Source organism: Bacteroides mucinivorans (genome assembly GCF_034654355.2).
GTDB lineage: Bacteria > Bacteroidota > Bacteroidia > Bacteroidales > Bacteroidaceae > Bacteroides > Bacteroides nordii.
In genome coordinates, this window is sequence record NZ_CP178179.1 from 4325363 (window position 1) to 4383033 (window position 57671).

Genomic DNA, 57671 nt, shown 5'->3' on the forward strand with positions numbered 1-57671 from the left:
TATTTAAGACTACATCTCCTGATCCTTGCAATAACACATCTTTCAACATGGGGCTGGAAGCCATTATTTTTAATCTTCCCTCTTTACCAAACTCAATATTTGTACCTTTCTTGAAAGAGACAAACAGTGTGCCATCAGATACTGTACACTCTACCAGGTTGAGAATATTATCCGACCCGTAAATCTCTAAAGTTGATTTATTATCAGTAGACTGCGTATAAATAACTGTCGGACTTCCCTGAAGGTTTATCTTGTCGAAACTTCCGATTTTGATATTTTTTGTTTTATACGTTCCGTTTGCTTTTACACGGTTAATCTGGGAACAAGCTGTTGTTGTAGTCAGCAAGAATGAAAACAAAGTAATCATTCCAATAAATCCTCTCATATTCATATTTTTTTCATTTAAGTAGTTTGTAATATCTATAAGACGCAAACAGTATGCGAAAGGTTGCATGGCAGACCATGTTTTTATGATAAAAACTTTTCAGTGTGTCTCAAAGTGTATCCATAGGTTGAGAAAGTTTTCTCAACGCTTTGAGAAACTTGTTTCAATACGTTGAGAATATTTTCTCAACAGGTTGAGAGTATTTGTTTCAATAGGATGAGAAAATATTCTCAATATAAAGAAACAAAGTGTTTTCATATGAAAATAAAACATCTTCCACCATTTAAACAGCTGATAAGTAGCAACATTCAAACAATGGAAGATGAGAGAGAAACTTATTTAAGAGAGAGTTATTCTATCAACAATTTTAATATCGACGGACGACTACCACCTTCTGTCAGCACGTAAGCAATATACATTCCGGCAGCTAAATGTCGCACATCAGCATCATAAGATTTCCTTCCGGGAGCAATATTCAATACCGGTTTTCCATCAAGAGAATACATGGTTAAATTCTTGATTGCATTCTCACTTTCCAGATGAAGCACACCTTGCCGGTACGACATAGTTACCTCTGACAATGAAGCAGAAGGAGTACAGATACCTGTCCCTGTATATGAAACCGTTACCGATTCAGAGTCCGGCGTATCGCCAAAAGAGCCTTCAGCGCGAACCGTATATACGTTTTCTCCTGAAAGCGGAGCGGTATCTGTAAAAGTAGAAGTTGTGGCAGTGCCAATCTTCTCTCCGTTTCTATAAATCGCATAGCCGGTTATGATAGAATGCTCTACCTGCGGATAAACAGCAACATCGTCTACATGCCACCAGTAAGACAGCCCCATCTGATTGGTATCATATGCATGAAAAGCAATTTTCATATCATCAGACATATAAGGAGATAAGTCAATATCAACCCGGGTATATTTATTCACAACGGAACAATCTGTTTTCAAATCCCATATTTTCTCCCAGGTTATACCCCCATCCGAACTCACTTCTACATAATAAAAATTAGCGGGATTATTCTTCTGAGGAGCTGTAGACTTAGAATAGAATGTCAGCGACTTACCTTTAGAGAAAGAAGGAGATATCAGATATTCATCCTGATGGATATCCTCCCAGGCATCCAACAGACGCATTGAATAATTTCCGGTATAGGGCTCTGCATATTTTTCAGACTTTTTCCATACCCATCCCCGGTCACCTTCATTCTTTATTGCCCACTTAGCCAGACTCTGCGAATCTTCAAAATCTTCCACCAGAGCCGGAGTACCTTCGTGTGGAGCTACCCATGACAAAACAATGGCATTTCCTTCCACTTTGGCGGTCAAAGCAGAGGGGGACTGTATGAGATTGGAACGCTGTGAAACATTTACTGAAGCGGTAATAGAAACATCCTCCACTCCTTGTAAATGAAAGGCAGCAGTGCGCAGCTGTGCATTTTCATTCGCAGATTTAGCCTGCAAAATGAGAGTCGACTTACCCGCTTCACCCTGAAGAGGGGTAACAGTCAGCCAATCGGGTATATCTACAGCCTTCCAGGCAACATCTGCCTCAACGTTCACTTCAACAGTACTCTCAGCAGCACCACCCAAAGCTACATCCGGTTTCGGGATATAAATCTGAGGCATCAGCTCCAGCAAATCAAAAGAGATCGTCTCGCCACAGGAAGATATATTCGCCAACGCGAATTTAGCCTCTTTCCCATCACTATAGAAAGGCTTAAAATCAGCAGTTCCCCCCAAAGAAGTGCGTCCGCTTTCAGCACTGAAAGCTGCTTTGTTTATGTCACCATCAAGTTTGGTTGTTCCTCCCGGACGGAAAAGGTATTGTTCGTCCAGACGAGTGGTTCCATTATAGTTCAGATTTCCACCTGTCACATTAGGGTTAATACGATAAACCAGCAAACCGGAGGAAGGCAGACCAATATCAAAAGTCCCGGCTTTTTTCCGATACTCTACAATAAAATATTCATCGGAACCGGTAGGCTTTATTTTATAGGCAATATTCTCTTTACTACTGCCTCCCACAGGATTCAACGTATATGTACCCGGAGTGGATATTTCGGGAATTTCGTCAATCCATTTGCAGTAACGGTATTTGGTATATGTACTCATCTGCTGGGGAGTCTTCAGGTTGTCGGACATCAGATCCCACACCCCTACCGGATTCAGGTCGTCATTCACATGATAAAGGTCATAGGTACCTAATGTGTGAGACATTTCATGACAAAGCACACCTGTATTCAAAGGTACAGGACTCAAAGAACTCCACCCGTTGGCATCATTAAATACCATCAGATAACCTACTATCTTTTTGCCTTTTACATAAATAGCCTTCTCGTCGGGCAATGCCAAGTCCGAACGGTGTGGCCAAAGTAAATGCCTGGCACCCAATTCGGAATTCCCACTTACGATAATACAGATATTATCAAGCAATCCATCATTATTAGCATCGATTACTATATCATCAGGTAGATTCTCAGAGAGATAAGCAGCCAGTTCTTTTATCAGAGCCTGTTCGCGTGCAGCTTTCTCGGTTTCATTGCTATATCCTTGTTCATTGATACTACCTTTCTCTCGATAATATCCACGTTCATTTTTTGCTCTATAAGAAAGAATTTGCGCACCATTCGCTTTCGGGAAGAAAGCACTTTTCCAGAAAAGCTGGTCGTAGGAGGCTTCACGAAAATAGTTATATACCGAATTTACTCTTGCAGCATCAGCATTAAACATCGCTTCATAGTAACTGATGGGCTTGTCAAATTGCTCATTGTTCTCTTCATCGGCAAAACTCAGAAAACAAACCAGATTGCTCAACTCACCCTTATTCTTTTCGGCAGCCGACAATAGGATCGGAAAGAATAAAACAACGAACCAAAGAATAATATATCTCTTCATCGTTTTACATTAATTATAGTAAATAAAAGAGGGAAGCAGTCGCTATCTCATCAAAAGGATGAAAATAAGCAAACGCTTCCCCATAGAATTATCAGCGGATGACGATCTTCTTAGTACGTTCGGTAGTACCCATTTTTGCCTTTACTACATAGATACCTTTTTCCAAAGGAGACAGATTCATCTCGTTTGTGGTAGCGGATGCAGCCAATGTGCCGGCAGTAGTGTAAATCTGTATATCGGCAACCTCACCTAAAGACAACACAGTACCATCAAATGCTATTTCAGCATTAGCAGATTGATTGTAGATACCGGTCGGTTTGGTAGAAGTAAGTACTTTCATACCATGGATGTAAAGAGGGGCTTTCGTTAATGATTCGAATCGTGCATACATAGGAGCATCCGATTTTAACTTGAAATGAGGTTCATCCCCATTATCTAAAGTCTCAATCTGACTCCACTCTTTTTGACCACTTCTGAACAAAGGGGCTATCACACTTGCAAACTTTGCTGAAACAATCGCATAATCTTTAAAAGCTTTGCTCTCATCTGGAGTTCCCAGCATACGTACACAGGTTGTTGCATCACTTGAAAGAAACAAGTTAAAGGAAACACACGATGGCATACGCACTACAAATCCACCACCATTAGTAGTCATAGATGCAGAGGCACTTGCAGTAATGATGGCACCTGTCTTAGCATTCTCTCCTCCTACCTCTTTGTCCGAACCAACTCCTACCAACGTCGGGTCAGCAGTAGTATCCTCATAATCTCCAAAGTCCGCACAGATTAACTGGATAATCTTCCCATCCGGATCTATCTTTCCATCCTCATTATTTGCCTGACCGATGTACTTATCTATCTTCTCTTGTGTGTCAAACCAAATCCAACCATTTGCATCAACATCAGCAGGATCAAACAAATTATACTCTTGCGCATTTGCAAATAATATTGCTCCAAAAGCCATTAATAATGTCGTAATTTTCCTTCTCATACAATTTTCTTTTTAGTTAATAATGTTATTGATTTGTATTAAACTTCATACCACTCAGGATTTTGCTCAATGCCATGATAACGTACTTCGTCCCATGGTATCGGCAAGTAATACTGCATCTGACGGAACTCACGTACACGCTTAGGATATTTGTTCATATTTGAAATCTGATAAACAGGGTCTTTTCCTTCTTCTTTTACTATCTTCATAGCCTTTAACGGATTGGTAGCACCACTCATCTTTTCGACAGCAACTCCCCAACGAAGCAAATCCCAATAAGTCGTTTCTTCAAAAGCCATTTCTACACGACGTTCATTCACCAGTTGATCCCAGGTAAGACTCGGCAATTCATCCATATGAACACGACGGCGAATCTGATTTACTTTATCTAATGCATCATCCACCCGATTCTGTAAAAAATCTATTTCGGCATAATCCAATAACACTTCTGCATAACGCCAGATGATGTAGTTCTGCTTACTCGCATAAGACTCATCATTATCGATCTTCTGAGTTTCATCTACAAACTTTCCTAAATAATAACCGGTTTTTGTTACAGCAGCCGTTTCAGAAGTTCCATACGGTGTCAAATCTTCACCCGCCACTTCCTTGCCATTTACCTTATTATAATGAATCTCCATCACGCGTCCCCGGAAACTACAACCATCATACAACACATTTGCATAAAAACGATAATCCCGATTATCATACGGATGTTTGGCATCATACGCTTTGCCATCACGCATACCATATTCATCTACATGGTTCTGGGTAGGCGAATAAGCAGCCACCGTTCCTCCATAATAAGGTGAAACCGATTCCCGGTCGAGCTTATGTCCGAATCCATTCGAGAAATCACCATCGTTAGAGTGCTGTACTTCCCAAATTGATTCCTGACTATTCTTTGTTAAAAAGATCTGTCGATACTGCTCCTTTATCTGATCTTGTGTTGATCCGGTAATCTGTATCAACGAATAAGGCAACTTCATCAGTTCATCATACGCCTTGGCTGCCGCTGTCAACATAGCATCCGAACGATCATCCGGAAATCCGAGGTATGACTTCTCCTGATTCTGATATATTTTGCTGGCTGCCCAAAAATAAGTTTTAGCCTTTAACATCAAAGCAGCTCCTCTGGTAGCACGTCCGATATCCCTGGGACTCAACTCTTCAGACAATAAAGAAGCTGCCAAATCAGCCTCTTCGGCAATAAAGTTTACCATCTCTTCGTAAGAGGCACGAGGAAACTTTGTACCATCATGCAACGGATCATAATTGTTTTTCAACAACAAAACGCCTCCAAACTGCCGAAGTAACATGTAATAGTAATAAGCACGAAAGAAATGAGCTTCACCCAACACACGTTTTTTATGATCGCCATTGCGAATCTTATCCTGATTCTCAAATAAAAGATTAATAGACTGAATACGGGTATAATAATTAGTCCAGTTTATAAGTCCTCTACGTGTTACTTCGGCCGGAATACTTTTCAGGATATCCCCATACGCTGTATTATACCAATCTGATTTACTAACCGTTATCTGATCACCATACCAAGGCAGATAATCACGGGATGCTCCTTTCAAAAGGGTAGTAGCCGGCATATAGACAGAAAAGCCATTACTCATATTACGATACCATGGTAACACATATTCATCAAGTAACAACTGACTTCCCCAGATAGATTCCTGAGACAACTTATCATTAGGAATATCACGAAATATACCGTCACATCCGGAAAAACTGAACATCCCTCCCAAGAATAAAAAAGATATTATATATTTTCTCAACTGCATACTCTTTCTGTTTTTATTTTTGAAATATTCTATTTAAAAACCTAAACTCAATGTCATACCATAAGAACGCTGTATCGGATATCCACGTAAAGATTCCGGATCCATGTCTTTTAATGTTGACCACGTAAACAGGTTACTTCCCTGAAGAGAGATACTGGCTGAAGAAAGTTTCATTTTCTTCAATGTTTCTCCCGAAAAAGAATATCCTAACGACAGAGATTTCAAACGAATAAAATCACAGTCTTTCACCCAAAAAGTTGATTCCTGACGATTATTATCGTTTTTATTAGCAATCTTGACTCGAGGATAAGTTGCATTCGGATTATCTTTAGACCAAGTATCAGTGAGGTGATATTGCTGAAAACGCTGTAAACTACCAGTTTCCAAAGTATACAATTCTGTGATTTTTTGCTGATACCCAGATACTCCCTGGAACATAGCGTTCACAAAAAAACCTTTATATTTAATACCTAAACGTAAACTCATTGTCATCTCCGGATTAGAAGAGTTCTTTACCGCAATCCTGTCCAGATCCGAAAGTAAACCATCATCATTCTGATCTTTGTATTTAATATCACCGGGTGCAAGTGTCGCATTCCCCTGCCCATCCTGATCTAAATTATGATTATCAATTTCTTCTTGTGATTGAAAGAGTCCATCGGCTTCATACATCCACCAAACCATACTACTTTTACCTACACGGCGACGACTAGGGTCTATAGAAGACTCGTCTCCATAATCCAATACCCTGTCTCGCGTTTGCGCCAGCGTAAGAGTTAAATCATATTTCACCTTTTGAATAGAATTACGGTGAGACAACGTCAAATCCCATCCCCATGCCTTTATCTCACCGAAATTCATATTGGGCGGATTACTATCAACTCCTGTTGAGGGCGGATATAAATAAGAAGGAGCAATAGTGATCATATTGGTACTATAGCGCCAATAGTATTCAAAAGACAATCCGAAACGATTTCCCCAGAAACCAAGATCAGTAGCTAAGTTATAAGTACGTGACTGCCCCCATTTCAATTCAGGATTTGGGAAATTACTGGTATCCATAACAATACCCGGTTTCAAGGCACCTCCAATATTATATCCCTGACGTGCTACGTACATATATTTCATAAGATAAGAATAATCATCTATAGCACCATCATCTCCCAATATACCGACTGATCCTCTAAATTTTACGTTTGAAAGTATGGGTTGATCCCAATTTTTAAAAAAACTTTCATTGGAAAGTACCCAGGAAGCAGAAGCGGTAGGGAAAAATCCCCATCGATTGTCCGGATGGAATTTAGTAGAGCCGTCCACACGAAAACTTCCCTCAATAAAATAACGGTTACTGTAACCATAAGTAGCGCGCCCTATTAACGAAGCTCGCTGGGTATAAATTTCAGTCCCTGCCAAATCAGAAGAAAGGGAAGTCCCTATTATTTCCGGATAAATACCTGCCATTTCTTTATTTTTCCCTTTAAGATATCGATTCTTATAATCCTGATAATTAACGACTAACATTCCAGATACATCATGTTTTCCTACAAAAGTACGGTTATAATTAACCCCAAACTCTAACAGCTTATTATCAACAAAGCGGTCTATCTCCTCTAATGTTATCTTGGCTTCGGGATAGGTAGTCTTATAATCTTCTTCTATATTACCGGTTTCTTTTTTGTAGGTGTAAAGAGTTACTGGAGTATTAAATGTTTTTTGAACAGAATTATTATTGTCAAAAGTAGCACGAATATAGGCAGAAAGTCCTTTTACCCAAGGCATATCATAATTTAAAGTAGCCGTTATGGTGTTCATATTCATCTTATTCCGAATATATCCGCCCAAACCTTCAACAGCAATTAAAGGATTACTACTTTCAACACTGGCAAGGTCTCCATTCGTAAATCGCAAAACCTGTAACGGAGAAAAATTATAAGCAGCATCAATGGTAGAGTAGCTTGTATTCTTATTTTCCGAACGAGTTCCGGTCATATCCAATGATAAAACAAGCCCCTTTAACAAAGTTGCATCTAGCTTCATCGAATAGTTGAAACGGTCACGCCCTACCCCACTATACAATCCTTTTGTATTGGTATATCCACCGGACATGTAATACTTCACAAAACTATTTCCACCAGTAACAGATACACTATGAATAGTAGAATAACCAAATTTATCAAGATAATCTATCAGATTTTCATCACCATATATATTGGGATTAGAATGTGTACGGATCATTTCCAATTCTTCATCTGTATAAAGTCGTTTTTGGGCAGAAGGTGTATTCTCTACTGCACGATTATACAATTTGGCATATTCATACGCATTCAAAAATTCCGGCAAACGAGTTGCCTGCTGCAAATTAAACTGCCCTCTGTAATTCACAGATATTTTCTGATTACCGGCAGCACGTTTTGTCTGAACCAGAATAACTCCATTGGCAGCACGGGCTCCATAAACTGCAGCGGCAGCACCATCCTTCAGTACAGAAATACTCTCAATATCATCCGGATTCAAATCAGAAAGACGCATTTCGCCTTCAGAAGAATTTGTTCCGAAACGAGGGACACCGTCAATAACCAGCAGAGGTGCACCATTTATTCCACGAATGTGTATATTCGATTCTTTTGCAGTACTTGGATCGCCACTGGTAGCCATTACCTGCAGACCGGCTACCTGTCCGCTCAAAGCCTCATCTATATTAATAGTAGGCATCTGCAATAATTCATCACTACGCACTACTTCTACCGAACTGGTCAAAGAAGATTTCTTCTGTGTTCCATATCCTATGACTACAATTTCATCCAGTTGCTGTGCATCATCCTTCAGCACTATTTTTAAATTGTTCTCTCCCGGTTTCAATCGAATCTCCTGAGATTGATAACCAATAAACGAAACAATCAGAATCGTTTCTTTACCGGGCACTAACAAAGTAAAATTACCATCCAGGTCAGTAATCGTTCCGCTATCGGCTCCTTTTATTTTAATATTTGCACCAACAATCGTTTCACCGGATGTATCAAAAACTTTTCCGTTCAATGAATAGCTTTTTGCATTTTGCCCCCAAACACTATAAGAAAGGCAACACAAAAAAATAAATAGATAGAAGATTCTATTCATATAATTTATTTATTAGTTATTTTTCAAGGTACGTTCAATCAGTAATAACTGATAATCATAAAAATCACGAGTGTCTCCGGTAGAGGCAGCTCTACGGCTTTTGTATAACTGAGCAATCTTATTCAGTCGTCCGGTCATCACTGCTGCCAGTTGCTCTTTGGATAGTGTAGGCAGACCAAAGTTTATTCGTGTGAATGAACTGTCATGACCATGTACGTGACTACATGGTAAAGCTGGTTCGCAAGTTTGCCGTAACACTTCTTCATAGTCAGCTAAGGCAGTAGATGCCTTTTTTTCAGTGGCCTTACCTAAACCGGTATAGTTAATCATCAAAGCAACAGCAGCCGACTGAATATTCATATCCGCCTGTGATAGCTTTACCCCCTGATAAGTAGGCTTGAACATTTCAGAGAAAGCATCATCCAGATAAGCATTTAAAGTATAATTAATTTTAGGATTCATTTGCCCTCCCTCGTTGATGCGATATAACGCAGCCGAGTTTAGTAAAGCTCCCACAACGGAAGACTGCAGTTTGTCATTCACGTTCATGTTTACATCCAGTTTCACAATCAATTCTTTAGGAGTCAGCCAATCATTATAGGTACGTGCCTGATTTAAGAGCCACAACATCGCTTTCTTCTGCATAGCCTTATCGATATAATTTTTGGCCGATGCATCTTCACCCTGCCGAACTTCCTGAAAACGGATACCACCAATATAAGGCATCACATGACGTAAATGTCGTGTATATTGCCGTACAACTTCAATATACATATTTTCAACATCGTCATAACGCGCTCCCTCATCAAAAGTCCATGTTTCCAGATTCTTCATTATAATCTTCAGGTTATGGATAGCCATATCTCCGGCTTTCAAATGATCATTTCCCAAATCCTCAGACTGATCGGTCGGGTCAACCACTCCAAATACCTGCTGTGCTCCGAACTCATACATGGGATCGGCTTTCTTTTCTTCAATCCAGGCATCCAATGTCTTTTTCTCTTTCTCCGGTGTATCGGCCCCCTGAATCAACCGATATCCCCAATTGATGGCATGAATATCATATACTCCCAAAATTGGTGGAGTCAATTTTACTCCCTTCTCCAAATCTCCGGGTTGGGCTATGTAATTGTTTCTGGCGTAGTCCATAATACTTGGAGTAGTTCCGTATTTCTGTGTAAACTCCGGACTACGTAACGAATCTACAGGAAAAGAATAACTGGCTCCCATATTGTGCATCAATCCAAGCGTATGCCCTATCTCATGTGCAGCAGCATAACGTATGGCTTCCTGCATCACTTCATCATCAAACACAGCTTTACGTACACGACTATCAACTGCGGCCGTTTGCACAAAACGCCAGTTGTGCAATAAAGAAATCACATTATGGTACCAGATTACATCTGCTGTAAGTATCTCTCCCGTACGCGGATCAATATAACTGGGTCCCATCGCATTAGCAATAGAAGTCGCTGCATATTTCACACAACTGTAGCGCATATCATCCGGATCAAAATTCGGATCATTGCTGGGATAATCCAATGCCTTCACTACATTTTTAAAACCAGCCGTTTGAAATGCCATATTCCAGTCTTCAATACCTTGTTTCACCACTGTACGCCATTTTTCCGGAAAAGCAGTGTCTACATAGAATACAATAGGTTTCATAGGTTCTACCAGTTCTCCCTTAAAGTATTTCTCCAAATCTTCTTTTTTGGGTTCCAATCTCCAACGATGAATAAAGGTCTGAGGCACAATTTTATCTTTAGAAGAGGTGTATAGACTCTTATCCGAACTAAAATACCCTACCCTATTATCCTGCAGACGCATAGACATCAATGTGTCAGGCAAAACGAATAACGAGCGATGCACTGTAACCGAATAAGGCTGATTCAAAGGAGTAGTAGTAAATGACAGCAAACTCTTTATTTCAATATTATTCGGGAAAGTTTTTACACTCAAAATATTGGAAGCATCTGATGCAAAAGTTCCCTTCAGGGAGTTTCCACCACCAAATAGTTTTGCTAAAGGACTCTCCTGTTTAATCGGACTGATACATTTCTCATTCCCCCCGAAGAAGGAAGTAACATCTATGACAACATTATCCATGTTGCGGGCAACAATCTTAAATCCTTTTAATACCGGATCAGCAAAATTTTTATCAAAAGCAGGCAGAATCGGATCATTCCGGTCTACAATATTACTGCTTTGTACTAAATGCATATAGACCTTCTGATCATCCTTACTAAAACGGATCATCAATGGAGTAGTCGCCATTTGCCCGGCTACATAATCTTGCGTATTACTGGTCTCAGCAATACGATTCGCCAATAAGTAAGTATGTGAAAAAGCCGAATCAGGTATTTCAAAATACAAATTATTCTCTTTTTTACTCAAAAAAGTAGTAAATAACCCCTTTCTGGATACAGCATCCTTAGTTACTTTTTTATAATCTGCATTAACAGAATCCTTCTTTACTTCGATTGGATTAATGACTTTTTTCTTATTCTTTTTTACTACTGTAGCACAAGAAATCCCGCTAACAAAAAGAAGTAAAAACGACAGTCCTATTATCTTTTTCATACAATATATATATTATTTTCTCTAATTTTCAAAAACCATAGTAATTTCATACACTATTTTCTAACAAAAACAATACTTTTTTCGGTAATTTGGTTTCTTTTTCATAGTTTTGCAAAACTAATCAAATAATAATTATTATGAGAAGAAAATTACTATTTTTATTATTCTTTTGCATCGCAACAATTGCGAAAGCAGAAAATGAACCGGTAATCACGCTCAATGTAGAGGTAAACGAAGCAGAGATCACACTTGGCTTTGAAGTCAGTACTCCAAATACTAAACTTTCTATTGATTGGGGAGATGGAGTATTGGTAGAAACAGAGATAATACAAACTCCTGATCCATACCTCAATGCAACAGATGTAGTCGTAACTCCTAAAGGAGAAGGATTAATCAAAATCTATGGCGAGAACATTGTATATTTTAGTTGTGCACCAAATGCAAAGGAAGCAAAAGTGACCGCTTTGGATGTTACAAAAGCAGTACATCTAACAGAGTTGTATGCAAACACTAATAAATTAACAAGTCTTGATGTAAGTAAAAACACAAAACTACAAATATTATATTGTGGTGGTAATCCGATAACAACACTTGATTTGACTAATAACATATCATTGATTTATTTAAACGCCAATGATATGGGAATCAACAAATTGGATGTTTCTAAATGTCCAGAGTTAGACTATCTTTCTTTTAATAATAACAAATTAGAAGCATTGGATATATCTAAAAATACAAAACTAAAAAAATTATACTGTCTAAACAATCAAATAAAAAGCATTGATTTCTCTAAAAACACTATTTTAGATTTTGTAAATGTGAACAACAATCAACTTACCAGTATAGATGTCACTGCATGCCCAGCATTAACCACTTTATTTTGTATGGGTAACCAAATCAAAGAAATCAAAGTTGGAAACATCGAAAAAACATTAAACTGCAGCAAAAACAAACTAACTCTCAATACGTTGCCCAAAAGAAGTGATTCTGGCTACACCTATGCTCCTCAAGAAGCATTAACCATTGCAGAAAGTATCTCCACAAACCAAGAATTGGACTTGTCTGCACAGGATAATATCAAAGGGGTTACTGAAACAACTCAAAAAACTACTTACACTTGGAAAACAGCCGATGGCACAACAACTTTGGTAGCAGATACGGATTATACTGAAAATAACGGAAAATTCACATTCCTCACTTCACAAAACCAACCCGTATATTGTGAGATGACAAGTGATGCATTCCCGAAATTTACAGGAGCCAATGTATTCAAAACTACGCCTATCAGCATCCAAAAGCCCACAGGTGTCCAGGATAACATTTCGGACAATATCATCATTGTGCCAAACAAGGACGGAGTGACTATTGAAGGTCTGAAAATAACTGATAGTATCTTAATTTATACGATCAATGGTAAAAAAGTAATTGATACAAAAGCAAGCAACAATACAATGACGTTCAATCTTGCTGAAGATAATTACATTGTACGCATCAATAATAAAGTTTATAAAACAATCGTTTTATAAGCATTGTCACTTTATGACATATAAATCTCCTCTTAGCGACTTTTCTAAGAGGAGATTTTTTATATTATCTGTTGAATAGCTCAAACGTAAACTTACATCCAACTTCGGTATATTTCCAGTTTTCACTACTAACAAATACCCCCACATCAAAAATGTGTGTACCAATACCGTAACCTATTTCAAGATAAGGATTAAGATGCGGAACAAATAATGTATTCACATACAAACGTTCATTCTGAACATAACGGGTATATTTCATCAAATGACGCAAAAACAGAAAAGGAGCTTCATAAGTAAAATGAGCACGGACATACTTCCGGGAAGAGTTATACCAACGACCATCCAATAATTGAAAGACTCCACCAATATCATCATTCCACCCTATAGGCAGGTTACTTCGCGCTAAATTGGCAAAATCTACAAAATAAAGTTGTTCCTGATTGGTGAATGCTCCAAATCCAAAACGATAATAAATATTGCGCATCAAACCCAGCTGGACATGATGCTGAAGATCAAACTCAACTCGTTCATACTGTCCTGTACTGTTAAATATGCCCTTTATACCACGTTCATAATCCACAGAAAATGTAGGATAAGCAGAGCGCAGATTTATCTTCCGTTTCCCATTCATATAGTAATAAAGACAAGGAGTCCACTCTACCCGGACGCGGGGTGCAAAACTGATATAAGTATCCTTGAATTTATCCAAGAAATCGGATGCAAGAGGTAACGATGAATTTAGCACAACGAACCTTGATTTTTCAACTGCTGTTCTTCTATGGGCAGAAAAGCCAACACTCAGCTCCAAGCCATTAACCACTTCAATACTATGACGAAAATTGAAATATAAGTCTTTAAAATAATCCAGATGTATCTGATCGAAATCAAAAGTACTGTCGGGCATCGCCTTCAACTCATCAAGTACGTCACTACTATAAATTCGGTTACCATTACCAAAGTTCACATGAATAGCTCCACGCTTCTGCGGCCAATAATCAAAATCGGCATTGGCCGACCAATAAAACTCTTTACGAGTAAAATTATAACCAATCCGAGGGACAATACGCAACAATTTATCACCGGAAAACAACCTGTTATATTTAAAATCCTGCCTCCATGAAAAGCCATTACTTCCACTGTAGCTCAACAGCAACGGATTAATAATCGGGGAACACTTGACGCTGCCGATACGGGATAAATCTACATTAAGATCAGACAATAAAAAGTCACCAATTTCTCCCCAAAATACACGACGTTTAGAAGGAGGTTTCAGCGCAGTAGTATCTTTTCTGAATGCATAATCTTCGTATAACCTCTTCTCGTCATCCATAAGCTCTATCGGACGTAAGGATGCGAAATAAGCACTATCCAAATGCAAGGAATTCGTATCGCATCTCAATGTATACGATTCTGTAAGATTGAACTTCTTCTTTTCTTTACGGTATTTGCTCTTCTCCTTTAGTTCAATAGAGCTATAGTCTAACGAAGCCAGGTAACTACCGTCCACCACATTACCAACAAAATTGAATCTCACCTTAAATTCATAACGAACCGGCAAAAATTCATTATCATCACCTACCTCCCCCATCTTAATAAGATTCTCAAAAGTCAACAGCTCGGACCGACCGGAAAAACGGATTTCGCGTACACTCCATACATCTGAACTGACAATCATATATCCGCCAACAAGCTGATCACTTTTAGTCTTGGGAATAAAACGTATTTTATAGTGCAGGTTATCCTGCCCTCCCATAATAGTATCTATCTGATAGCGATAATATTTCTTTCCATTTTTGGCAAGTGGTGAAAGCAAACGGTCATAAAGCAATGTAGCAGAGTAAACATTCACATGAAAATATTCGAGCATCGTTGCCTGAAAGCCACCGCTAAAAACCGTGCCATAACCCGCTTTTACTTTCTGGTCATAAATATCAGGAGCAGTGAAATGCAAGTCGCTATATGACTCCATTAAATATTCACGTACGCCCTTTTGCATACGGAACATCTTTGGAAGATAACGAAACATAAAGTTCTTCTTCCGGATATTCAGTTTACCTTTAATATATAAGTCGGCCCGATAATCGTTGACAATCTTCTCATAAAAAGGAGCAAAAGTCATCACATTATACAAGATAGAATCCACAGAGATAGCTTCATGCGTATATGGATTCAAAACAGAGCTAGCTCTTCCTTTGGGTGCTAAAAGGAATAAAATAAAAAATAAAAGCCATATTAACTTATAATGTCTCAAACAGAATCCTTTCCATTAGTATGGAACAAATATAAAAAAAAACAATGAAAAGGAGAGATTTGAGAACAGATTAACATAGATTAAAAAAAGAGTGTTAGTAATATATTAGTTAATCTGCTCATTATCATCTTTAAACAAAACATCTTTCAACTTTTGATAAAGGAAAGACAGTACCAATAAGATAACACCAAGCATGATGAATACCACAATCTTTCCCACTGTAGGCATTGCCCATAAATCGACAAGTACTAACTTCACCAATACAATACCTAATGTAAAAAGACTAATGATACGCAACACCTTTTGATGCAGACGCATACCCAATGACATCTGAACGAACCCTGCAATGCCCAAGGCAATAGATAAACCTGCATTAAATTCGTCCGGTAAACCCAAGTGAGAGAGGAAAAGCCGAACAATAGCCAGCCAGAATAAAGTTGATAACACACTAAAATAAACCGTAAAGCGGACTGTAATACTATGATGAATAGTATACAACCAACACACATAACAAAGATTGACAATTATAACAACCGTAGTTATCCAGGAAAGTAAAACAGGCAACACACCTATTGAATTACCATGATCTTCCCACGTATGAATCATATACAGGATTACACTTATCCCTATTCCTATCACATAAAGCAAACCATACTCTTTAACCGGAAAGCGCTTTCTAAAACCATAGCACAAAGCCAATATACAGAAAGAAGTAAATAAATGCATCACCCTATAAGATAGTACCGAAGCCAAGTGCTGATAAAACTCTATCATAAAAGTATAGTACAGTATGACAACAGAAACAACCAGCATTATTGCATTCCAGGGAGTATAATTCAAATAACGGGCTTTCTCAAAAGAATCGCGATAACGCCCTATCAATAAAGCATACACCCCTACTGCCAATCCGGTAAACAGACTGGTAGCAAACATACTATTCATAAAAATGATACTTGTCACAAAGGAATGATCTGTAACCTGATGCTCAACATCCATCATATAAGAAATCAAAGTCAATCCGATCAACACCAGAGAAGCAGATTCGTATACCCGGATTCGGGATTTGATATAGAGCCATAATAAAAGAACCATTTCGGAAGCCCAAAACAAAGTTATATAATTTCCGTCCAACTGAACTGGAATTGTAATAGAAACAAAAGTCAATACCAATCCCAGCATTGTATAAATAAGAAGTTTATAATCCCGCTTACTTTTTCTTAACCAGATAACTAAAACCAAGTTTACGAAAGCAATAAATAAGGTGAAAAGCCCTGTAGCTTTAAAAGGCAGATTCATGGAATTCAGGAATAACACTCCAAAGAAAAGAAAAATAAAATTATTTGTTACAATAATTGGAAGTAAACATTTATTAGGTTTCTTTCCTTCAGCCTTAAGTATGGTCAATACCGGTAACAAAAAAATAAAATAAAACAAAGTGGCAAAAACAAACAGATGTTGTGCAATTACAACCGAATCAATCTTCGGTACGTTATAGAATACACAACTGTTTAGTACGTAAATCAGGAAAATAAGATAAGTAGCTACAAATGAAATAACAGGAAGCTCTGCCCACTTTTTATACAATGATAATCCGAACATTCCCAAATTGAGGACGGACAGATAAGTAAACAGAACAATATAACTTCCCTCTCCGCTACTCACCAGAAAAGGAGCAATAAAACCACCGACAAGCGAAATAACAGCCAATTCGCGACGATCATATAAAATGGCCAATATAGACATCATCAGTGTGACAAAAACAAGAATAATAAACGCTACCGTTTGTGAAAACAAATTATAGTAATGAAAGGCAATGGCAACCGTCAGATAGAACACAGCAAAAGCGCCACCCGCCAACAAAGAACTGAATGTACGATACTTTTCACACAAGCGTTCTGCAACAAACAACAAAACAGCACCGGCTACAAATCCCAGTATAGTACGCATCGTCTCATTTATCCAATCTTTATCAATAGCATATTTTACAAACAGACCAACCCCTACCACTAAAACAAGAATACCAATCTTTCCAAAAAGATTCTCGCCAATGAACTTTTCATAATTAATCTTCGCCTTCTCCCTTTTAATAAATACAGGAGCCGGTTTCTCTGTTTCTTTTTCCGGTTTCTCTGTTTCAGCAAACTGCACATCAACAACAGAAGCCTCTTCTGAAATCCAGGAAACAGGTTCAGGATTGTTTTCAGTTCCGTTTTCGGGTAAGTGCACTTCAGAAGCAGACTGTATTTTATCTTTTACCGGAGTTGATAATGATAATTCTTCCTCTGTATTTTCCATGAGCACAGGAGGAACTTTAGTTTCACTAACAGAAGAGGTCTCTTTTTTCTTCTCTAACAAAAGGTCCAACCTCCTTTTCACTGCATTAATCTCGGAGTTTAATTTTGCAAACCTATCGCTTTGCATGTACAATATCACAACGAGTAAAACAATTATAGCAAATAAACTCAATTCCATAATCGGTTTTATTTTGATTGACATCAGGTTATAGAAGCAAAGATAAAGATAAATATGAGAAAAACAACCATTTACGAATGAATAACGTTTACTAAAAGAAAAAGAGAAGATTTTTATCATTCATTACTTTTGTAACATCTTATAAACTTCCAATTCATTTCTCGTAGAGTCTTGAGTCGATTCTCGTAGAGAAATAAGGTATTCCTCGTATACTCTATTAAAACCAAATGTTTCCGCAGAATATTGCTTTAATAAATGTTAACTACGAAAGATATGTCCTTTCTTCACTATGTTTTCTTTTTCATTACAATTAATGACTGACTCTACTTTCGTAACTATACCAATTGTTATATCTTATGGATGTTTCACTTATTTCTCGGTGATAAATGCCCCGTTTCTCGTAGAGAATCGAAGCGTTTGTCGTAGAGAAACGAGTCGATTCTCTACGAGAAAATAATCTCTCATATAATGTATTAATTATCAATGCATTATAAAACCGTCTACTTGTTTTGAATATTTACTACCTAAACGGTCCATTTGTTCCTTTTTCAGCATTTATGTGTATCTGAAATCACAACACATCTCGGGTCTCTTTGTATATAATCCCTGTCATAGGTCTGTTGCTTGTGAATCAGACTGTAAATCAGCCGCAATAACTTATTGGCAATGTTATTCATCGCTACGAAAAAGTGCTTCTTTTCCACTTTATGCTTTTTTAGGAAGTATAATCTTATTTCTTTATTATGCTCCTTTGCCGAACGTGCACATAAGAAAAGCAGTGTTTTCAATTGTTTGTCACCCATTGGCGATATTTTATGTCCGCATTTCATCTTTCCCGATTCTTTTGGATAAGGAGCGATACCTGCGTAAGCAGCACATTTTTTAGCCGTGTCTAATTTTCTAAAATTCTCTGTCTTTATTATCAGCTCACAACTGGTCACAGGTCCTACACCGACAATGGAGGTAAGAATCTGATAATTCCTGCTGAATTCGGAAGAGTTTTGTATGAGGGCTTCTATCTCATGGTCAAGCCCGGATATTTGGGTATTTAACTCCGCAAGGACAGCTCTCCGTGCATGGACGGCCGCCAGGGAAACAGAAGATTTACAATTATCACCTATGTTTAAAGTGTCCGGGCGCTTACGAGATTCCACCAGCAGAGAGCGTGTACGATACAATTCCTGAAGTTCAGACATCTCTTCCCCAGCATAGAAACAAGGTCTGAGAAGGTCATAAAAACGTTCGGCATATTCACGGATACGACAGGCATCCAGAGGATCGGATTTACCACGCTGAAGCCCCAGACTATGCTTTATCTGATAACCCGGAACAAAACACAGGCATATCCGGTTTAAAGTACACAGACGAAGCAGTAGGTCGCCATAAACGCCTGTATGTTCCGCACAAAGAACGGCAGCGGAAGGCAAGGAGAGAAGAAACTTGCTGATCCCATGAACCGTGTTCTTTACACCGGATAAATGACGGACACTGCCCGATTCACTCAAAAAACTAACCTCAAAGCTTGACATTCCCAAATCAATTCCATAAATTTGTACCATAACATTTTTATTTAGTGAAGGGCTCCGATATTGAACGGCTACTACCATGATAATGGGATCCAACTCCCGAAATACTCTCTGGCTTAGGTTCAATAAATATGTCGTGCTTAATACGAGGAATAATCTAAAAGATTAATAGAGGAAGTAAGCTAACGCGACATATGGAGGCTTTCTTGTTTACGAGACAATATTAAGAAATTTATTCTTATTAACGTTCATAAAGAACTATGTTTTCCATGGCAAAGATAATGGTAGAGGATCGACCCGTTTCTCGTAGACAAAAAAACATACAATTTAACAAACTGATATACAACCAGTTACAAAACGCACACATTGTATTACTTTTTCATTTTCTAAAACTCTATTTTTCATTTATCTTCTACCCATTTTATATTTATAATTTATTACAAACACTATATTCTATTAATAAGAAAGTTATAGAATAATGAATCAATTTAAAAAGATACAATGCGCGGTAACATATAGATATATAAAAAACAGTCTCTTCAGACAGGGGTATCTTCTGAAAAAATAGCAGTATTTCCAAAATTACCCCCTAAAAAATAGGGGTACTTTCAGAAAAAACATATAATTTTGCACCCAACAACTGATAAAAGAGACACTATTATGTCAAAAATGAGATTTCTAGCTTTACAGGAACTTTCCAGCAGATGTCCTTTGGAAATTACTCCTCCTTCCAACAAATTGTCCGATTATTATGGCTCCCACGTATTCGACCGTAAGAAGATGCAGGAATATCTTCCTAAAGAAGCCTACAAAGCTGTAATGGATGCCATTGAAAAAGGTACTCCCATCAATCGCGAAATGGCTGACCTTATCGCTAATGGTATGAAAAGTTGGGCAAAATCACTGAATGTGACTCACTACACCCATTGGTTTCAGCCACTGACTGATGGTACAGCCGAAAAACATGACGGCTTCATCGAATTCAGTGAAGATGGCGGAGTCATAGAACGTTTTTCCGGCAAGTTGCTTATTCAGCAAGAACCTGATGCCTCTTCTTTTCCTAACGGAGGAATACGTAATACATTTGAGGCGCGCGGATATACAGCCTGGGACGTTTCTTCTCCAGCTTTTGTAGTAGATACTACTCTCTGTATTCCCACTATTTTCATCTCATATACAGGTGAAGCATTGGATTATAAGACTCCACTGCTCAAAGCACTCGCAGCAGTAGATAAAGCCGCAACAGAAGTTTGCCAGCTATTCGACAAAAATATAACCCGTGTATTTACTAACCTGGGTTGGGAACAGGAATATTTCCTTGTTGACTCCTCTTTATATAATGCCCGTCCCGACTTATGCCTGACAGGACGGACTTTAATGGGACATTCATCGGCTAAAGACCAGCAATTGGAAGATCATTATTTTGGTTCTATCCCCCCCCGTGTTACCGCTTTCATGAAAGAGTTGGAGATAGAATGCCATAAACTGGGCATACCTGCAAAAACCCGGCACAACGAGGTTGCCCCTAACCAGTTTGAGCTTGCTCCCATCTTTGAGAATGCCAACCTGGCCAATGACCACAATCAATTGGTCATGGACCTGATGAAGCGCATTGCCCGTAAACATCACTTTGCAGTATTGCTACATGAGAAACCGTACAGCGGTGTCAATGGTTCGGGCAAACATAACAACTGGTCACTCTGCACAGATACCGGTATCAATCTTTTTGCTCCGGGCAAGAATCCGAAAGGCAATATGCTTTTCCTTACCTTCCTGGTCAACGTATTAATGATGGTTTACAAAAATCAGGACTTGCTGCGTGCCTCTATTATGAGTGCCGGTAACAGTCACCGATTGGGAGCTAATGAAGCCCCACCTGCCATATTATCCATCTTCTTAGGCAGACAACTCTCCTCTACATTAGACGAAATCGTGCGCCAGGTGGGGAGTAGCAAAATGACACCGGAAGAAAAAACAACGCTTAAACTCGGTATCGGACGCATCCCCGAAATTTTACTGGATACTACTGACAGAAACCGCACATCTCCATTTGCTTTCACCGGAAACCGCTTTGAGTTCCGTGCTGCCGGATCATCTTCCAACTGTGCTGCTGCCATGATTGCTATCAATGCAGCTATGGCTAACCAGCTTAACGAATTTCGTGCTTCTGTTGAAAAGTTAATGGAAGAAGGTATCGGTAAAGACGAAGCAATTTTCCGCCTGCTAAAAGAAACAATCATTGCTTCGGAACCCATCCGTTTTGAAGGTGACGGTTATTCGGAAGAATGGAAACAAGAAGCCGCCCGCCGCGGATTAACCAATATCTGCCACGTTCCGGAAGCATTGATGCACTACGTAGACAATCAATCTAAATCCGTATTGATAGGCGAACGCATTTTTAACGAAACAGAACTTGCCTGCCGTCTTGAAGTGGAATTAGAAAAATACACGATGAAAGTACAAATAGAAAGTCGTGTATTAGGAGATCTCGCAATAAACCATATTGTACCTATCGCCGTAAGTTACCAGAATCGTTTGTTAGAAAACTTACTGGGTATGAAAGAAATATTCTCTCCCGAAGAGTACGAAGTAATGAGTGCCGACCGGAAAGAACTGATCAAAGAAATTTCCCGCCGGGTTACTGCAATCAAAGTTTTGGTTAAAGATATGACTGAAGCCCGTAAAGTGGCCAATCACAAAGAAAACTTTCAGGAGAAGGCTTTCGCTTATGAAGAAACCGTACGCCCCTATCTGGAAAGTATCCGTGATCACATCGACCATCTGGAAATGGAAATTGATGACGAAATATGGCCATTACCTAAATACCGGGAATTGCTGTTCACGAAATAAATAATAATGTGTTAATTCGCCAATATGCTAATAAACTGCACTATCATACTAAAGAGCAATTGGCATATTGGCAAATTGACATATTATTATATTAGCACATTATTTTTATCTTTTATTCTTTTTCTCATTTTTTCTTTCTACATTTGTGCTTTATAACACAGTTTTGCAGCACTCATGGTAAAGATAAACTTGTCAGACATAGATATCTCGGATAAATTATCCGATATGTGGGCTCCCTTGAACAATGAACAAAGAGAGTTCCTGGCGAACAATTTTACTCTACAAAATTACAAAAAGAACGAAGTCATCTACTGTGAAGGTGAAACACCTACACATTTAATGTGCCTCCTCAGTGGAAAAGTAAAAATATTCAAAGAAGGAGTCGGAGGCCGCAGCCAGATCATACGTATGATCAAACCCACCGAATATTTTGCATACCGTGCTTTCTTTGCCAAAGAAGATTTTGTTACAGCTGCAGCAGCTTTCGAACCGTCCCTTATTGGACTGATACCTATGAGTGCTATTATGACGTTGGTAACCCAAAACAATGATCTTGCCATGTTCTTCATTCGCCAATTGTCCATTGACCTTGGCATTGCAGATGAGCGAACTGTCAATCTGACACAAAAACACATTCGCGGGCGATTGGCGGAGTCTCTCATATTCCTTAAAGAAAGCTATGGACTTGAAGAAGATGGTTCTACCCTAAGTATCTATCTGTCTCGCGAAGACTTAGCCAATCTTTCTAATATGACCACTTCTAATGCCATCCGTACGTTATCAAACTTTGCAACCGAGCGCCTTATCACCATTGACGGAAGAAAAATAAAAATAATAGATGAAGAAAAGCTGAAGAAGATCAGCAAAATTGGATAATTTTTTTATCTCAATTATATAACTTAACACACATTTCGTACCATGAAAAAAGGAATTTCCTTCTTTCTTTTGTCTCTGCTATTCATCACCCCCGGATGTAAAGATTCAAAAGAAACAGTGAACGAGTACAATCTCGTTCCGTTGCCTAACCAAATGACGCCCCAACAAGGACGTTTTGAGTTAAACAAAAAAGTCAAAGTTATTACAGCCGGTTGTACACCGGAGGTACAAAACATTGCAGACAGTCTCATCGGCCGCTTGGCAACAACCTCCGGATTGTCGCTAGAACGGACGGACAAGGAGCACGCCGGTAATCCTTCCATTACTTTTATAACACAAGAAGGCATGCCTCAGGAAGGGTATAAATTATCTGTCACTCCAACTTACATTACAATTACCGCATCACAACCCAACGGTTTCTTCTACGGTGTACAAACACTCTACCAGCTTCTACCTCCGGCTGTTTATGGAAAAGAGCACAATAAACGCGCTGACTGGTCAATACCTGCTGTAGAAATAGAAGATGCTCCCCGTTTTGCATATCGTGGAATGATGCTCGATGTTTGCCGTAACTTCTCTCCCATAGAATACGTATATAAGTTCATTGATATGCTTGCCATGCACAAAATGAACACTTTTCACTGGCACCTGACAGACGACCAGGGGTGGAGAATTGAAATAAAAAAATTCCCCAAGCTGATGGAAATCGGTTCTAAGCGGAAAGAGACACTTATAGATTATTACTTTACCAACTATCCGCAAATATTTGATGGAAAAGAAGTTGGAGGTTATTACACTCAGGAACAAATTAAAGACGTAGTGGCTTATGCAGCCAGCAAATACATTACGGTTATTCCTGAAATTGAGATGCCGGGACATGCCATTGCCGCCATTGCCTCTTATCCTGAGCTTTCGTGCACACCCGACACCACTTACGATGTAACCGGAACATGGGGAATATTTGACCAGGTATACTGTCCGAAAGAAGAAACCTTCAAGTTTCTGGAAGGAGTCCTTGACGAAGTCATTGAGCTATTTCCGAGTGCATACATACATGTAGGAGGTGATGAATGCCCTAAGACAGCATGGAAAAACTGTGCGCACTGCCAGGGACTTATCCAAAAGTTGGGATTGAAAGATGATACAACTCCTAACCCCGCGGATGGCAAACTACATACAAAAGAAGAAAAGCTGCAAAGCTATTTCGTCACGCGTATGGAAAAATATATCAATAGCAAAGGACGTAATATCATTGGTTGGGATGAAATTCTCGAAGGAGGATTGGCACCTAATGCCACTGTCATGTCATGGAGAGGTGTAGACGGAGGTATGAATGCCGCTAAACTGGGACACAATGCCATCATGACTCCCAGTCCTTATATGTACGTAGATTATTATCAGGAAGACCCGGAAACTGCACCGGTTACTATCGGCGGATATGTCACGCTGAAAATGACCTATACTTACAACCCAGTGGCAGATGATGCCGATGAACTGGTAAAGAAGCATATTATTGGCGTACAGGGAAATGCCTGGACAGAATATATGCAAAATAATGATCGTCGCGATTATCAGATATTCCCCAAAGCAGTAGCTATTTCAGAAACAGGATGGACACTGGACCAGAACAAAGACTGGAAAAATTTCTGTAAGCGTATGGCTGAAGAGTTTGAGCGTCTGGACATGCTGAACGTCAAAGCGTGCCGTAACTTTTTTGATGTAAATGTCAATACACACGTAGATAACGATACATTAAACGTGATATTGGAATGTTATTACCCGGATGCTGAAATCCGATACACCACAGACGGAAGTGAACCGAATCTTAAATCTACGCTTTACACAGCCCCTTTCCCACTACAAGGAAAGTTAGACTTGAAAGCTGCTGCATTCAAAAATGGTAAAATGCTGGGTAAAATCCGTCACAAGCCTCTTTATGGTAATCTGATTAGCGGAAAAAGCTTCGTAGTGAACCCTGCTTTAGGATGGATGAAGGGAGATATTTTCGGAGAAAATGATTTATTCGGTGCAGACAAAACCACCTTCGGACTAACAAATGGCAAGCGTGGAAATAACGCATCTTATACTCCATGGACAAATTTCTCCATGAATGAAAAACGTAAAGAAGTAGAATTCATTGTACAACTCGATAAACCAACTCAAATCAGTCAGATAGTATTTGGTTCATTATTTAACCCGGCCTATCGCATTTTACCGGCAGGTGCTGCTACAGTAGAAATTTCAGCCGATGGTAAAGAATACCAAAAAGTCGCAGAAGAGACATTTACTCGTCAATTTCCGGATAAAGGAAGAAAAGCGTATACTGATTCTATCTCCTTCGATCCTGTTGAAGCCACTTATGTAAAAGTAAAAATCCAAAATGGAGGTACCTTACGTAACGGTATTGATTGCAGAAAAGATACTCCGGAAGACATCATACAGGCAAATCTGTATCTTGACGAAATAGAGATTTATTAAGAGGAAAAGCAACATAACCAACTGATAATCAGAAGCTATAAGAATGTACACTTTTGTATGACAGGAATGTACATTCTTATGTAACAAGAATGTACACCTTTACCATACAAGAGTGTACATTTTTACATTGTGGGAAAACTTACATTCATTTTTTGACTCTGGTTATCAATAAAAAACGGATTGCACTTTAACAGTACAATCCGTTTTTTAATATATGATGGGTTTATTATTAAAGTCCCTTTTCAGACAAATAACGCTCTGCCTCAATAGCGGCTTTACAACCACTTCCAGCAGCAGTAATTGCCTGACGGTAATGCGGATCGGCAACATCGCCGGCAGCAAAAACACCCGGTACCTTTGTACGGGGAGTATCCCCCTCCGTAATGATATAGCCTACTTCATCCGTATCAAGATAGGGTTTGAAGATATCAGAATTCGGCTTATGACCGATAGCCAGGAAAAATCCATCTATGGGCAATGTATAACGTTCTTCATCCGGTTCACCCCAACGCTTTACAAGGCTTACACCTTCTACCCCATTCTCACCGAACAGGCCAACAGCATTATGTTCAAATAACACCTCTATCTTATCATGGTTCAACACACGCTCCTGCATGATTTTTGATGCACGCAGATAAGGTTTACGAACAATAAGGTATACTTTTGAAGCCAGTCCGGCAAGGTAAACAGCTTCTTCACAAGCCGTATCACCACCACCAACAACAGCCACCACTTTCTTACGATAAAAGAACCCGTCGCAAGTAGCACAAGCGCTTACACCCATTCCGGCATATTTCTTTTCATCTTCCAGACCCAGATATTTTGCCGTAGCACCGGTTGCTATAATTAATGTTTCCGCCTCAATCTCCTTCTCTCCGTCAATGGTAATTTTATAGGGTGCCTTACTCAAATCCGAAGCAGTAGCAATACCGAAACGGATATCTGCACCGAAGCGTTCGGCCTGCGTGCGCAAATCCTCCATCAGTTGCGGACCGCTGATGCCCTGTGGATATCCTGGGAAATTCTCCACATCCGTAGTGGTTGTCAACTGTCCACCAGGTTGTATTCCTTCATAAAGCACGGGGGATAAGTTTGCACGCCCCGCATATATCGCTGCCGTATACCCGGCAGGACCTGAACCAATAATCAGGCATCTTACTTTTTCTGTTTCCACCATTCTATTTTATTATTTATTCCCTATAGTCATGACTATTATTCCATCTTCATCACATAGGTACGTTTACGATTTACTTATTTACTATTTACAACTAAAAAAATCTACTGTTTATCTTAAATCTATGATTTCGGCAGTAGGGTATTGTTTTTTATTAAATACAAAAACAGAGTCGGACAGTTTCAAGCCTGTTTGATATCTGGTAATGGTTATCTCACTCCGGCTACCATCACGTTGTTCCACTTTTATATAAACAGGCTGATAGGTACTTTTTACTACATAAAGTACGATACGGGACAAGTCCTGTTTTTTATCTGTTGCAGTGAGGATCACCTCATACACCTGTTTCCCATGAAAATCTGCCACTTTCCCTAATTCATAATCAAACCCTTTCTTATAAAGATAGAGCAATGCATACGGATTCAAGCCCTGTAATTCTGCTTCAGTAGGAGTACTAATATTTACCTCATCATTTTGAGTAAGATAACTCCACTGCGTTTTTCCGTCAAACCATGAAACCGTCTCAGCCGTTTTCAGAAAAAACTTCTCTCCTTTCAGCTCAATGGTTCCGGTAGCCGTTCCTACAGAATGCCCTTTATTAAAAGCCTGTACACTAAAATCAGCTTTTACTCCACCTACTTTTTCAAAAGCAGCAGCCGTTTTATCAAGCACAAGTTTTGCCTGCGCTTGTTTTTGGGCAAGTACAGGCAAAGTAGTAAGTAAAGCTATCAAAATGTTAAAAATGTACTTCTTCATTTATCTTATTAACGCTTGCTTATTGTAAATTGTTCAATCTCATTTCGAGGTCATTTTCATCCATACACAAAACGTCGCGTGCCTTACTTCCCTGGGTTGGGCCAACGATTCCGGCTTTTTCCAATTGGTCCATAATACGTCCTGCACGATTATACCCAATAGAGAATTTACGCTGAATCAGAGAAGTAGAACCCTGCTGGTGAATAACGATCAACCGGGCTGCTTCTTCAAACAACGGATCAAGACGTCCCATATCCACATCTCCCAGGTCACTACCTCCATCCTCACTCACATATTCGGGCAAGAAAAAGGCAGTCGGATATCCTTGCTGTTTTGCAATAAACTTAGTAATCTCCTCCACCTCCGGCGTATCAATAAATGCACACTGTACGCGCACCGGATCTGCTCCCTGTAAGAAAAGCATATCTCCGCGCCCTATCAGCTGATTGGCCCCCGGACGGTCAAGAATTGTACGCGAATCCATCATTGCCGAAACGCGGAAAGCAACACGCGCCGGGAAGTTCGCTTTGATCGTACCTGTAATAATGTTTGTCGTAGGACGCTGTGTAGCAATAATCATATGGATACCTACCGCACGCGCCAGCTGGGCAATACGGGCAATAGGTAATTCTATCTCTTTTCCGGCAGTCATTATCAAATCACCAAACTCATCAATAACTACCACAATATAAGGCATAAACTTATGTCCCTTTTCAGGATTCAGACGGCGATTGACAAATTTCTCGTTATACTCCTTTATATTGCGTACATGCGCCATCTTCAACAAATCATAACGGGTATCCATCTCCACACAGACAGAATTAAGTGTCTGCACAACCTTCGTCACATCCGTAATAATGGCATCGCCTCCATCGGGCAACTTGGCAAGGAAATGATGCTCTATAACCGAATAAATACTAAACTCTACTTTCTTCGGATCGACAAGTACAAACTTCAGTTCTGCCGGATGTTTCTTATACAACAAAGAAGTAATGATTGCATTCAGTCCCACAGATTTACCTTGTCCGGTAGCACCTGCTACCAACACGTGCGGCATTTTACAAAGGTCTACCATAAACACTTCATTTGTGATTGTCTTACCAAATGCAATCGGCAAATCATAGGTAGACTCCTGAAATTTCTTACTACCGATAATACTTTGTCCCGAAACGATTTTAGGGTTAGAGTTCGGTACTTCAATACCGATTGTTCCCTTTCCGGGAATCGGAGCAATAATACGAATTCCCAATGCCGAAAGGCTCAATGCAATATCATCTTCCAGTCCACGGATCTTCGAAATACGCACTCCCTGTTCAGGAGTTATTTCATAAAGAGTTACAGTAGGTCCTACAGTTGCCTTAATCGTACTGATCTCGATACCAAAACTTCTCAATGTATTGATTATCTTATCCTTATTAGCATTCTGCTCCTCCATATTAATGGTAGGCTCATTGTTCTCAAAATGCCTCATTAGCTCAATGCCAGGAAAACGATAATTCTCAAGATCGAGTTTCGGATTATAAGGTTCAGTTTCTTTTCCCTGATAATCTTCATCATCGTCAGCAGCAGCCTCAACTTCAAAAGCAGGTTCTTTATCAGTCAATTCATTCACAACAGGAACCGGATCGGGGGTAGTCTGTTCAAAAGTCATTGTCACTCCCTCCTCCTCTTTCGATGGATCCTCATTGATTTCTGCCGGTATAACAAATTCCGGCTCTTTCTTTTCAGGCTCCGTTTTAACCTCTTTAGGAGCTGGTGTCTGCCGGAAAGTCCGATCCATAGAAAACTCTACTTCGTGGGGTTTCGGATTGGCAAATTCAGGCTTTACCTGTTCTGCTGCAGGACCTTCTTCCTGCTCTTCTCTTCCCTCTTTACGACTACGTTTCAAGAAGCTAAGGCTAAAAAGTTTACGCAACCATATGACTGTACGGGCACTGATATAAATAAGGAAACAGATCGCCGTTACAAGCAAAATCATCCAGACGCCAGGTTGTCCCACCTGTGAAGTCAGCCAATTGGCTACATTATATCCGTGACGTCCTCCCAAATAGATGAATGAGTCCTGATAGCTATCCATAAAGGCAAAGCCAAAGAATACAGAAAACCATACAAGCAGCAATGCACATCCAATAAACCATTTCCACAAACGCACAATCCGCACGCGCATCAGTTTTAATCCTGCCACAGCCAGGAAGATAAGAATAAAGAATGACGAAATCCCGAAGCAATCATTTATAAGATAACTGGCCAATTGTGCTCCCCGCGAACCGGCATAGTTCTTCACATGATTGTTCACGGTTGACAGATCATGTGGATTTCCGCTATCAATAATACTCTGATCTGCTGCTCCCGTAAAAAAGAAGGAAGAGAAAGCCAACAATAAATAAACGGAAAATATCACCAACACCAAACCAAGAACAAAGTGGATGGTTTCATTTTTGAGAAATGCTATGAACTTATTAGTAGAAGGCACCTTTGGTTCTGCCTCTTTATCTGATTTCTTTTTTGCCATATTGCGTCTTTTATACCTTATATAATACTAAAGCGCAAAAGTAGTAAAAAAACAATTTTCTTCCTAACTGTTGCCTTTAAAGTTATTACCCATCAAAAAGAATCTCTTACTAATCCTCTCACTCTTTCAATCCTTTTTCTTACCTTTGCGTTTCAATTCAAGCAGATATGAAAAAAGAAAGTCTGGTAATATTTGATAAAAATGTAATAGAATTCGTTACGGTAGCCGCAGAATTCTGTGCTTTTCTCGAACGTTCCGAGAACATGAAGCGTAAGACATTTGTTGATACAACACTAAAAATACTCCCTCTGCTTTATCTCAAAGCATCCATGCTTCCTAAGTGTGAAGCGATAGGTGATGAAGCACCCGAAACTTATGTTACGGAAGAAATGTACGAAGTGTTGCGTATTAACCTGGCTGACATCATGGCCGAAAAGGATGATTATCTTGAAGTTTTCCTACCGGAGATGGCATACAGTGATCAGCCCATTAAGAAAAATATATCGGAAGACCTTGCTGATATTTATCAGGACATCCGGGACTTTATATTTGTATTCCAGCTCGGACTGAACGAAACGATGAATGACTCCCTCGCCATCTGCCAGGAAAACTTTGGACTTTTATGGGGACAAAAACTGGTAAACACTTTGCGGGCACTCCATGACGTGAAGTACAACCAGGAGCCAGAGGAGGAGGAAGAGGAAGAGGAAGTTGAAGAAGATGAATATGAACCTGGGAATGATGATTGTCACTGCGATGGTGAAGATTGCCATTGTGGAGAGAATGACGACTGTCATTGTCACGACCATGGCTGTCATTGCCATGACAACGAATAAGAGAAGAAAAAAAATGGTCATAAAAAGAACAATAAGTAAAGAAGAAATAAAAGAATTGCCTAAAGCCGTTTTTGAAGGACCGATACACGTGATTCAAAGCGAAAAAGAAGCAGACAAGGCAGTGGCATATCTACAATCTCAATCTGTATTGGGCATTGATAGTGAGACCCGTCCGTCTTTCACTAAAGGACAATCTCATAAAGTTGCACTATTACAAATATCCTCCAATGAATGCTGTTTCCTATTCCGCCTGAACATGACAGGGCTTACTCCGTCACTGATTGGATTGCTGGAAAATCCGGAAGTAATAAAAGTTGGATTGTCACTGCGTGATGACTTTATGATGCTGCATAAACGTGCACCATTCACCCAACAAGGTTGTGTAGAGCTACAGGACTATGTACGTCCTTTCGGCATATTGGACAAAAGTCTGCAAAAAATATACGGCATCTTATTTAAAGAAAAGATATCAAAATCACAACGTCTCTCCAATTGGGAAGCGGATGTATTAACAGATGCCCAAAAGCAATATGCGGCAACAGATGCCTGGGCATGCCTTCACATCTATAATTTATTGGAAGAGCTGAAGCATACCGGCAACTTTGAAATAGAAGAAATTCCCGTAGCTATAGAAGACGAACAGGGAACCCGCCCTCTCTAAAATTGTAAATCGTAAAATTGTAAATTGTAAATCCCTATATTTTCATGTACAAAGTATATCTCAAACCCGGTAAAGAAGAATCACTAAAACGTTTTCATCCCTGGATATTTTCAGGCGCTATCGCCCGTTTCGACGGTGAACCGGAAGAGGGTGAAGTTGTGGAAGTATATACCTCCCAAAAAGAATTCATTGCCGAAGGACACTTCCAGATAGGTAGTATTGCCATACGTGTACTCTCCTTCAAACAAGAACCTATCAATCACGATTTCTGGAAACGCAAACTGGAGATAGCTTATGACATGCGCCGTAGTATCGGTATCGCCACCAATCCCACCAATGACACCTATCGTCTGGTACATGGTGAGGGTGACAATCTGCCTGGCCTGGTCATTGATATATATGCTAAAACAGCTGTCATGCAGGCACATTCTGCCGGTATGCATGTGGACCGTATGGCTATCGCCGAAGCTTTGTCTGAGGTTATGGAAGGTAAAATAGAAAACATCTATTATAAATCGGAAACTACCCTCCCTTTCAAAGCCGATCTTTTCCCGGAAAATGGATTCCTGAAAGGAGGAAGCAGTGATAACATAGCCCGTGAATATGGACTAAAATTCCATGTAGACTGGCTAAAAGGACAAAAAACAGGTTTTTTTGTGGACCAACGCGAGAACCGTGCTCTGCTGGAACGTTATTCAAAAGATCGTTCTGTGCTGAATATGTTCTGTTACACAGGGGGATTCTCTTTTTATGCGATGCGTGGTGGTGCCAAACAAGTTCATTCGGTAGACAGTTCTGCTAAAGCAATAGATCTCACCAACAAAAATGTAGAATTAAATTTCCCCGGAGATCCACGTCATGAAGCTTACGCAGAAGATGCTTTCAAATACCTCGACCGCATGGGCGATCAGTATGATCTGATAATTCTCGATCCTCCTGCTTTTGCCAAACATAAAGATGCATTGCGCAATGCTCTGCAAGGATACCGTAAACTGAACGCCAAAGCTTTTGAGAAAATTAAACCGGGTGGTATCTTATTTACGTTCTCCTGTTCGCAGGTAGTAACAAAAGATAATTTCCGTACGGCTGTATTTACTGCCGCTGCTACATCAGGGCGTAGCGTACGTATTCTACATCAATTAACCCAACCTGCAGATCATCCGGTAAACATCTACCATCCGGAAGGAGAATATCTCAAAGGATTAGTTTTGTATGTAGAATAATCTGGCGTGTAGCATAATTAAGGAATCATCAAAGCTAAACAATGTTAATAAATCGCAGTTTTATAGCAAATCATTATGTTTTATAACATAAATCCCTTTATCTTTGCACTGTGTTTTTCATGGTATTAGATTTAAGGTTAATAAAGATTGGCTGTCTGGGATAGATAGCCTTCTTTTTTTATATACCTATCCTCTCTCCTAAATTTGACTAATATCATATTCCTAAATATTTAATTCATACACATTTCTATACTTTAAACTCTTATAAATTTCATTCTGAATGGTTTTTAATTTAGCATTAAAATTCTGTAGCCACATTTATTTATCTCTCACCAAGAAGTCTAATATTTCTTACACGGTAAAAAAACGCCCACAATGTTATTAAATCATAAAAACGATCATTTCACGGAAAATAATCTAACATAAATACATATAATTAAATTATTTTTTTTACTTTTACATCAACTTAAACAACCATCGCAACGTCAAGTAATTTAACAAATCACAAATGTACAACCATTAATGAAAGAAGAAGTCAAGAGTTTGCTACAGTATTGGTACATGTAGAACACAAATTAGGCCCATCTTTATATATGGTACAAAAACAAACAAAAAGCATTTAAATAAATAATTTATCAACAAACTAATATTTAAAAAAGATGAAAACTAACGTTATTTTACTTGCAGTTGCTTCATTTTTCATTACTTCTTGTACATAAAATGAAGATGAGGATTTGAACAAAGTCATTAAAAATGAATCTGAAACATTAACAGGTTCATTTGAGCTATCTGATGAACCCCAAATTATTAATTTTGGAGGAAAGACTATTACATTTGAAACTATAAAAAATGTTGAAGGTACAGGCGGCAACACAAGAGCTATTGATCCCCCAAATGTTCCAGATGAAAAACCAGGCTTAGATCTAATGGGACCTTATTATTCATCCGCGACTCCATTTCAGACCAACACAAAGAACCAAAAATTTGTGATTAATGGTATAGCTGGCATTGCAGCGGGAGTGTACTTTGGCGATGTATGGATAACATCAGGTGAAGTACAACTACCAAGCGAAGCATTATTCGGCACAGTTAAAGTTCCCAGCCCTTGTGGATATAAAGATTGGAGTACTCGAGAAACGGGTCTAGTTTGGAATATGTCAACAGTAACTGGAAATATCGTAAAACTTAATTGGTACTTCTACACTATAGTATTAAAATATAACTCTGCAGGTGCAGCAATGGGATATACAATTCCTGTGGACGGAGCAAAGGTCAGAGTACCTTATTACTATTATAAACTTGCTGGTTAATATAACTAAATAATGCAGAGAATTTGTAAAGTTCTCTGCATTGTTCAATCACCAGTCTTTCATAAACAATGAAAAATGAGTACTAAATTTGCTTTTCTATTTATACTACTATTCATTTCTTGTAAAACATACTCACAATGGAATATAGGCGGAAAAACAGGTATCAATTGGTCAAATGTAGACTTTAAAGACACTGAAAATCCATCTTTTATATTAGGTGTAAATAGTGGAATCATTGCAGGTTATCAATTTAGCAACAAAATAGGTTTACAACTTTATATATTATATTCTACCAGAGGCTATAATGCTAAAGAAAGCGCATACGTACCTGCTGATAATAGTATAAAAGATTTAAAAGTTGTATTTCAGCATATTGACATCCCTCTAATCTTTAAATATTCACTTTCCCGAGGTCTTTATTTGCATATTGGTCCACAATTAGGTTTCCAATTTAACCGCACTGCCTTTTATGATAATAAGAAACAAAATTCAATAATATTTGGAGTAAAACAAAATGTAGACTTAGGCATGATTATAGGTACAGGGTATTCATTTAAAAATGGTATGTTTATTGAGGGTGAATATTTAATAGGGCTGAGAAGTTGTTACAAAAACATCACAGGGTTTCGTCAGAGATCTTGGCAATTTTCTTTAGGATATCTTTATAAATTCAAATAATAGAGTTAATGTAAATTCTGTTTATCGGAATTTTAAACATTTATTTTGCTGGTTGTTCACCGTAAATTATATATTATGAAGACTATTTATTTAATTACATTGATTTTCGTATTGTTTTCGTCATGTAGCAATGAAGTAGCGGATGGGACAAATATACTTATTAATGAACCATGCTTATCAGGGAGTATTAAAATATCGGATTTTCCATATTCATTTGAAATAGACGGCAAAAAAATAGTGATAGATATACAGGATGACTCTTTGTGCTATAAACAACCAATTACTCGGGGAATTCAAATATTTGGTCCCTTTGATGTTAAGTGTGATTATAAGAAACTATTCACTAATTATAAAGTCCCTATAGTTAATGAACCGACTGTAGCTTCTGGGGTATATTTTTGTGATGTCTACTATTTTTCTAAATCAGTACCTATACCCACTGATGCCGGAGGTTTAAGAGTTCTATCGCCTAATCCAAGTGGATATATAGATTATGATACACAAGAATTGGGGATTAATTGGGCATGGCAACCTGGAGATAATTCTTTAACTGTTTATTTCTATACAATGATTGTAAAATATAATATAGCTGGTGCGGCTATGGGATGGATTATTCCTTGTCCGGGAGAAGATGTAACTATAACCTATTCTTATTTAAGATATATTGAATGACGATTTATATTTTAACCGAATTTAGTTGGGGTATTCAGTAAATATATCTATTTGTATACAATGAAGAGTAAATCTATTTTTCAGTAGGCTTTACTCTTTATTAGAGTTTACGTAAATTAGTTTTTGTATACCCATTCTCATTTTAATCTTATGCAAAGCTACACATATGGGAAAAATCCGTTCAACGAAATAGTTTGTTCTCAGCCTGCATTCATCTTTGACAATTCTCTTAAATTTAGTACTTCCTATGGTATTTTCCACTCTTACCCGAATGCGTGTAATTTTTTTGTTGTAGTCTTTCTGTTCTTTGAAAAGCTCCTTTCCCTTTCTTTTCTTAACCGGCTGTATGATTGTCACCTCTTCAGGAGCATATCCTTGATATCCTGTATCCTGACACAAGGTACAGGGAAAGAATACATTGTATCAGCCGTTTTTTTTATCATGCGTTTTACCGCAAACAGTCTCACTGACAAAGATGATCAATCAGGATATTGTTATGATAACGACATTCTGTACCGTATGACGTTTCTTCTTTCCACTGTATTTCTCTTTCTGTTCATCATAGTCTACCGGATGGGGAATCTCTCTTTCAGTGCCGTCATGAAGCAATACAGGCCGGCCTTCCTCTTTGGAAAGCTCTGTCAAACGGGAAGAAAGTTCGGTGTCTGTTTACACAGGGACAAGTCCCATTATTTCAAGACTCAGCCGAAGAATGTGTGTCAGACAGTGGACAAAAATGCTGCAATACTTCCAGTCCATTCCGAAGCAGACGGCATGATACTCCTGCAAAGGATTATTCTTCAGATAAACAAGGATGAAGAAAAGACGCTCGGGAATATCAGGCAACGGGCTGTTCTTATAAATGCTATGTCTAAAACGACAACGAGTATGAAACCATAACAATTAACTATCAAATGATGAATTACCCCGATTATATTTTTGGGATGTTAATTCTTTAAACGGAAGATATCGTACTCAATGGAAAGATTTGTTATTGACAAACATAGTATGTACTATAAAAGGTTGACCCTAACTTTTCACACAAACAAACACAGAGAATCAAACAACTAAAAAAATAAAATTGCATATCTAATTATAATCAGACTTCTTTTTCTTCTCAAATTTCCCTATACAAGGGGCTCTTTTCTCCACTCTTTTGGTACACAATCGGCGAAAAACATTATATTTGCAGCTATTATAAAATAGCAACAAGTTACAATTCGTAATAACTTGTAGCTTGTAACTCGTAACTAAATAAAAATAATATGAGTATCAAGTATCGACTAATTATTATGAACTTCCTGCAGTTCTTCGTGTGGGGATCGTGGTTAATTTCATTGGGCGGCTACATGGGTGGTGTCTTACATTTTGAAGGAGGGCAAATAGGTGCAATCTTTGCCACAATGGGTATAGCCTCTCTCATTATGCCAGGGCTGACTGGTATTATAGCCGACAAATGGGTAAATGCTGAACGATTATATGGGATACTACATATTCTGGGAGCTGCCAGCCTTTTCTATGCCTCCACAGCCACTGATTATAACCATATGTATTGGGCTATGTTGCTCAATCTGTTGGTATATATGCCTACGCTCTCATTAGCTAATACGGTATCTTACAACTCTCTCGAACAATATAAATGTGACATTGTCAAAGACTTCCCGCCTATCCGTGTATGGGGAACCATCGGTTTTATCTGTGCCATGTGGGCAGTAGATCTCACCGGATTCAAATCCTCTTGTGCACAACTCTATGTGGGTGGTGCAGCAGCACTTATTTTAGGTTTATATTCATTTACTCTGCCCGCTTGTCCGCCTGCCAAAAGTGAAAACAAAAGCCTGCTTTCTGCTTTCGGACTCGATGCTCTGGTATTATTCAAACGCAAGAAGATGGTTATCTTCTTCCTCTTCTCTATGTTATTAGGAGCTGCATTACAAATTACAAACAGTTATGGAGATCTCTTCTTAGGTAGTTTTGCTTCGATACCGGAATTCGCTGATTCGTTCGGTGTAAAACACTCTGTTATCCTGCTTTCTATTTCACAAATGAGTGAAACCCTGTTTATTCTTGCCATACCATTTTTCCTCAGACATTTCGGCATCAAGCGCGTAATGCTTATCAGTATGTTTGCCTGGGTATTCCGTTTCGGGCTTTTCGGTCTGGGCGATCCGGGTTCGGGGTTATGGATGCTGATACTTTCGATGATTGTCTACGGAATGGCATTCGATTTCTTCAACATTTCGGGCTCTTTGTTTGTTGAATTAGAAGCTAAGCCTGCTATCAGAGCCAGCGCACAGGGATTATTCTTTATGATGACCAACGGATTGGGAGCGATCATCGGAGGATATGCCAGTGGTGCTGTGGTGGATGCCTTCTCGGTATATGCCGACGGTATGTTGGTAAGCCGTGAATGGCCCGACATCTGGTTCATCTTCGCAGGTTATGCATTAGTTATCGGAATATTGTTTGCTCTGGTATTCAAATACAAACACCAGCCAGAGGAATTAAGTAAAAAGTGACAATGGATAAAAAGATAGAATTACAAGTATTAAATATCTCCAATAGTCAGGCGCAGGTAGGTGCCTACGCTTTGGTATTGGGGGAAGTGGGAGGTGAACGGCAACTGCCTATCATTATAGGTCCAGCCGAAGCGCAAGCCACTGCCATCTGCCTGAAAGGAGTAAAAGCACCGCGTCCCCTGACGCACGATTTATTCTATACATGTCTGAACGTTCTGGGTGCCAAAATGCTCAGGGTTCTTATCTACAAGGCAAAAGAAGGCGTTTTTTACTCATATATCTACCTACAGAAGGACGAAGAAATTATTCGTATCGATTCACGAACCTCGGACGCCATTGCTCTGGCTGTACGTTCTGATTGCCCTATTTTTATTTATGAGTCTATTCTTGAAAGAGAATACATCCGCCTGGATGATTCTGATCAGCCGGATACAGAACAACAGGAAGAGGAGACAAATGATTCCGACAATGTGAATTCACTTGAACAAGCGTTGGAGCAAGCCATCAAAGAAGAGAACTATGAACTGGCAGCCCGGTTACGTGATGAAATAAACAGAAGAAAATAAATTTAAATATGCACGTATTCTATACTCCCGATATACAGAAGAACCTTGAACTTCCGGAAGAAGAAGCACAACATTGTATCCGTGTTTTACGACTCAACATTGGAGATGAAATCACCCTGACGGATGGTAATGGAAATTTTTACCGTGCGGAAATAACTGCCGCAACCAACAAACGTTGTTTGGTAAAGATACTCGAAACAATCCCACAAGAACCTTTATGGTCAGGACATTTGCACATAGCCATGGCCCCAACAAAAAATATGGATCGTAATGAATGGTTTGCCGAAAAAGCGACCGAAATAGGGTTTGATGAATTGACCTTTCTTAATTGCCGCTTTTCGGAACGAAAAGTCATTAAGATGGAACGCATTGAAAAGATAGTAGTATCTGCCATCAAGCAATCACTCAAAGCACGCTTGCCGAAGCTCAATGAAATGACAGATTTTGATAAATTCATCACCCAGGAGTTTACCGGTCAAAAATTCATCGCGCACTGTTATAAAGGTGAAAAGCCACTGCTTAAAAATATTCTGAAACCAGGAGAAGATGCATTGGTACTTATCGGACCGGAAGGAGATTTCAGCGAAGAGGAAGTAACCAAAGCAATAGAGAAAGGCTTTCAGCCCATAAGCTTAGGTAAATCCCGGTTGCGAACGGAAACGGCAGCACTGGTAGCAACAATGGTAGTGAATAGTGAGTAGTGAGCAGTGATTAGTGATTAGCGGGCTGCGCTATCATACCGAATGGTACTAATCACTTATCACTACTCACTATTCACTACTCACTTATCACTAAAAAATACATCAATTAAAAAACAAATAGTTATGGCAAAAAGAATGATTTCCCGACTTTCAGTGCTGGTAGTACTGATGGTATTCATGGCAGCTTGTTCAAAGAAATCGGAATACACAAATGTTATACCTGCTGACGCTTCGGCTGTAGCATCTATCCATTTGAAATCACTGGCTGATAAATCCGGACTGAAAGACAAAGAGAATGAAGTAGCCAAACAAAAGATGATAGAGGCGCTGAAAAGTGGAACTACTGCGGCAACTTTCCAACAGTTAGAAAAAGTCTTGAATAACCCTAAAGAATCAGGAATAGATGTGGATGCGCCTGTTTATGCATTCACTGCAACCAGTTTTCCATATACAGCCCTGGTAGCCAAAGTGCTGGATCAGGATAAACTGCATACTTCACTGGACATAATGGTGAAAGAGCAAATCTGCCAACCCATAGAAGCAACAGATGGTTATAGTTATACACGAATGGGACAACGTGACATCTTTGCTTTTAATGAAACAACAGCTATGCTGGTACAGACGGGCAGTACATCACAAATGGAAAATGCTCAGAAGATGATCAGCGAGCTAATGAAACAAACCACTGAAAAAAGTATCGCTAACAATGCTGGTTTTCAAAAAATGCAAAAACAGAAAGGTGATATTAATTTCTTTGCATCTTTAGCAGCACTTCCTAAAGAATACGCACGCCAACTGAATCTGGGTTTAACCGGTATAAAAATAGATCCCAAAGATATAATGGCTCTGGGTAGTCTTAGCTTTGAGAAAGGAAAGATTGCTCTACTTTTTGAATACTATACAGAGAATGAAGAGGCAAAAGCCATGTTGAAAAAACAGGAGAAGGCAACTATCAAACTGAATAATACTTTCCTTAAATATTTCCCTGCATCAACCATCGCATTTATGAGCGTAGGAGCCAATGGAGAAGAGTTGTACAACCTGTTACAGGAAAATGAAGAATTCCGTAACACAGTATCTATTTCCAAAGCAGAAGAAGTGAAAGCCCTGTTCGCTTCATTCAACGGTGATATATCTGCCGGACTGATCAATGTAACTATGGGCAAAGATCCTGCTTTCGTAGCTTATGCAGATGTAAAAAACGGAAATGCACTAAAAGCTCTTTATGATAATAAAAAAGCACTGAATCTGAAAAAAGGCGAAGATATCGTTCAATTGGGTGAAAATGAATATGTGTACAAGTCAAGAGCTATGAATATCTTCTTTGGGCTTAAAGACAAGCAAATGTATGCTACAAATGATGAATTACTTTATAAAAACATTGACAAAGCAACTGATAAATCTATAAAAGACGTTGCCTATGCTTCGGATATGAAAGGAAAGAACTTCTTCTTTGTTGTTAACATGGATGCTATCCTCGAACTCCCGATTGTAAAAATGATGGTAGGCTTCGGAGGTGAAGAATACCAAATGTACTATAACCTGGCATCACAAATTAGTTATCTGGAAATAAGCAACGTAAGCGACGGTGTCAGTGAAATAGACCTCGTTCTGAAAGACAAAGACACCAACTCGCTGAAACAGATTGTAAACTTCGCCAAGAAGTTTGCCGGCATGTAATTTTCTGAACATGGAAACAATTCATCTGCAGCAAACACTTCCCCAAGTGTTTGCTGACCGTAATTCTATCACATCAGATATCTGGCATAAGAACATTATATTCCGTAAAGGAGAAATGTACCTGATTGAAGCAGCCTCCGGTACCGGAAAATCATCATTATGTAGTTATATATATGGCTATCGAAGCGATTATCAAGGTATTATAAATTTCGACGAGACTAATATCAAGGCATACACAGTAGAGCAGTGGGTCAACCTACGCAAGCATTCACTGAGTATGCTTTTTCAAGATTTACGCATCTTCTCCGAACTCACAGCATTCGAGAATATTCAATTAAAAAATAATCTGACCGGATACAAAAAGAAAAAAGAGATTCTTGCTCTTTTTGATGCAATGGGTATTGCCGACAAAGCTAATATAAAGGCAGGAAAATTATCTTTTGGCCAACAGCAACGTGTTGCTTTTATCCGTGCACTATGCCAGCCTTTTGACTTCATCTTTTTGGACGAACCTATCAGCCATCTGGACGATTATAATGGACAAATTATGAGTAGCCTGCTAACGGAAGAAGCCGGAAAACAAGGTGCGGGAGTTATTGTTACTTCCATCGGAAAACAGATTGAATTGCCTTATAACCAAGTATTACGCTTGTAACAGATCATACGATTATGAAACTTATCTGGAAACTTCTTCGTCAACATATCAGTATCGGCCAGCTTGCCGGTTTCTTTCTTGCCAATCTGTTTGGTATGGTTATTGTATTGCTCAGCGTACAGTTTTATAAAGATATTATCCCTATGTTTACAGAGGGAGATAGTTTCATGAAGAAAGACTATATCATTGCTACCAAAAAGATAAGTACCCTTGGGGCTTTTGCCGGAAAAAGCAATACTTTCTCTCCACAAGAGATAGAGAATCTGAAGAAACAGCCTTTTACTAAAAGTGTAGGTGCATTTACTCCTTCACAATTTAAAGTGTCAGCTGGTTTGGGGATGCAAGAAGCCGGTATCCGGCTTTCTACAGATATGTTCTTTGAAGCAGTGCCCGATGAATACGTAGATGTAAAACTCGACAAATGGCATTTTGACGAAGAGACACATACCATCCCCATTATCATTCCACGCAATTATCTGAATCTGTACAACTTCGGATTTGCTCAAAGCCGTAGTCTGCCCAAGCTCTCCGAGGGCGTAATGAGCCTTGTACAAATGGACATCATGATGCGTGGAAACGGACGTGTAGAACAGTACAAAGGAAACATTGTAGGTTTCTCCAACCGACTGAATACGATATTGGTACCGGAATCTTTTATGGTATGGGCGAATAAAAATTTCGCTCCGGAAGCAGAAGCACAGCCGTCACGCCTCATCATCGAAGTAGGAAATCCTGCGGATGCCTCCATTGCCAAATATTTCCAGCAAAAAGGATACGAAACTGAAGATGGCAAACTTGATGCAGGGAAAACAACCTATTTTCTCCGCCTCATTGTTGGCATTGTATTGGGTGTAGGGCTCTTTATCAGTGTACTTTCTTTCTATATATTGATGTTAAGCATCTTCCTTCTGTTGCAAAAGAACACTACCAAGCTCGAAAACCTATTGCTTATCGGTTACAGTCCGGCACGGGTAGCACGCCCATATCAGACATTAACTTTAGGGCTAAATATAGTGGTTCTTATTGTATCGATCAGCCTTGTAGCCTGGTTACGTCATTCTTATACCGCTACACTTGGCTTACTCTTTCCACAACTGGAAATCGGTTCACTCTGGCCGGCTATTACCATCGGGATACTTTTATTTTTTATCGTCTCTGCTTTCAATCTGTTTACTATCCGCAAAAAAGTAGACTCCATCTGGCGAGGACACCATTAAAGATCACACAAAGTAAAACAAGAAACTATCATGAAAAGTCTAATACTTCCTATAGTACACAAATATACTGTTACAATCTTTTTATGGGAGGTATTATTTACTCCTCTCCAGATGCTTTCAGCACAAAATAAGCTGGATAGTGTTGTTTCTTACTTTCATCAGTTACAAGGCACCCATCAGGAAAAATTATATCTGCATTTAGATAAGCCATACTATGGAGCCGGAGATAACATTTGGTACAAAGGTTATTTAGTAAATGCAACCAGCCACCTGGAGAATCCTAAAAGTAACTTTATCATCACAGAATTAATTAATCGCACTGACTCCATCATATTACGAAAGAAAATCAGACGGGATTCTCTGGGATTTCAAAATGCCTTCACCTTACCAAGTACGCTTCCTGCTGGAGATTATTACATCAGAGGATACACTAACTGGATGCAGAATGAAGATCCGGTATTTTTTTATTCCCGTAATCTCCAAATAGGTAACTCTATTGATGTCACTATCCTCTCTACAATTGAATATCAACCGGACACTAAAAACAATTATCTGGCCAAAATCCGATTTGCAGATAACAATAACAAACCTTATAATAATATACAGGTAAGGTTTCAATACTTTGAAGATGGAAAAGCAGAAAAACGGGGAAAGAAAAAGACGAATGAATATGGACAAATTTATATCCCACTCAACGGAATAAAAGAAGAAGGACAAAGAAGAATTGAAGTTACATTTGATGATCCTCAGTATGTTTTTGAGAAAACCTTTCATCTACCGGTTTTCTCAAAAGACTTTGATGTTACTTTTTTCCCGGAAGGAGGTGCGCTATCAACTGTTCTTCGACAAAATATTGCTTTCAAAGCCCAGGGTACCGACGGACTATCCAGAGAAATTAATGGATATCTGATGAATAGCCAGGGAGATACTCTTGAAATCATACGCTCAGAACACAATGGTATGGGCGTATTTTCTATGAGTCCGATAGCCGGAGAATCTTATCATGCCCTTATTACCTCTTCTGACAGTATCACAAAACATTTTGATCTTCCTGCTGTCAAAACAGACGCTATCACCCTCGCGATAGTTCACCATAAGCAAAACATACTGTTTGAAGTTCAAAAGTCAGAACAGGCTGCATGGCCCAAGGAATTATATTTATTGGCACATACCCGAGGAAAACCGGTAATATTTCAATCCATTAATACGGAAAAGCCCTATGGTATGATAAAGAACGGTCTGCTAACAGAAGGAGTCACCCATTGTCTGGTTGTAGATGGCTCGGGTAGAGCCATCAGTGAACGCCTGATATTCATTACAGACAGGCAGACACCCGACTGGAAAATAAAAACGAACAAAGAAGTCTATAACAAAAGAGAGAAAGTATCCTTACTGGTAAAGGCTACAGATTTCGCAGGCGCCCCACTAAACGGGAATTTCTCTATCAGCATTACCAATCACAAAGACATACAAACAGACTCACTGGCTGACAATATATTATCAAACTTATTGTTGACTTCCGACCTGAAAGGGCATATTGAAAACCCCGGCTACTATTTCCTGAAACAAGATGCAAAGACTCAACGATATCTGGATCTCATAATGTTAACACATGGCTGGCGCAGGCATCAGATAGAAAATGTATTTCGTAAACCAATTATACACATAGACAATTATATAGAAGCAGGCCAAACCATCAGTGGACGAATAAAAGGACTTTTCGGAAAAAATATCAAGAAAGGACCGATCTATGTACTTGCACCTCAAAATAAAATTATAAAGACAACACTAACCAATGAAAAAGGAGAGTTCATTGTTAACACTTCTTTTAGAGACAGCACCACCTTCATCATACAGGCACGTACCAAAAGAGGATTCGCCGGAGTGGATATATTAGTAGATAACCCACCACTGCCTAAAACTTATAACCTGCACCCTTATCCTCAAACTTCTAATCTATCTATGGATGACTATCTGATAAATACCCGTGAGAAATACTATATGGAAGGAGGCATGCGAGTATATAACCTTAAAGAAGTTGTTGTGACGGCCAACCGCAATCTATCAACTCAACAAAATTTGTATTCAGGCATTTCCGATTACACACTCAAAGGTGAACGATTGGCACAAAAAGGAGGGCTACCTTTACTAACCGCCATAACTGAACTACCGGGAGTAAGCCAAAATAACGGTCAAATATACCTGCGCAACAACTCACAAGCAGCCCTTTTTGTTATTGACGATTTGATTGAATCGGATTATAATAGACTTGAAGCGATACAAATTGATGATATAGAGGAGCTGAATCTTATCAGAGACGCAGGAGCAAGCTATTTCGGTTCTCAAGGAGCGGGAGGGGCTATTGTCATTACGATGAAGGATCCTGGAAAGATTCCGCCTCCTCCCGCACGTGGTATCATCACATACACTCCATTGGGTTATAGCCAGTCCGTAGAGTTTTATCATCCCACTTATGACACCCCACAGAAGAAAGAGAACACTACAACCGATCTACGTACCACAATCTACTGGAATCCGGGACTACAATTGAATGCTGATGGAACAGCTACCATTGAATATTATATGCCAGACAGTACAGTTCCTCAGGATATTGTTATCGAAGGAGTTAGTAAGAACGGCAAAATCTGTCGTTTTACGAAAACGATTAATCAGCCTTCCAATTGATTAGTTATTACTTTTTCTTATCTTTGTACATGTCTATTTTATAAAAATACAACTATGCCAGACTATGAATTAATTACCATTCTTGGCCCTACCGCTTCGGGAAAGACTCCATTTGTTACCGCACTGGCTGCAGAACTAAATACCGAAATCATTAGTGAATAGATTGGAAAATTAGTATTTACTTACCATATCCAATTCCGATGAGTCACACTTTTCATTGTAGACTACTCTTTCTTTTGAGCATACAAACTTGGGCTGCAAAAACACAGCGTACAAGCAATTACAAAAAAGATGAATCCATTTTTCATTATTTATTCATTTTAAATCCGAAATACAGAGAGGATTTTACTTTCTCGCCCTCACCTTCCTTTTCATTTTATTTATAAATCTTTTCTTCTCAGCCGTATAAACTACCGGATGTCCCCCGCCAATACTTTTGTGTAAAGAGTCCAGGCAAAGCTTTATAACAAGGGAATCGGATGTTAATTTCATTATCTCAAAAACGTTCGTGTCAATATTCTCTCTTTTTTGTACTATATATTTTCCATTCTTCACCACCCCGACACTATCCTCCTGATAGGAGCGTACAATTGTATCAGAAAGATAATAATCACGGCATTGACTTAACTCTTCCTTTTTAAAAAAATAAAAATTACAACATTCATTTTGTTCATACTGCTCATACATAAGACTACCTATCCTGAGAGATTCTTTAAATACCCAATACTTATTTTGCAATAAATCCATTGTTGTAGGAGCAGGTTTCTGAGCACACAACCATATCCCTGTCCACAAACTCCCAATTAACAATAACAAAACTTTATAAATCATTTGGTTCCATTTCTAAAAATGTAAATATTGTAAAAGAGAACCCCTAAAAACTCTTTCAAGCAATCATTCTCAGGGGTTATCGTTTTAAAATCAGTTTTAAAAACCTATCATTTTGTATCCAACAATTTGTTCAACTCTTTCTTTTTAATAGCTTTATAGAGTGTTCCATTTTTTGAGTTATTATCTCTTAGAACAAGACTATCCTTATCAACTTTTACTATTTCAAGGATAGGTGACATAATAATTCCTCTCGTAGGTAATACTAAATAGCGCCCTCGTTTCGTATTATCAACTTTATCATATTCAAAAACCGTAGGAATAGAGTCTGAAAGATAGTAAGGATGAAATTCGGAGTGAAGCCTATTATATCTATTGGGAATATGAGTATTAAAACTCCAACTACTACGACTATACATTGTTGCAGTAACAGCGTTTTTATCGAAGTGCATATAAATAAACATATTATCAGTACATTGCCATATCCAATCCCGATGAGTCAAACTTTTCATTGTAGACTGCCCTTTCTTTTGAGCATACAAAGTTGGGCTGCAAAAGCACAGCGTACAAACAGCCATCAAGAAGATAAATATTTTAAAATCCTTCATTAATAATTTATTTCAAATTAGATATACTAAAATAATAATCACCCAAAAAGAATGATTCCGGAGCTTCTCTCCAATGTCCTACTTCAGGATCCATATAAATAAGATCACCATTCGTATGATACCCTATTACCAATACATTGTGTGCAGAATTAAACATTTCTGAAGGGATATCTACCATAACAACATCGCCTCTATCAATGGAACTCTTAAAATCGGAAAAAGGATTCAAATCAAAATTCTCACTTACAAATTCAGCTAATAAGGATAGCTCTACACCTCCTGTTTGACTATTCATAAAATCCTCAAGAGAAAGATTTCTTCCCTTGGAGTTTGCCAATCTTAAGTAATCAAGAATTAACTGTCCTTCATCCTTCTTCTTGTTAATACCATCTCCAAAAATAATATAAACCAACTCCATTATAGAAGTAACGCAAGTATTAGGTAACTGTTTATCCATTGTTGCCGGCAATTTTCCAACCACAATTTTATCTCCAATTTTAGATTCAAAATCCTTTCCTTTTGCAGGTGGAGTAAGTGGAGGAGGATTATAACCTCCAGAACCGCCATCATGAGGTTCATTGATATACCCGTCATTATCATGGTTATAGCCATCCTCATTATTATGAGGGATATTGTCATCATTATGATCAATCCAACCTCCACCAGAAGGAAAATCACCCCAATTCGGTTTAGGATCAGGTGTCACAATTATGTCCGGGAATGTTCCACCATCATAGAGCGGATCGTCTTCCATTCCAGCTCTCGTAGTAGGTGGAGTATAAAGTTGAGGAGCTACCTCATACCGTGCAGGTATTGATCGGAAAACCAGCCTATCCGCGTTCGGAAAGTCATCCCAACGTTTTTTACGTATTTTACCCACAACTTTCCCTCTTTCGTATTTCCATCCGTTTACAAATTTACCATTTAAGTCATGGAATAAAACAGAACCGAACAAATATTTATCACGATGGAGATATGTATTCTTATTTATCCTGTCAGCATGAGTTTTCGTATAAAATTTAGACGGAATAATAGTCATCAAAAATCCTGTTTCTGTATTTGTTTTATAGTTTTTTACATATACAAAATGAGTATATGAACGACGATATTTCCATTCTTTTGTCTGTTGGTAGAAATCCCAATTTTCTTTCGTAACAAAATCCTGGCATACACGATCCGTTAAATCTACATCCACAACTAATAAGGAATCATTCCTGTTTATAGCATAATATTGCCAACTGGGACTCCCCGATAAAACCGGAATAGGATTCACATTAAGATTGTCACTGCGAGTTTCCGCTTCATGAGTTATCTGCTGCTGATTATACCAGTTTATCGCAATATCAAGATATGACTTTATATTGCTATCCTTTGATTTATTTGTCAGAATATCATAGTCCTCCGTACATGCACACAATAGTAATATGATTAAAGATACTCCTTTTAAAATTCTTAAATGATTCATGTTTTTTTATTTTTAATTAATTATAGGTTAATGTTGTAGCTTCTTGATTACATCATAAAACACCTCCTTTCCTTGCCTGTTCCAAATAATTACCAACTTTTTTCTTTATAAAGTTAGTTTTGGTCGAAACTATTTTAACAGGCATATTAATGATATGTTGTGCAGTCTCCAGAGCCAAATAGTCTCTTCCAGTGGACACATATATTCGAAAAAGTTCATATAAAGGTACCAAGCGACAAGGAATCATATTAGATGCTACATTAAAAGACTCTTCTGCACGAGGCAGATCTTCCATTTCCAAATAATTATATCCTTGAAGTAGCTGCACATCATAATCATTCATTTTTTTACTACATTCCAACAAAATATCATTGCCTCTTTTGTATTTCCCGGCTTGATATAACACAACACTGTAATTATATAGAAAAGCAGACTGTTGACCTAAAAAAGAATTTTGATACAGTTTATCATATTCACTCTCCATTTTTGCATCACAGGAATTTCCACACTTTAATAAATTAGTCCATAGAATGTCATAGAATCCTTGATAGAATACATTTACAAAAAGAAAGGATGAAAGAAGAAATATCCCCCATCTACATACTTTTACTTTCACTTTTCTGTTATTATCTGATATAAAAGGATGAATTACCAGTATAAAGAATGAAGATATAAACACTATTTTTATAATCTCATATTCAAACGGATATGAAAACAAAGAGCATATTGCTATTGCAACAAGACTCCAATATGCACACTTCTTTTCTGGAGTGATGTGTCTACAATAGTTACTAACAGAATATACCATAATGCCGATAATCGGGACCAAACCAATCAGTCCTCTTTCCACCATAACTTTTAGATATTCATTAAAAGGATGATGAATATTATCGCTTAACAAAATCGCCCATATTTCATTGGGATGTGCTACAAAAAAATTCGCTTGATTTAGCATATACCAAACATTAAACTCTCCAGTTCCTGACAGAGGGTTATCAATAATTGCCTGAACACAACATCGCCAGATTACAAATCTTCCATTGGCAGAATCGGGCTTTAATAAATAGAGCAACACCAATAATAATCCAATGCAACATATAAACAGAAATTTTCTCTTAAAAAAATATCCCAAACCAACAACCATTGCCAATATAGCCGCTCTGGCATTAGACAATAGAATAATAATCACCACCATTACACAAATTATAACAGACAGTCTTCGTTGTAATTTGCTTTTTACGAAAAAAAAGTAAAAAGTAAATGGTAACAGAGCAACTAATATAGCTGAAATACCAGCAGGGTTATCAAATGTACCTGTTATGATAAACACAGAACTATAAGACTGCCAAATACCGAATAGTTGTAAGAAAGCTACTAAAGATAAACTACCGGCCAAAATTACTAACAAGAAACAAAAAGGGAGGTAATATTGATAATGTGAAAAATAATAATACAACAGTAATAACATCATATTATCAATAAAAAAGAGACTGACAGAGTAATAATTTAAAGAAGACGTAAACAGCCAACCAACTCCCCAACATAGATATAAAATAATCAAAAAAACAGGTATATAAAGTACTATCCCTCTGTATTCCAAAATAGATATAATAATCCCCAATATACCCAACAAGCATCCGGTCCATAGTAGAACCGGAGTATGAAATCTGTCGGCACATAAATCTGGTATAAAATAAACAGCGCCTATAAATAGAAAACAGATACAAGCGAATATCATCTTAAAACAATAATTACGATTTTGTTGTAAACATGATTCTATACAAATTTTCATCAGTATTACATTAAGTTGGTTTAATAAACACAATATATAAGTTTGCCGGTTTATAAAAGAGATCAATACAATCACATAAATTCATTTATAAACACCTGCCGTCCGTCCATGTAAAAGAAAGGTAATTCTTCTTTACCTTTATCTAAGTTCTTTAACCAGTAAATGGTACCAGCGGGAACAGAATCAACCTCTAAAAAGTTATATTTAGAAACTATCTCTTTCAATTCAACCCATTGATTTTCGTGATAATACAATAACAGATAACGGTATCCTGGCTCTATGATATTCGTTGCAGTACGTGGCAAAAGACGAATATGGGTTATACAAACAGGACGTTTGAAGTCCATACCAAAGAAACCCCATCTTGCAAAAGTTTCCGGATCACTATCATAGGCCTTATAATACAAAACTCCCGTATGCATCGGCTCACCATTTATTTTCTTCAACGGTTTGTTTTCCACAGGTGCATCGGTAATTGTGAGTATCGGTAATGCCGACGGAATATCGGTGCGATGCCCGGAAATTTCCTCTCCCAAAAATTCCAATTCAGCTATATCAACTGGCATACTGTCACGATGAAGCCGGTAATAACGATACTTCTTATCATTATTCAATAAGTACTCTTGCCAATATGAATCCGGAACTTCACGAATGATCTGTAAAGTATCAAAAGGGCCCGTCCAATGGTCAGAACCCAAAATTCGTGTACCTTTCAGATTTTTCCTGTCATTTGCCAAATGTCGTTTGGAAGGATATTTGCGTAGCAAACGCATCCGGACAGTAGATTTCGTATCAGATTGCAACTCTTCTCTAACAATATGCTTGAAAACACTATCTTTCTTTAAAATGAAAGGTTTTCCGAAAGGAACCATTTGTCCGTCTTCCGACATATAAGATGGAAAGAAAAGCATATTAACAGGTACTTTACGAAAGGTTACACGATGCCTCCAATGGGAAACCTTACCCCATGCCACAGGAGACAACTCTCCTTGAGTGTTAAAAAAAGAGAGATAAGCCAGATTATTAGAAGTATGTATGTTCATTGGCAAAGTAATCTCAATACACGTATGGTATCTTTCCGTCACATCTTTTATAGTGGGAGTATCAAACACAGAAGGAAGCATCTCAGTCTCATTTTTTAGAAAATAAGGAGAATCTTTCATTACACCAAATGTTCGTTGATACACCTTCCCGGTATATTTCAAGTCCAATGGCCAGTCTTCCCATAAATTATTATACGGAGGAGTATAGGGGCAAAGTATACCGGCAGAATCAGGAGATGCACACCAATAATGACTACTGTCTTTATCAGGCCATTGTGGGGTGAACTCATACACTGTGGGTATGCCACAGGCACGAAAATAGTTGCAGGTACGGGCAGCCAGATTACTACAATCCATCTTGAATGCAGGAATAAAAAGATCGAATGGTCCTATATGTTTTTCAGAAGTTACATGTTTATTCATTTCTTTTTGCCATCCGACGTATTTCTTATAGTTCTCAATAGCAGCATAAATATTCCCACTATTACTAACCAACAGTTTATCATAAATGACAGACCTTAACATTGGCTTATTCCCGACAAAAGACTCATCTACTGTACGATATGGTAAAATCCACTCCTTAAATTCATCAAAAGGTTTATCTTTAAGCAATGGAGAATGTTGCCACTCATAAAAAGCCGCGTCTATATTTTCTATCAGAAATTCAGCTGTAATCTGTTGAACATCATTAATCAGGTTAACTTTTCCGGTTGGAAGAGACAGCAGGGCGTATTGCCGGCTCAGTGCCCTCGTCAATGAATCGTTGTGGTTAGCGTCAGGAATTACGTGTCCTATGGAATCGACCATTTTAAAGTACTGTAAATATGATCCGGGCAATTCCAAGCTATATCTACTCCTATGATAAGGCATATTACTTATCAGAAAACAAGCCGCTTTAAACTTCAAACGGTCGTTAGTATTGTAGTACTCTAATACCCGAATCAATTCCTTTCGGTTATTACCCGACATAGAAAGAGCTTCTTCTACTTCTTTAGGATAAGAAGAACAGGACAAAAAAAAGAATATACATACTGCATTGAAGATAAACAGTACTCTATTATTATAAATCATAGCCTTAGATTTATCAATTTTTTATACGGTAAAAGTAGATACATTCTAACAGTGGCATGTTCGAAAATATTCTTTCTTTTTCTAAAAACATACCGATTCTACCTATATTGGGTGTAAAATAGAAGAAACGATGGATGGGTAAAATCAAATTGTCCACCTAAAGCATCCAGAAGCACACTCAACAATATGGATTTCAACGAGTTATACTATACCCTATTGTTCGGAAGGATATTTATAAGGTTTATAACAGGATTTTATCTCCTTCACTCTATTTTTTACAGCCTTTTTTCTATCTTTGCCGACATCTATATATCAATAAAAATACAACTATGCCAGACTATGAATTAATTACCATTCTTGGTCCTACCGCTTCGGGAAAGACTCCATTTGCTACCGCACTGGCTGCAGAACTAAATACCGAAATCATTAGTGCAGACTCACGGCAAATATACCGGGGCATGGACCTGGGTACAGGTAAAGATATTGCCGACTATACTATTAATGGTAGAGAAATACCTTATCACTTGATTGATATAGTGGAACCTGGTTATAAATACAATGTTTTTGAGTATCAGCGTGATTTCCTGAAAGCTTATGAGACTATTAAACAAAAAGGGTGTCTACCCGTTTTATGTGGAGGGACAGGCATGTACCTGGAGTCTGTATTGAAAGGATACCGGTTAATGCCGGTACCCGAGAACCCGGAATTGAGAACACGATTGGCAGATAAATCGTTGGAAACACTGACCGGAATTCTGCAACAATACAAGACATTGCACAATTCGACTGATGTAGATACAGTGAAACGTGCGATCCGGGCCATAGAGATAGAAGAGTATTATGCCGCGCATCCAATAGCTGAACGGGAATTTCCACAACTCAATAGTCTGATCATTGGAGTAGATATTGACCGGGAATTACGTCGGGAAAAAATCAGCCGGCGATTGAGACAACGTTTGAATGAGGGTATGGTAGACGAAGTAAAACAGTTGCTTGCACAAGGGATCAAAGCAGAAGATTTGATTTATTACGGACTGGAATATAAATACCTGACACTATACGCCATTGGGGAACTTACTTATGAAGAAATGTTCACCCAACTGGAAACCGCTATCCACCAATTTGCCAAACGGCAAATGACCTGGTTTCGGGGAATGGAAAGAAGAGGATTCACCATTCACTGGGTGGATGCAACGTTGCCTACAGAAGAAAAGATAGCTTTTGTAAAGCAAAAGCTCAAAGGTATTTAGTATCTTTGGCAACAGAAAAAACAGATACTTTAACCACATACTATCTTTGCAAGAAAGTATATAAATCAAGGCAAAGAAAAGGATAAAGTACGAGAACTATTCCATTAAAAGACCTCTAAGCAGGAAGTTTTTTAATCAGAAGAGATGATTTTTAAATAATAGATCAGAGAGATGAGCGTAGAACCAGGAAAATGGGGTGTAATATACAATCCCAAAGCCGGAACACGGAAGGTGCAAAAACGATGGAAAGAAATCAAAGAGTACATGGACCAGAAAGGTGTGTCATACGACTATGTACAGTCCGAAGGTTTCGGTTCAGTAGAACGACTTGCCGGAATTCTGGCAAATAATGGCTACACTACCATTGTAGTAGTAGGCGGTGATGGTGCTCTGAATGACGCAATCAATGGTATAATGCTTTCCAACGCTACTCATAAAGAAAGTATCGCTATCGGCATCATACCCAATGGTATAGGAAATGACTTTGCCCGATACTGGGATATCGGCATGGACTACAAACAGGCAGTAGACTGGATTATCAACAACCGCCGGAGAAAAATTGATGTAGGATATTGTAATTTCTACGATGGCGAACAACACCAACGCCGTTACTTTCTCAATGCCATAAACATCGGCTTTGGTGCACGTATCGTGAAAGTGACCGACGGAACCAAACGTTTCTGGGGAGGAGTCAAATTTCTCTCATACCTGGCAGCCTTCTTCCTGCTATTTTTTGAACGAAATCTGTATAGAATGCATCTCCGCATCAATGACGAACACATTCGGGGGCGTATTATGACCGTATGTGTGGGTAGTGCCTATGGTTACGGGCAAACTCCAAGTGCTGTACCTTATAATGGATGGCTGGATGTTTCGGTTATCTACCGTCCGGAACTCTTGCAGACCATGTCCGGACTATGGATGCTGATTCAGGGACGAATACTAAATCATAAAGTAGTAAAAAGTTACCGGACAAAGAAAGTTAAAGTACTCCGTGCAAAGAATGCTGCCGTTGATCTGGATGGACGGATCTTACCCAAACACTTTCCGCTGGAAATAGGTATCCTGCCGGAAAAGATAACTCTGATTATACCGAATTAATAATGATTCAATGTGCCGATATGCCAATGTGCCAATTGCCTGCGCTATCGAAGAAACAGGACGCATAACAATTGACAAATTACCGTATTGGCAAATTAACTAATTATTTATTATGATAGAACAATTAAAGAACAATCCCTCCGGTAACTTTTTCCTGCTTGCCGGTCCTTGTGTAATAGAGGGTGAAGAGATGGCAATGCGTATTGCTGAAAAAGTAGTAAATATCACTGAGACTCTAAAAATCCCATATGTATTTAAAGGCTCGTATCGTAAAGCCAACCGTTCACGCCTGGATTCATTTATGGGAATAGGCGACGAAAAAGCATTGAAGATATTAAAGAAAGTACATGATACATTCGGAGTACCCACCGTTACAGATATTCACTCGGCTGAGGAAGCAGCAATGGCTGCTGAATATGCAGACGTACTCCAAATCCCTGCATTTCTTTGCAGACAGACAGACATTCTGGTTGCTGCTGCTAAAACAGGAAAAGTGGTGAACATAAAGAAAGGACAGTTTCTTTCTCCGATGGCAATGCAATTTGCTGCAGATAAAGTTATAGAAGCTGGTAATAAAGAGGTTATGCTGACTGAACGTGGAACAACTTTCGGTTATCAGGATCTTGTAGTCGATTATCGTGGTATTCCGGAAATGCAAACTTTCGGTTTCCCTGTCATTCTGGATGTAACCCATTCTTTACAACAACCTAATCAAACCAGCGGAGTCACAGGTGGGATGCCCCAATTGATAGAAACTGTAGCCAAAGCTGGGATTGCTGTTGGTGTGGATGGCCTTTTCATAGAAACTCATGAGAATCCGGCAGTAGCCAAAAGTGATGGTGCCAACATGCTGAAATTGGACTTACTTGAAGGTCTGCTGACTAAACTGGTAAGAATCAGAGAAGCGATAAAATAGTGATAAGTGGGTTAGTGATAGGTGATAAGTAAGTTAGTGATAAGTGATTAATGATTAGTGATAAGTACTTTGCAGAGTGATAGCGCAAGCCAGCTAATCACTTATCACTTATCATTAATCACTAATTCACTACTTTTTGTGATTTATCTTTCCCTCCTCCGACAGATAGTACAAAACATTTATTAAAACTCATTAGATATGAAACATTTATTTCGTGGTTTATTTGTTGCAGCAGTAATTATATGCTGCAGCTTTCAGCAGGCATTTGCTCAATTGCCTCCTATCCCTGTCGACCCGAACGTACGCATCGGCCAACTCGATAACGGACTGACGTATTACATCCGTAAAAATGTACTTCCGGAAAATCGTGCCGATTTCTATATTGCTCAGAAAGTCGGTTCTATCCAGGAAGAAGAAAATCAACGTGGTTTGGCGCACTTCCTTGAACACATGTGCTTCAATGGAACCACTCACTTTCCCGGTGATGCATTGAAACAATATCTGGAACGTATCGGTGTGAAGTTTGGTGAAAATCTAAATGCTTACACTTCCGTAGACGAAACGGTTTATAATATTTCAAATGTCCCGGTTACTGTTCCGGGAGCTATTGATTCCTGTTTATTGATTCTACATGACTGGTCTAATGATTTAACCCTGGATCCAAAAGAAATTGATAAGGAACGTGGCGTAATCAATGAAGAGTGGCGTACGCGTATGAGTGCCATGCAGCGTATGCAGGAAAAAATGCTTCCACAAATGTTTGCCGGAACTAAATATGCAACTTGTTTCCCAATTGGTACAATGGACGTAGTTATGAACTTCAAGTATCAGACTTTAAGAGATTACTACGAGAAATGGTATCGTCCCGACTTGCAAGGTATCGTTGTAGTTGGTGATATTGATGTAGATGCAATTGAAGCTAAAATCAAAACAATGTTTGCCGATGTTCCTGCACAACCTGAAGCAGCCGAACGTGTTTACTATCCGGTAAATGATAATAAAGAACCTATTGTAATCATCGAGCAGGATAAAGAACAGCCCCATATCCAGGCACTTATCTTCAACAAGCACGATGCTACTCCGGACGATCAGAAGAACAACATGGGATACATGGTACAAAACTATGCCACCAATCTCATCAGCAGCATGTTGAACGCCCGCTTGAACGAACTTACGCAAACCGCTAACCCTCCTTTTATTTATGCCGGAACTTTTGAAGGTGAATTCTTTGTTGCCAAAACCAAAAGCGCTTTCACTGGTGTAGTTGTCTGTAAAGAAGGATCGGTAGAAGACGGAATTGCTAATTTGTTACGCGAAATGGAACGTGCACGCCAATTTGGTTTCACAGAGACAGAGTACGGCCGTGCCCGCGCAGAATATCTGCGCCAGTTGGAATCTGCATACAACGAACGTGATAAACGTAAAAACGAAACATATGTGAACGAATATGTTCGTAACTTCCTCGACAAAGAACCGATTCCAGGCATTGAAAATGAATATGCTATCATCAACCAGATAGCTCCGAACATTCCTGTAGCAGCATTGAACCAAATGATGCAAGCTTTGGTTACAGACAGTAACCAGGTAGTAGCTATTTTCGGTCCCGAAAAAGAAGGACTCAAATTACCGACAAAAGACGCCGTTCTCAAAATGCTTAACGACGCTAAAACAGAGAAATTAACGGCTTATGTTGACAAAGTATCCGATGAGCCATTAATGGCTGAAAAGCCTCAGGGCGGTAAGATTGTTTCTGAAAAGATAAATCCACTTTTTGGTACTACTGAACTTACTTTATCCAATGGCGCAAAAGTAATCTTAAAAAAAACAGATTTTAAAGCAGACGAAATACGTATGAAAGGTGTTAGTCTGGGTGGTAGTTCATTATTCCCCGATTCTGAAATCATCAATATCAAATCATTGGACGCTATCAGTACGGGTGGTTTAGGTAATTTCAGTGCTGTAGACCTTGAAAAAGTATTGGCCGGAAAGAAGGCATCAGTA

General features: G+C 38.7%; 41 protein-coding genes and 1 pseudogene (2 of these 42 running past the window's edge). 22 read left to right on the forward strand and 20 right to left on the reverse strand.

Annotation, left to right across the window (positions count from 1 at the left end):
- The 6 genes from VCM39_RS16705 to VCM39_RS16730 form a co-directional block, all read right to left on the reverse strand.
- Nucleotides 1–385 carry the start of a head GIN domain-containing protein gene (locus tag VCM39_RS16705; protein WP_322934129.1) on the reverse strand. 596 nt of this gene lie to the left of the window's left edge, so only the first 385 of its 981 coding nucleotides appear in the window; its start codon is at nt 383–385; its stop codon lies beyond the left edge, outside the window.
- 350 nt (nt 386–735) lie between these two features.
- Nucleotides 736–3285 (reverse strand): M6 family metalloprotease domain-containing protein, encoded by a 2550-nt coding sequence (locus VCM39_RS16710; RefSeq protein WP_322934128.1) that lies wholly within the window; start codon nt 3283–3285, stop codon nt 736–738.
- 91 nt (nt 3286–3376) lie between these two features.
- Nucleotides 3377–4276 (reverse strand): T9SS type A sorting domain-containing protein, encoded by a 900-nt coding sequence (locus tag VCM39_RS16715; RefSeq protein ID WP_322934127.1) that lies wholly within the window; start codon nt 4274–4276, stop codon nt 3377–3379.
- A 38-nt stretch (nt 4277–4314) separates the two neighbouring features.
- Nucleotides 4315–6072 carry a RagB/SusD family nutrient uptake outer membrane protein gene (locus VCM39_RS16720; RefSeq protein ID WP_289293971.1) on the reverse strand — a complete coding sequence of 586 codons (1758 nt, stop codon included), beginning with the start codon at nt 6070–6072 and terminating at the stop codon, nt 4315–4317.
- A 33-nt stretch (nt 6073–6105) separates the two neighbouring features.
- Entirely contained in the window at nt 6106–9189 is a 3084-nt protein-coding gene (locus VCM39_RS16725) for a SusC/RagA family TonB-linked outer membrane protein (protein ID WP_289293969.1), read from the reverse strand.
- Nucleotides 9190–9201: 12 nt separating this feature from the next.
- Nucleotides 9202–11772, reverse strand: coding sequence for a zinc-dependent metalloprotease (locus VCM39_RS16730; RefSeq protein WP_322934126.1), 2571 nt, complete (start codon nt 11770–11772; stop codon nt 9202–9204).
- Between the two features lie 137 nt (nt 11773–11909).
- Here VCM39_RS16730 and VCM39_RS16735 point away from each other — a divergent pair, with 137 nt between their 5' ends.
- On the forward strand, nt 11910–13298 hold the full coding sequence (locus VCM39_RS16735) for a hypothetical protein (RefSeq protein WP_322934125.1): 1389 nt from the start codon (nt 11910–11912) through the stop codon (nt 13296–13298).
- 64 nt (nt 13299–13362) lie between these two features.
- Here the strand turns inward: VCM39_RS16735 and VCM39_RS16740 are convergent, their stop codons facing one another.
- The 3 genes from VCM39_RS16740 to VCM39_RS16750 all read right to left on the reverse strand — a co-directional run bounded on the left by VCM39_RS16740 (nt 13363) and on the right by VCM39_RS16750 (nt 19580).
- A complete protein-coding gene (locus VCM39_RS16740) occupies nt 13363–15549 on the reverse strand; it encodes a DUF5686 family protein (protein WP_407934717.1) in 2187 nt (728 codons plus the stop codon).
- Nucleotides 15550–15654: 105 nt separating this feature from the next.
- Complete coding sequence (locus VCM39_RS16745; protein WP_323674048.1) at nt 15655–18021, reverse strand: DUF2339 domain-containing protein; 2367 nt, start codon at nt 18019–18021, stop codon at nt 15655–15657.
- 548 nt (nt 18022–18569) lie between these two features.
- The gene (locus tag VCM39_RS16750) at nt 18570–19580 is read right to left on the reverse strand and encodes an IS110 family transposase (RefSeq protein WP_413544811.1); all 1011 of its coding nucleotides are present in this window, start codon (nt 19578–19580) and stop codon (nt 18570–18572) included.
- A 627-nt stretch (nt 19581–20207) separates the two neighbouring features.
- On the opposite strand from VCM39_RS16750, the gene VCM39_RS16755 reads away from it, so the two are divergent.
- From VCM39_RS16755 to VCM39_RS16765, 3 genes are all read left to right on the forward strand, one after another.
- Nucleotides 20208–22397, forward strand: a complete 2190-nt coding sequence (locus tag VCM39_RS16755; protein WP_289293866.1) for a glutamine synthetase III — start codon at nt 20208–20210, stop codon at nt 22395–22397.
- Nucleotides 22398–22571: 174 nt separating this feature from the next.
- The gene (locus tag VCM39_RS16760) at nt 22572–23273 is read left to right on the forward strand and encodes a Crp/Fnr family transcriptional regulator (protein WP_002559556.1); all 702 of its coding nucleotides are present in this window, start codon (nt 22572–22574) and stop codon (nt 23271–23273) included.
- Nucleotides 23274–23315: 42 nt separating this feature from the next.
- On the forward strand, nt 23316–25751 hold the full coding sequence (locus VCM39_RS16765) for a family 20 glycosylhydrolase (RefSeq protein ID WP_322932718.1): 2436 nt from the start codon (nt 23316–23318) through the stop codon (nt 25749–25751).
- A 229-nt stretch (nt 25752–25980) separates the two neighbouring features.
- Here VCM39_RS16765 and trxB read toward each other — a convergent pair whose 3' ends face one another.
- From trxB to VCM39_RS16780, 3 genes are all read right to left on the reverse strand, one after another.
- Nucleotides 25981–26928 carry a thioredoxin-disulfide reductase gene (trxB, locus tag VCM39_RS16770; protein WP_263666647.1) on the reverse strand — a complete coding sequence of 316 codons (948 nt, stop codon included), beginning with the start codon at nt 26926–26928 and terminating at the stop codon, nt 25981–25983.
- A gap of 108 nt (nt 26929–27036) precedes the next feature.
- Entirely contained in the window at nt 27037–27681 is a 645-nt protein-coding gene (locus tag VCM39_RS16775; RefSeq protein WP_322932719.1) for a LolA-like putative outer membrane lipoprotein chaperone, read from the reverse strand.
- A gap of 19 nt (nt 27682–27700) precedes the next feature.
- A complete protein-coding gene (locus VCM39_RS16780; RefSeq protein WP_289293872.1) occupies nt 27701–30193 on the reverse strand; it encodes an FtsK/SpoIIIE family DNA translocase in 2493 nt (830 codons plus the stop codon).
- A 167-nt stretch (nt 30194–30360) separates the two neighbouring features.
- Between VCM39_RS16780 and VCM39_RS16785 the strand changes: the two genes are divergently transcribed.
- From VCM39_RS16785 to VCM39_RS16810, 6 genes are all read left to right on the forward strand, one after another.
- Entirely contained in the window at nt 30361–31029 is a 669-nt protein-coding gene (locus VCM39_RS16785) for a DUF5063 domain-containing protein (RefSeq protein ID WP_322932720.1), read from the forward strand.
- A gap of 13 nt (nt 31030–31042) precedes the next feature.
- A complete protein-coding gene (locus tag VCM39_RS16790; protein ID WP_321028721.1) occupies nt 31043–31690 on the forward strand; it encodes a 3'-5' exonuclease in 648 nt (215 codons plus the stop codon).
- A 44-nt stretch (nt 31691–31734) separates the two neighbouring features.
- A complete protein-coding gene (locus VCM39_RS16795) occupies nt 31735–32913 on the forward strand; it encodes a class I SAM-dependent rRNA methyltransferase (RefSeq protein ID WP_321028693.1) in 1179 nt (392 codons plus the stop codon).
- A 734-nt stretch (nt 32914–33647) separates the two neighbouring features.
- Nucleotides 33648–34223 (forward strand): hypothetical protein, encoded by a 576-nt coding sequence (locus VCM39_RS16800; protein ID WP_322932722.1) that lies wholly within the window; start codon nt 33648–33650, stop codon nt 34221–34223.
- A gap of 75 nt (nt 34224–34298) precedes the next feature.
- Nucleotides 34299–34901, forward strand: a complete 603-nt coding sequence (locus VCM39_RS16805; RefSeq protein WP_322932723.1) for a porin family protein — start codon at nt 34299–34301, stop codon at nt 34899–34901.
- Nucleotides 34902–34976: 75 nt separating this feature from the next.
- Entirely contained in the window at nt 34977–35573 is a 597-nt protein-coding gene (locus tag VCM39_RS16810) for a hypothetical protein (protein ID WP_322932724.1), read from the forward strand.
- Between the two features lie 90 nt (nt 35574–35663).
- Here VCM39_RS16810 and VCM39_RS16815 read toward each other — a convergent pair whose 3' ends face one another.
- The 3 genes from VCM39_RS16815 to VCM39_RS16825 all read right to left on the reverse strand — a co-directional run bounded on the left by VCM39_RS16815 (nt 35664) and on the right by VCM39_RS16825 (nt 36419).
- A complete protein-coding gene (locus tag VCM39_RS16815) occupies nt 35664–35972 on the reverse strand; it encodes a transposase family protein (protein WP_407934695.1) in 309 nt (102 codons plus the stop codon).
- A gap of 84 nt (nt 35973–36056) precedes the next feature.
- Complete coding sequence (locus tag VCM39_RS16820) at nt 36057–36218, reverse strand: hypothetical protein (RefSeq protein WP_322932725.1); 162 nt, start codon at nt 36216–36218, stop codon at nt 36057–36059.
- A 24-nt stretch (nt 36219–36242) separates the two neighbouring features.
- The gene (locus tag VCM39_RS16825) at nt 36243–36419 is read right to left on the reverse strand and encodes a hypothetical protein (protein ID WP_322932726.1); all 177 of its coding nucleotides are present in this window, start codon (nt 36417–36419) and stop codon (nt 36243–36245) included.
- Nucleotides 36420–36838: 419 nt separating this feature from the next.
- On the opposite strand from VCM39_RS16825, the gene VCM39_RS16830 reads away from it, so the two are divergent.
- From VCM39_RS16830 to VCM39_RS16865, 8 genes and pseudogenes are all read left to right on the forward strand, one after another.
- Entirely contained in the window at nt 36839–38092 is a 1254-nt protein-coding gene (locus VCM39_RS16830; protein ID WP_002559541.1) for a nucleoside permease, read from the forward strand.
- Between the two features lie 2 nt (nt 38093–38094).
- Nucleotides 38095–38658 (forward strand): bifunctional nuclease family protein, encoded by a 564-nt coding sequence (locus VCM39_RS16835; RefSeq protein WP_322932727.1) that lies wholly within the window; start codon nt 38095–38097, stop codon nt 38656–38658.
- Nucleotides 38659–38666: 8 nt separating this feature from the next.
- The gene (locus tag VCM39_RS16840; protein ID WP_321028695.1) at nt 38667–39359 is read left to right on the forward strand and encodes a 16S rRNA (uracil(1498)-N(3))-methyltransferase; all 693 of its coding nucleotides are present in this window, start codon (nt 38667–38669) and stop codon (nt 39357–39359) included.
- Between the two features lie 123 nt (nt 39360–39482).
- Nucleotides 39483–41039 carry a DUF4836 family protein gene (locus tag VCM39_RS16845; protein WP_321028696.1) on the forward strand — a complete coding sequence of 519 codons (1557 nt, stop codon included), beginning with the start codon at nt 39483–39485 and terminating at the stop codon, nt 41037–41039.
- 10 nt (nt 41040–41049) lie between these two features.
- Nucleotides 41050–41694, forward strand: a complete 645-nt coding sequence (locus VCM39_RS16850) for an ATP-binding cassette domain-containing protein (protein WP_221650613.1) — start codon at nt 41050–41052, stop codon at nt 41692–41694.
- A gap of 11 nt (nt 41695–41705) precedes the next feature.
- Nucleotides 41706–42911 carry an ABC transporter permease gene (locus VCM39_RS16855; RefSeq protein WP_323673974.1) on the forward strand — a complete coding sequence of 402 codons (1206 nt, stop codon included), beginning with the start codon at nt 41706–41708 and terminating at the stop codon, nt 42909–42911.
- A 30-nt stretch (nt 42912–42941) separates the two neighbouring features.
- Nucleotides 42942–45596: a hypothetical protein gene (locus VCM39_RS16860; protein ID WP_322932729.1), complete on the forward strand. Its 2655-nt coding sequence runs from the start codon at nt 42942–42944 to the stop codon at nt 45594–45596.
- Nucleotides 45597–45650: 54 nt separating this feature from the next.
- Nucleotides 45651–45752: pseudogene (locus VCM39_RS16865) on the forward strand (tRNA (adenosine(37)-N6)-dimethylallyltransferase MiaA); the annotation flags it as partial.
- A 189-nt stretch (nt 45753–45941) separates the two neighbouring features.
- Here the strand turns inward: VCM39_RS16865 and VCM39_RS16870 are convergent.
- From VCM39_RS16870 to VCM39_RS16890, 5 genes are all read right to left on the reverse strand, one after another.
- Nucleotides 45942–46427, reverse strand: a complete 486-nt coding sequence (locus VCM39_RS16870; protein ID WP_322932730.1) for a hypothetical protein — start codon at nt 46425–46427, stop codon at nt 45942–45944.
- A 107-nt stretch (nt 46428–46534) separates the two neighbouring features.
- Nucleotides 46535–47032: a hypothetical protein gene (locus VCM39_RS16875; protein ID WP_322932731.1), complete on the reverse strand. Its 498-nt coding sequence runs from the start codon at nt 47030–47032 to the stop codon at nt 46535–46537.
- A 7-nt stretch (nt 47033–47039) separates the two neighbouring features.
- Nucleotides 47040–48497, reverse strand: coding sequence for a hypothetical protein (locus VCM39_RS16880; protein ID WP_303071392.1), 1458 nt, complete (start codon nt 48495–48497; stop codon nt 47040–47042).
- Between the two features lie 52 nt (nt 48498–48549).
- The gene (locus VCM39_RS16885) at nt 48550–49968 is read right to left on the reverse strand and encodes an O-antigen ligase family protein (protein ID WP_321028699.1); all 1419 of its coding nucleotides are present in this window, start codon (nt 49966–49968) and stop codon (nt 48550–48552) included.
- Between the two features lie 392 nt (nt 49969–50360).
- Entirely contained in the window at nt 50361–52403 is a 2043-nt protein-coding gene (locus VCM39_RS16890) for a hypothetical protein (protein WP_322932732.1), read from the reverse strand.
- A 329-nt stretch (nt 52404–52732) separates the two neighbouring features.
- Between VCM39_RS16890 and miaA the strand changes: the two genes are divergently transcribed.
- The 4 genes from miaA to VCM39_RS16910 all read left to right on the forward strand — a co-directional run.
- Entirely contained in the window at nt 52733–53653 is a 921-nt protein-coding gene (gene miaA, locus VCM39_RS16895; protein ID WP_289293892.1) for a tRNA (adenosine(37)-N6)-dimethylallyltransferase MiaA, read from the forward strand.
- Between the two features lie 171 nt (nt 53654–53824).
- Nucleotides 53825–54754 carry a diacylglycerol/lipid kinase family protein gene (locus VCM39_RS16900; protein ID WP_007484323.1) on the forward strand — a complete coding sequence of 310 codons (930 nt, stop codon included), beginning with the start codon at nt 53825–53827 and terminating at the stop codon, nt 54752–54754.
- 112 nt (nt 54755–54866) lie between these two features.
- Nucleotides 54867–55670, forward strand: a complete 804-nt coding sequence (gene kdsA, locus VCM39_RS16905; protein WP_289293894.1) for a 3-deoxy-8-phosphooctulonate synthase — start codon at nt 54867–54869, stop codon at nt 55668–55670.
- Nucleotides 55671–55868: 198 nt separating this feature from the next.
- On the forward strand, nt 55869–57671 hold the 5' portion of the coding sequence (locus VCM39_RS16910) for a M16 family metallopeptidase (RefSeq protein ID WP_322932733.1). Its footprint extends 1014 nt past the window's final position; the window shows 1803 of its 2817 coding nt (coding positions 1–1803); its start codon is at nt 55869–55871; its stop codon lies beyond the right edge, outside the window.

What these genes read in the sequence shown, in the direction of transcription:
- VCM39_RS16710 (WP_322934128.1), bottom strand. Translation starts at nt 3,285, where the DNA reads ATGAAGAGATATATTATTCTTTGGTTCGTTGTTTTATTCTTTCCGATC.
- VCM39_RS16715 (WP_322934127.1), bottom strand. Translation starts at nt 4,276, where the DNA reads ATGAGAAGGAAAATTACGACATTATTAATGGCTTTTGGAGCAATATTA.
- VCM39_RS16720 (WP_289293971.1), bottom strand. Translation starts at nt 6,072, where the DNA reads ATGCAGTTGAGAAAATATATAATATCTTTTTTATTCTTGGGAGGGATG.
- VCM39_RS16725 (WP_289293969.1), bottom strand. Translation starts at nt 9,189, where the DNA reads ATGAATAGAATCTTCTATCTATTTATTTTTTTGTGTTGCCTTTCTTAT.
- VCM39_RS16730 (WP_322934126.1), bottom strand. Translation starts at nt 11,772, where the DNA reads ATGAAAAAGATAATAGGACTGTCGTTTTTACTTCTTTTTGTTAGCGGG.
- VCM39_RS16735 (WP_322934125.1), top strand. Translation starts at nt 11,910, where the DNA reads ATGAGAAGAAAATTACTATTTTTATTATTCTTTTGCATCGCAACAATT.
- VCM39_RS16745 (WP_323674048.1), bottom strand. Translation starts at nt 18,021, where the DNA reads ATGGAATTGAGTTTATTTGCTATAATTGTTTTACTCGTTGTGATATTG.
- VCM39_RS16750 (WP_413544811.1), bottom strand. Translation starts at nt 19,580, where the DNA reads ATGGTACAAATTTATGGAATTGATTTGGGAATGTCAAGCTTTGAGGTT.
- VCM39_RS16755 (WP_289293866.1), top strand. Translation starts at nt 20,208, where the DNA reads ATGTCAAAAATGAGATTTCTAGCTTTACAGGAACTTTCCAGCAGATGT.
- VCM39_RS16760 (WP_002559556.1), top strand. Translation starts at nt 22,572, where the DNA reads ATGGTAAAGATAAACTTGTCAGACATAGATATCTCGGATAAATTATCC.
- VCM39_RS16765 (WP_322932718.1), top strand. Translation starts at nt 23,316, where the DNA reads ATGAAAAAAGGAATTTCCTTCTTTCTTTTGTCTCTGCTATTCATCACC.
- trxB (WP_263666647.1), bottom strand. Translation starts at nt 26,928, where the DNA reads ATGGTGGAAACAGAAAAAGTAAGATGCCTGATTATTGGTTCAGGTCCT.
- VCM39_RS16775 (WP_322932719.1), bottom strand. Translation starts at nt 27,681, where the DNA reads ATGAAGAAGTACATTTTTAACATTTTGATAGCTTTACTTACTACTTTG.
- VCM39_RS16780 (WP_289293872.1), bottom strand. Translation starts at nt 30,193, where the DNA reads ATGGCAAAAAAGAAATCAGATAAAGAGGCAGAACCAAAGGTGCCTTCT.
- VCM39_RS16785 (WP_322932720.1), top strand. Translation starts at nt 30,361, where the DNA reads ATGAAAAAAGAAAGTCTGGTAATATTTGATAAAAATGTAATAGAATTC.
- VCM39_RS16790 (WP_321028721.1), top strand. Translation starts at nt 31,043, where the DNA reads ATGGTCATAAAAAGAACAATAAGTAAAGAAGAAATAAAAGAATTGCCT.
- VCM39_RS16795 (WP_321028693.1), top strand. Translation starts at nt 31,735, where the DNA reads ATGTACAAAGTATATCTCAAACCCGGTAAAGAAGAATCACTAAAACGT.
- VCM39_RS16805 (WP_322932723.1), top strand. Translation starts at nt 34,299, where the DNA reads ATGAGTACTAAATTTGCTTTTCTATTTATACTACTATTCATTTCTTGT.
- VCM39_RS16810 (WP_322932724.1), top strand. Translation starts at nt 34,977, where the DNA reads ATGAAGACTATTTATTTAATTACATTGATTTTCGTATTGTTTTCGTCA.
- VCM39_RS16830 (WP_002559541.1), top strand. Translation starts at nt 36,839, where the DNA reads ATGAGTATCAAGTATCGACTAATTATTATGAACTTCCTGCAGTTCTTC.
- VCM39_RS16835 (WP_322932727.1), top strand. Translation starts at nt 38,095, where the DNA reads ATGGATAAAAAGATAGAATTACAAGTATTAAATATCTCCAATAGTCAG.
- VCM39_RS16840 (WP_321028695.1), top strand. Translation starts at nt 38,667, where the DNA reads ATGCACGTATTCTATACTCCCGATATACAGAAGAACCTTGAACTTCCG.
- VCM39_RS16845 (WP_321028696.1), top strand. Translation starts at nt 39,483, where the DNA reads ATGGCAAAAAGAATGATTTCCCGACTTTCAGTGCTGGTAGTACTGATG.
- VCM39_RS16850 (WP_221650613.1), top strand. Translation starts at nt 41,050, where the DNA reads ATGGAAACAATTCATCTGCAGCAAACACTTCCCCAAGTGTTTGCTGAC.
- VCM39_RS16860 (WP_322932729.1), top strand. Translation starts at nt 42,942, where the DNA reads ATGAAAAGTCTAATACTTCCTATAGTACACAAATATACTGTTACAATC.
- VCM39_RS16870 (WP_322932730.1), bottom strand. Translation starts at nt 46,427, where the DNA reads ATGATTTATAAAGTTTTGTTATTGTTAATTGGGAGTTTGTGGACAGGG.
- VCM39_RS16875 (WP_322932731.1), bottom strand. Translation starts at nt 47,032, where the DNA reads ATGAAGGATTTTAAAATATTTATCTTCTTGATGGCTGTTTGTACGCTG.
- VCM39_RS16880 (WP_303071392.1), bottom strand. Translation starts at nt 48,497, where the DNA reads ATGAATCATTTAAGAATTTTAAAAGGAGTATCTTTAATCATATTACTA.
- VCM39_RS16885 (WP_321028699.1), bottom strand. Translation starts at nt 49,968, where the DNA reads ATGATGTTATTACTGTTGTATTATTATTTTTCACATTATCAATATTAC.
- VCM39_RS16890 (WP_322932732.1), bottom strand. Translation starts at nt 52,403, where the DNA reads ATGATTTATAATAATAGAGTACTGTTTATCTTCAATGCAGTATGTATA.
- miaA (WP_289293892.1), top strand. Translation starts at nt 52,733, where the DNA reads ATGCCAGACTATGAATTAATTACCATTCTTGGTCCTACCGCTTCGGGA.
- VCM39_RS16900 (WP_007484323.1), top strand. Translation starts at nt 53,825, where the DNA reads ATGAGCGTAGAACCAGGAAAATGGGGTGTAATATACAATCCCAAAGCC.
- kdsA (WP_289293894.1), top strand. Translation starts at nt 54,867, where the DNA reads ATGATAGAACAATTAAAGAACAATCCCTCCGGTAACTTTTTCCTGCTT.